Origin of the sequence: Anaerococcus vaginimassiliensis (assembly GCF_900626155.1) — a bacterium.
Lineage (GTDB): Bacteria > Bacillota > Clostridia > Tissierellales > Peptoniphilaceae > Anaerococcus > Anaerococcus vaginimassiliensis.
Map to the genome: position 1 here is coordinate 283,878 of NZ_LR130844.1, position 57,671 is coordinate 341,548.

50 protein-coding genes and 1 other annotated feature (1 of these 51 only partly in view) are annotated in these 57,671 nt (G+C 35.6%); of the genes, 12 read left to right on the top strand and 38 right to left on the bottom strand.

Annotated elements, in window-relative coordinates; genetic code table 11:
* From pstB to E0D87_RS01620, 5 genes are all read right to left on the bottom strand, one after another.
* A protein-coding gene (gene pstB, locus E0D87_RS01600) for a phosphate ABC transporter ATP-binding protein PstB (RefSeq protein WP_130819096.1) crosses the window boundary here: on the bottom strand, positions 1-297 show its start. The gene continues 480 nt to the left of window position 1, outside the view; the window shows 297 of its 777 coding nt (coding positions 1-297); the start codon lies at positions 295-297; its stop codon lies beyond the left edge, outside the window.
* 13 nt (positions 298-310) lie between these two features.
* Positions 311-1,126 (bottom strand): phosphate ABC transporter permease PstA, encoded by an 816-nt coding sequence (gene pstA, locus E0D87_RS01605; protein WP_130819097.1) that lies wholly within the window; start codon positions 1,124-1,126, stop codon positions 311-313.
* Between the two features lie 8 nt (positions 1,127-1,134).
* Entirely contained in the window at positions 1,135-1,998 is an 864-nt protein-coding gene (pstC, locus tag E0D87_RS01610) for a phosphate ABC transporter permease subunit PstC (protein WP_004834067.1), read from the bottom strand.
* 1 nt (position 1,999) lies between these two features.
* Positions 2,000-2,968 carry a substrate-binding domain-containing protein gene (locus E0D87_RS01615; protein WP_130819098.1) on the bottom strand — a complete coding sequence of 323 codons (969 nt, stop codon included), beginning with the start codon at positions 2,966-2,968 and terminating at the stop codon, positions 2,000-2,002.
* A 153-nt stretch (positions 2,969-3,121) separates the two neighbouring features.
* Positions 3,122-4,510 carry a uracil-xanthine permease family protein gene (locus tag E0D87_RS01620; protein ID WP_130819099.1) on the bottom strand — a complete coding sequence of 463 codons (1,389 nt, stop codon included), beginning with the start codon at positions 4,508-4,510 and terminating at the stop codon, positions 3,122-3,124.
* Positions 4,511-4,794: 284 nt separating this feature from the next.
* Here E0D87_RS01620 and asnA point away from each other — a divergent pair, with 284 nt between their 5' ends.
* Positions 4,795-5,805, top strand: coding sequence for an aspartate--ammonia ligase (gene asnA / locus E0D87_RS01625; protein WP_130819100.1), 1,011 nt, complete (start codon positions 4,795-4,797; stop codon positions 5,803-5,805).
* A 53-nt stretch (positions 5,806-5,858) separates the two neighbouring features.
* Here asnA and E0D87_RS01630 read toward each other — a convergent pair whose 3' ends face one another.
* The 15 genes from E0D87_RS01630 to E0D87_RS01700 all read right to left on the bottom strand — a co-directional run bounded on the left by E0D87_RS01630 (position 5,859) and on the right by E0D87_RS01700 (position 22,241).
* On the bottom strand, positions 5,859-8,294 hold the full coding sequence (locus tag E0D87_RS01630; protein ID WP_130819101.1) for an ABC transporter permease: 2,436 nt from the start codon (positions 8,292-8,294) through the stop codon (positions 5,859-5,861).
* Positions 8,287-8,967: an ABC transporter ATP-binding protein gene (locus E0D87_RS01635; protein WP_130819102.1), complete on the bottom strand. Its 681-nt coding sequence runs from the start codon at positions 8,965-8,967 to the stop codon at positions 8,287-8,289. Before E0D87_RS01635 ends, E0D87_RS01630 begins: the two co-directional genes overlap by 8 nt.
* A 46-nt stretch (positions 8,968-9,013) precedes the next feature.
* Positions 9,014-9,874 (bottom strand): sensor histidine kinase, encoded by an 861-nt coding sequence (locus E0D87_RS01640; RefSeq protein ID WP_130819103.1) that lies wholly within the window; start codon positions 9,872-9,874, stop codon positions 9,014-9,016.
* The gene (locus E0D87_RS01645; RefSeq protein WP_130819104.1) at positions 9,875-10,525 is read right to left on the bottom strand and encodes a response regulator transcription factor; all 651 of its coding nucleotides are present in this window, start codon (positions 10,523-10,525) and stop codon (positions 9,875-9,877) included.
* 2 nt (positions 10,526-10,527) lie between these two features.
* Positions 10,528-12,303, bottom strand: a complete 1,776-nt coding sequence (gene recQ / locus E0D87_RS01650) for a DNA helicase RecQ (protein WP_130819105.1) — start codon at positions 12,301-12,303, stop codon at positions 10,528-10,530.
* 76 nt (positions 12,304-12,379) lie between these two features.
* Complete coding sequence (locus E0D87_RS01655; RefSeq protein ID WP_130819106.1) at positions 12,380-13,552, bottom strand: DUF4097 family beta strand repeat-containing protein; 1,173 nt, start codon at positions 13,550-13,552, stop codon at positions 12,380-12,382.
* Entirely contained in the window at positions 13,536-13,928 is a 393-nt protein-coding gene (locus E0D87_RS01660; RefSeq protein ID WP_130819107.1) for a hypothetical protein, read from the bottom strand. Before E0D87_RS01660 ends, E0D87_RS01655 begins: the two co-directional genes overlap by 17 nt.
* On the bottom strand, positions 13,925-14,665 hold the full coding sequence (gene truA / locus E0D87_RS01665; RefSeq protein ID WP_130819108.1) for a tRNA pseudouridine(38-40) synthase TruA: 741 nt from the start codon (positions 14,663-14,665) through the stop codon (positions 13,925-13,927). Before truA ends, E0D87_RS01660 begins: the two co-directional genes overlap by 4 nt.
* Entirely contained in the window at positions 14,662-15,456 is a 795-nt protein-coding gene (locus E0D87_RS01670; protein ID WP_130819109.1) for an energy-coupling factor transporter transmembrane component T family protein, read from the bottom strand. Before E0D87_RS01670 ends, truA begins: the two co-directional genes overlap by 4 nt.
* Positions 15,443-16,306 carry an energy-coupling factor transporter ATPase gene (locus E0D87_RS01675; RefSeq protein ID WP_130819110.1) on the bottom strand — a complete coding sequence of 288 codons (864 nt, stop codon included), beginning with the start codon at positions 16,304-16,306 and terminating at the stop codon, positions 15,443-15,445. Before E0D87_RS01675 ends, E0D87_RS01670 begins: the two co-directional genes overlap by 14 nt.
* Positions 16,303-17,127, bottom strand: a complete 825-nt coding sequence (locus E0D87_RS01680) for an energy-coupling factor transporter ATPase (protein WP_130819111.1) — start codon at positions 17,125-17,127, stop codon at positions 16,303-16,305. The genes E0D87_RS01675 and E0D87_RS01680 overlap by 4 nt, the downstream gene beginning before the upstream one ends.
* Positions 17,128-17,135: 8 nt before the next feature.
* Positions 17,136-18,386 (bottom strand): L,D-transpeptidase family protein, encoded by a 1,251-nt coding sequence (locus E0D87_RS01685; RefSeq protein WP_242618427.1) that lies wholly within the window; start codon positions 18,384-18,386, stop codon positions 17,136-17,138.
* 165 nt (positions 18,387-18,551) lie between these two features.
* A complete protein-coding gene (locus E0D87_RS01690; protein WP_130819113.1) occupies positions 18,552-19,682 on the bottom strand; it encodes a THUMP domain-containing class I SAM-dependent RNA methyltransferase in 1,131 nt (376 codons plus the stop codon).
* 359 nt (positions 19,683-20,041) lie between these two features.
* Positions 20,042-20,866 (bottom strand): alpha/beta hydrolase family protein, encoded by an 825-nt coding sequence (locus E0D87_RS01695; protein WP_130819114.1) that lies wholly within the window; start codon positions 20,864-20,866, stop codon positions 20,042-20,044.
* A gap of 1 nt (position 20,867) precedes the next feature.
* Complete coding sequence (locus tag E0D87_RS01700) at positions 20,868-22,241, bottom strand: NAD(P)/FAD-dependent oxidoreductase (protein ID WP_130819115.1); 1,374 nt, start codon at positions 22,239-22,241, stop codon at positions 20,868-20,870.
* 138 nt (positions 22,242-22,379) lie between these two features.
* Here E0D87_RS01700 and E0D87_RS01705 point away from each other — a divergent pair, with 138 nt between their 5' ends.
* Genes E0D87_RS01705 through E0D87_RS01715 form a run of 3 tightly spaced genes read left to right on the top strand, consistent with a single transcriptional unit; the run spans position 22,380 to position 25,160 of the window.
* A complete protein-coding gene (locus tag E0D87_RS01705) occupies positions 22,380-23,063 on the top strand; it encodes an AzlC family ABC transporter permease (RefSeq protein ID WP_130819116.1) in 684 nt (227 codons plus the stop codon).
* Positions 23,056-23,376, top strand: coding sequence for a branched-chain amino acid transporter permease (locus E0D87_RS01710; RefSeq protein ID WP_130819117.1), 321 nt, complete (start codon positions 23,056-23,058; stop codon positions 23,374-23,376). The genes E0D87_RS01705 and E0D87_RS01710 overlap by 8 nt, the downstream gene beginning before the upstream one ends.
* Positions 23,377-23,420: 44 nt before the next feature.
* Positions 23,421-25,160, top strand: a complete 1,740-nt coding sequence (locus tag E0D87_RS01715) for a phosphoenolpyruvate carboxykinase (protein WP_130819118.1) — start codon at positions 23,421-23,423, stop codon at positions 25,158-25,160.
* 824 nt (positions 25,161-25,984) lie between these two features.
* Here E0D87_RS01715 and E0D87_RS01720 read toward each other — a convergent pair.
* The 9 genes from E0D87_RS01720 to metG form a co-directional block, all read right to left on the bottom strand.
* Positions 25,985-27,121: an albumin-binding GA domain-containing protein gene (locus E0D87_RS01720; RefSeq protein ID WP_130819119.1), complete on the bottom strand. Its 1,137-nt coding sequence runs from the start codon at positions 27,119-27,121 to the stop codon at positions 25,985-25,987.
* 1,099 nt (positions 27,122-28,220) lie between these two features.
* The gene (locus E0D87_RS01725; RefSeq protein WP_130819120.1) at positions 28,221-29,513 is read right to left on the bottom strand and encodes an NAD(P)H-dependent oxidoreductase; all 1,293 of its coding nucleotides are present in this window, start codon (positions 29,511-29,513) and stop codon (positions 28,221-28,223) included.
* On the bottom strand, positions 29,506-30,714 hold the full coding sequence (locus tag E0D87_RS01730; RefSeq protein ID WP_130819121.1) for an aminoacetone oxidase family FAD-binding enzyme: 1,209 nt from the start codon (positions 30,712-30,714) through the stop codon (positions 29,506-29,508). The genes E0D87_RS01725 and E0D87_RS01730 overlap by 8 nt, the downstream gene beginning before the upstream one ends.
* Positions 30,711-32,144, bottom strand: a complete 1,434-nt coding sequence (locus E0D87_RS01735; protein ID WP_130819122.1) for a UDP-N-acetylmuramoyl-L-alanyl-D-glutamate--2,6-diaminopimelate ligase — start codon at positions 32,142-32,144, stop codon at positions 30,711-30,713. Before E0D87_RS01735 ends, E0D87_RS01730 begins: the two co-directional genes overlap by 4 nt.
* A 139-nt stretch (positions 32,145-32,283) precedes the next feature.
* Positions 32,284-32,514 (bottom strand): glutaredoxin family protein, encoded by a 231-nt coding sequence (locus tag E0D87_RS01740; protein ID WP_004835723.1) that lies wholly within the window; start codon positions 32,512-32,514, stop codon positions 32,284-32,286.
* A 35-nt stretch (positions 32,515-32,549) separates the two neighbouring features.
* Positions 32,550-33,392, bottom strand: a complete 843-nt coding sequence (rsmA, locus tag E0D87_RS01745; RefSeq protein WP_130819123.1) for a 16S rRNA (adenine(1518)-N(6)/adenine(1519)-N(6))-dimethyltransferase RsmA — start codon at positions 33,390-33,392, stop codon at positions 32,550-32,552.
* The gene (gene rnmV / locus E0D87_RS01750; RefSeq protein ID WP_130819124.1) at positions 33,389-33,919 is read right to left on the bottom strand and encodes a ribonuclease M5; all 531 of its coding nucleotides are present in this window, start codon (positions 33,917-33,919) and stop codon (positions 33,389-33,391) included. The genes rsmA and rnmV overlap by 4 nt, the downstream gene beginning before the upstream one ends.
* A complete protein-coding gene (locus tag E0D87_RS01755) occupies positions 33,916-34,677 on the bottom strand; it encodes a TatD family hydrolase (RefSeq protein ID WP_130819125.1) in 762 nt (253 codons plus the stop codon). Before E0D87_RS01755 ends, rnmV begins: the two co-directional genes overlap by 4 nt.
* Entirely contained in the window at positions 34,677-36,620 is a 1,944-nt protein-coding gene (metG, locus tag E0D87_RS01760) for a methionine--tRNA ligase (RefSeq protein ID WP_130819126.1), read from the bottom strand. The genes E0D87_RS01755 and metG overlap by 1 nt, the downstream gene beginning before the upstream one ends.
* Before the next feature lie 239 nt (positions 36,621-36,859).
* Between metG and E0D87_RS01765 the strand changes: the two genes are divergently transcribed.
* From E0D87_RS01765 to E0D87_RS01790, 6 genes are all read left to right on the top strand, one after another.
* Entirely contained in the window at positions 36,860-38,239 is a 1,380-nt protein-coding gene (locus tag E0D87_RS01765; RefSeq protein ID WP_207278251.1) for an alanine/glycine:cation symporter family protein, read from the top strand.
* A gap of 259 nt (positions 38,240-38,498) precedes the next feature.
* The gene (gene tyrS, locus E0D87_RS01770) at positions 38,499-39,749 is read left to right on the top strand and encodes a tyrosine--tRNA ligase (RefSeq protein WP_130819127.1); all 1,251 of its coding nucleotides are present in this window, start codon (positions 38,499-38,501) and stop codon (positions 39,747-39,749) included.
* Positions 39,750-39,843: 94 nt separating this feature from the next.
* Complete coding sequence (locus tag E0D87_RS01775; RefSeq protein ID WP_130819128.1) at positions 39,844-40,683, top strand: hypothetical protein; 840 nt, start codon at positions 39,844-39,846, stop codon at positions 40,681-40,683.
* A 189-nt stretch (positions 40,684-40,872) separates the two neighbouring features.
* Positions 40,873-42,069: an ArsR/SmtB family transcription factor gene (locus E0D87_RS01780; RefSeq protein WP_165442719.1), complete on the top strand. Its 1,197-nt coding sequence runs from the start codon at positions 40,873-40,875 to the stop codon at positions 42,067-42,069.
* On the top strand, positions 42,053-43,921 hold the full coding sequence (locus E0D87_RS01785; protein WP_130819130.1) for an ABC transporter ATP-binding protein: 1,869 nt from the start codon (positions 42,053-42,055) through the stop codon (positions 43,919-43,921). The genes E0D87_RS01780 and E0D87_RS01785 overlap by 17 nt, the downstream gene beginning before the upstream one ends.
* The gene (locus E0D87_RS01790) at positions 43,911-45,677 is read left to right on the top strand and encodes an ABC transporter ATP-binding protein (RefSeq protein ID WP_130819131.1); all 1,767 of its coding nucleotides are present in this window, start codon (positions 43,911-43,913) and stop codon (positions 45,675-45,677) included. Before E0D87_RS01785 ends, E0D87_RS01790 begins: the two co-directional genes overlap by 11 nt.
* A gap of 62 nt (positions 45,678-45,739) precedes the next feature.
* On the opposite strand, the gene E0D87_RS01795 is transcribed toward E0D87_RS01790, so the two are convergent.
* The 4 genes from E0D87_RS01795 to E0D87_RS01810 form a co-directional block, all read right to left on the bottom strand.
* Complete coding sequence (locus E0D87_RS01795; RefSeq protein WP_130819132.1) at positions 45,740-46,723, bottom strand: DUF1002 domain-containing protein; 984 nt, start codon at positions 46,721-46,723, stop codon at positions 45,740-45,742.
* Positions 46,724-46,731: 8 nt separating this feature from the next.
* Complete coding sequence (locus E0D87_RS01800; RefSeq protein WP_130819133.1) at positions 46,732-47,520, bottom strand: Mrp/NBP35 family ATP-binding protein; 789 nt, start codon at positions 47,518-47,520, stop codon at positions 46,732-46,734.
* 110 nt (positions 47,521-47,630) lie between these two features.
* The gene (locus tag E0D87_RS01805; protein WP_130819134.1) at positions 47,631-48,632 is read right to left on the bottom strand and encodes a PTS sugar transporter subunit IIC; all 1,002 of its coding nucleotides are present in this window, start codon (positions 48,630-48,632) and stop codon (positions 47,631-47,633) included.
* A gap of 450 nt (positions 48,633-49,082) precedes the next feature.
* Positions 49,083-49,583: a transcription repressor NadR gene (locus E0D87_RS01810; protein ID WP_130819135.1), complete on the bottom strand. Its 501-nt coding sequence runs from the start codon at positions 49,581-49,583 to the stop codon at positions 49,083-49,085.
* 67 nt (positions 49,584-49,650) lie between these two features.
* Positions 49,651-49,880: a binding site (T-box leader), on the top strand.
* A 65-nt stretch (positions 49,881-49,945) separates the two neighbouring features.
* On the opposite strand from E0D87_RS01810, the gene E0D87_RS01815 reads away from it, so the two are divergent.
* Both E0D87_RS01815 and E0D87_RS01820 read left to right on the top strand, forming a co-directional pair.
* Positions 49,946-51,511 carry an ABC transporter substrate-binding protein/permease gene (locus tag E0D87_RS01815; protein WP_130819136.1) on the top strand — a complete coding sequence of 522 codons (1,566 nt, stop codon included), beginning with the start codon at positions 49,946-49,948 and terminating at the stop codon, positions 51,509-51,511.
* Positions 51,504-52,241, top strand: coding sequence for an amino acid ABC transporter ATP-binding protein (locus tag E0D87_RS01820; RefSeq protein ID WP_130819137.1), 738 nt, complete (start codon positions 51,504-51,506; stop codon positions 52,239-52,241). The genes E0D87_RS01815 and E0D87_RS01820 overlap by 8 nt, the downstream gene beginning before the upstream one ends.
* An 83-nt stretch (positions 52,242-52,324) precedes the next feature.
* On the opposite strand, the gene E0D87_RS01825 is transcribed toward E0D87_RS01820, so the two are convergent.
* The 5 genes from E0D87_RS01825 to E0D87_RS01845 all read right to left on the bottom strand — a co-directional run bounded on the left by E0D87_RS01825 (position 52,325) and on the right by E0D87_RS01845 (position 57,577).
* Positions 52,325-52,681, bottom strand: a complete 357-nt coding sequence (locus E0D87_RS01825; protein ID WP_004835716.1) for a DUF1667 domain-containing protein — start codon at positions 52,679-52,681, stop codon at positions 52,325-52,327.
* Complete coding sequence (locus E0D87_RS01830) at positions 52,678-53,937, bottom strand: NAD(P)/FAD-dependent oxidoreductase (protein ID WP_130819138.1); 1,260 nt, start codon at positions 53,935-53,937, stop codon at positions 52,678-52,680. Before E0D87_RS01830 ends, E0D87_RS01825 begins: the two co-directional genes overlap by 4 nt.
* A gap of 11 nt (positions 53,938-53,948) precedes the next feature.
* The gene (locus E0D87_RS01835; protein WP_130819139.1) at positions 53,949-55,370 is read right to left on the bottom strand and encodes an NAD(P)/FAD-dependent oxidoreductase; all 1,422 of its coding nucleotides are present in this window, start codon (positions 55,368-55,370) and stop codon (positions 53,949-53,951) included.
* Between the two features lie 121 nt (positions 55,371-55,491).
* The gene (glpK, locus tag E0D87_RS01840) at positions 55,492-56,997 is read right to left on the bottom strand and encodes a glycerol kinase GlpK (RefSeq protein WP_130819140.1); all 1,506 of its coding nucleotides are present in this window, start codon (positions 56,995-56,997) and stop codon (positions 55,492-55,494) included.
* Between the two features lie 10 nt (positions 56,998-57,007).
* Positions 57,008-57,577 carry a glycerol-3-phosphate responsive antiterminator gene (locus E0D87_RS01845; protein ID WP_004835740.1) on the bottom strand — a complete coding sequence of 190 codons (570 nt, stop codon included), beginning with the start codon at positions 57,575-57,577 and terminating at the stop codon, positions 57,008-57,010.
* Positions 57,578-57,671 lie beyond the last annotated feature (94 nt).

Here is a 57,671-nt window from a genome sequence, read left to right on the forward strand (position 1 = left end):
TTGGAAAACCATTCCTACATTTCTTCTTAATTGTACTATATCTACGTCTTTTTTGTAAATATCTTCTCCATTTATCGTAACAAGTCCGTCGATCTTGCAATCATCTATTAGATCATTCATTCTATTAAAACATCTAAGCATAGTTGACTTACCACAACCAGAAGGACCTATAAAGGCGGTTATCTTTCCTCTTTCTATGTCCATATTTATATTTTTTAAAGCTTTGAAATCTCCATAATATAGGTCTAAGTCTCTAACAGAAATTGCAAAGTCTTTTTTCTTGATATTATTTTCCATACTTTCTCTTTTCTTAATTTCCTGCAAGTTTTTTACTAATCTTTGTTGATACGTAGTTGATTACCAATACAAATACTAAAAGCAATACTGCCGTAGCATAGGCTTCGTTTACATGGAGTCCTTCTGATGATAGGACATACATATGAACAGCAAGACTTCTTGCTGATTCTCCTAGGGCTTTTGGTATTTGAGGTTCTGTTCCCATAGTGTAGATTAGGGCTGCAGATTCTCCTACAATCCTTCCTGTCGATAAAAATATTCCTCCAAGGATTCCATCCATGGCTTCTGGAAGTACTACTTTAAATATCGTTTGAATCTTAGTTGCTCCTAGAGCTAGGGATGCGTGAGCTTGGAGGGGATTTACTGTTAGTATCGCCTCTTCTGTAGTTCTAATTATTGTCGGTAGAACCATGATAGCGAGGGTTAAGCTTCCTGCAATCATAGAATAGCCCATCCCAAGACCTAGTCCTTGTTTAGTTACAAAGAATAAGTAACCAAACAAACCATACACTATTGAAGGAATGGAAGATAAGATTTCTGTAGAAAATCTTACAAGTTTTATAAATACTTTATTCTTAGCGTATTGTGACAAGTAGATTGCTGTAAATATTCCTACAGGTAGGGATATTATTAGGGTTATTATTATTGTAAAAAGTGTTGCTATTACACTAGGCATGATTGAAACATTTTCAGAGTTATACTTTAGGCTAAATAGCCCTGGACTAATGTTTGGTACACCTTTTATTATGATATAAGCAATGATTATCCCACTTATAGCAAAGCCTAGGTAGGTTAAAAACATTATTAAATATTTATATGGTTTTGTCATAGTCCCTCCTACAATCTCTTCTCAGATCTACTTCTTATTATATTAAAGATAATATTTATAAGAAGGATAAAGAAAAACAGTACCATACCAGTAGCTATTAGAGCTTGTCTATGCATGCCTTGGGCATAACCCATTTCAAGAACTATGTTTGTTGTTAATGTTCTTGCTCCTCTAAAGATTGATTTTGGAAGAGCTGGTTGGTTACCTATTACAAGATACACTGCCATTGTCTCACCTATAGCTCTACCTACGGCAAGGATTATAGATGAAAATATTCCACTTTTGGCATAAGGCACCATGACCTTGTGGATTGTTTCTTCCTTGCTTGCACCTAGAGCAAGAGATCCTTGATAGAAGGACTTTGGCACCTGTCTAAGGGAGTTTTCAGATATATTTACCATAGTTGGTAAAATCATAACAGCAAGAAGGATTGAGGCAGTAAACATATTCATACCACTTCTTACATCAAATACTTCCTTAACCAAGGGTACTAGTACCATCATAGCAAAAAATCCATATACTACTGAAGGAATGGCTGCCATTAGATTTATTAAAGCTTTTAGAGGGGAATATGATTTCTTGGCGTAATATGCCATGTAAATCGAGGTGCCAAGTCCAAAAGGTAAGGCTATCAGAGTTGAAAGTAAAGTTACTATAATTGATCCAATTATCATTGGAAAGATTCCAAATTTCGCCCTTGATGCAGTTGGCTTCCATACCTTTCCTTTAATGAAAGAAAGAAGTCCGTATTCATTTACAAACTTCATTCCCTCACTAAAGATAAAATATATTATTAAAAGGATGAGAATAACTGATAGGGCTGCAGCTATTAGAAAGATAATCTCTCCAATTTTTTCCCTATTTTTGTTCATTTTATTTCTCTAGTTCGCTTGTGTTTAAGATATTTCCAGCAAAGATTTCTTTTAGATCGTCTAGGCTAATGTCAGAAACTTTGCTTTCCTTATTAACTACAACTGCGATTCCGTCTGTTGCTATTACACTTGGAGTAAGTTGTTCTTTTTCTTCATCTTTTAGCTCACGGCTTGCCATAGCGATATTAGCTGCTCCATCTATTACAGCCTCGATACCTGCAGATGAACCTGTAGATTGGATTTCAATTTTAACATCTGGATTTAGCTTTTCATATTCTTCTGCCATTTTTTCCATAAGCGGGGTAACTGAAGTAGAACCAGCTACTGTTAGGTTTCCTTTGACATCTTTCTTTTCATATGCCTTGCTATCTTTTAGTGGAACGTATCCTAAATCAGCTACGATCTTTTGAGCATCGCTTGAAGAAACATATGCTAAGAAGTCCTTAGCTAAATCATCTAGTTCGCTTTCTTTGTAAGCTAGGTTAAATGGTCTTTGCAATTTGTAAGAGCCATTAGCTATATTTTCTTCAGTTGCTTCTACTCCATCGATCATTAAAGCTTTTACGCTATCATTTAGAGAACCTAGAGAAATGTAACCTATAGCATTTGTATCCTTGGCTACAGTTTGCATTACACCGTTAGTTGAGTTTTGTACGATAGCATCTAGAGTTGTCATATCTTCCTCTTCGCCATCTACTTTTTCCATTAGACCAACTAATTCTACGAAAGCACCACGAGTACCTGAACCATCTTCTCTAGAAACTACTGTAAAGTCATAATCTTTTTTACTTGCTTCTGTGTCATCTTTCTTTTCTTCTTTGTTGTCCATGTTTTCTTCTGCACTACTTGTGCTTTCTTCGCTAGTAACTTCCTTAGTTTCTTCGTTTTTTGTATTATCATTTGAACAAGCTGTAAATACCAATCCGAATGAAAGTGCTAGGGCTAATAATTTAAAGTTTTTATTTTTCATATTTTTTCTCCTTGTTTTATAAATCTTTCTTATGGTCTAATCATAAGGTATCTATGTTTAGTTCATTTAAGGGAAATGTAAAGTTTATGTAAAATTTCTTTACAAATGAAAAAAGCAGACAAATTAATGTCTGCTGTAAATTTTTAACCTTATTTATTTTTCAAGAATCTCTTCTTCTATTCTTTTTTCTACTGGTTTATCTTCATCCTTTTCAGGTATTAGGATGTTCATCAAAACTGCAGATATTGCAGCAAGTACAACTGGTGATGAGCCAATAGCAATCTTTAAACTCTCTGGCATAAATACTACTCCAGCAGCCTCTGCAACTGATACAACTGTAGTAAAACCAAAACCTAGGGCAACACTTGTACCTACTATTGAAGTATTACGCATAGTTAGAGGTTGGCTAGTTATCATTTTGATACCATTCATAGTAATTATAGCAAATACTGATAGAGTAGCCCCTCCAATTACAGCTGGAGGAATAGTTGTAAGTAGACTTGATAGTTTAGGTATAAGACCTGAAATAAAAATCATTATAGCTGCTGTTGAGAATACCTTCTTGTTTATAACCTTATTTATTGAAATGATTCCAACGTTTTGTGAAAATGTAGCTGTTGGAAGTGTTGCTAAAAAAGAACCTACAATATTTGTAAGTGAGAAGGCGGAAAGTCCTCCCTGAAGTTCCTTAGCAGTTGGTTCTCTATCATAACCACCGATTGTAGTTGAAGAAATATCTCCAATACCTTCAATAGACGTTACAATAAATATTATTATAAAAGAAAATATTGCAGATGGTTCAAACTTAATTCCAAAATGCATTGGTCTAACTAAAGAAAACCAGCTTGCATCTCCTACCTGAGATAAATCAACCATATCAAAGAAAAATGAAACAATATAGCCTACAATCATCGCAAATAATAAAGATGAAAGGCTAACTATGCCTCTGCCAAAATGAGTAAAGGCAAAGTTTGCAATTAGGGTTATAACAGCAACTAGCCAATATTGCCAAGCTCCCCAACCAGGTGCTGTAACATCTCCTGCTCCTCCCATATTAGTTAGGGCAACTGGATATAGGGAAATACCTATACAAAGTACAACCGTACCGCTAACCAAAGGTGGGAAATATGGTAGTATGTATTTTAGGGTAAAAGCAAATATCAAAGATGCGATAGCTCCAATAAGTTGAGCACCGAGAATAATAGCAACAATTCCTGCTCCACCCACATCTTGAAACTGATTAGCAAGGGCTAACATAGTTGGTAGATAGGCAAAACTCACACCGTAAATCATAGGAAGTTTTGCACCAAATTTTCCTATTGGATAAAGCATAAGTAGGGTTGTAAGAGCTGATCCTACAAGGGACATTTGAACAAGGACGATACTATCTTCAGGAGATAGACCTGCAGTTTGAGCAAATATAAGTGGCGGAGCGATACAAGCTGCAATCATAGCGATTACGTGTTGCAAAGCTAGTGGAAACGCCTTAGAAAATGGAACATCTGCCTCAAACTTAAATAAATTCGAAAGTTCTTCTTTCATGACACCTCTTTTCATTTACATTTATAGAAATTTCCGACAAAAAGCTCTACAAAGAGCAGTGATTAAAAAAACATCACTTGTCATAGTTATACAGCAATATGCTCTAAATTCAAGGCTTTAAAAAGGGAAGAATTTTTCTAAAAAATCGTTTTTTCTCTTGCAAATGTTGGTAAGTCCCCGTAATTAATTTTAAAACAAATAGATATTATTTACTTTTTCAAAAAGGCAAACTATTTATTTTTTGTAAAAAACTAGTATATTAAACTTATTGTAAAGGAGATTATATGAGTAAGTTAGTAATACCAGAAAATTATAAAAGCAACGAAGATTTGTATAGAACCCAACTATTAATCAAAGAAATCAAGGATTATTTTCAAATAAACCTTGCTAATAACCTAAACCTAAAGAGAGTTTCTGCTCCCCTATTCGTATCAGAAACATCAGGATTAAATGACAATCTATCAGGATCCGAAAAACCTGTAACTTTCGACCTACCAGAAGCAAGTAATGCTGAGATGGAAATAGTCCACTCTCTTGCCAAATGGAAGAGATTTGCTCTAGAAGAATACAAGTTTAAAATGCACGAAGGTCTATACACAGACATGAATGCCATCAGACGTTGTGAAGTACCTGACAATACCCACTCCTTTTATGTAGACCAATGGGACTGGGAGCTAATCATGGAAGAAGATGAACGAAACGTCGAATACCTCAAAAGAGTAGTAGAGACAATCTATAGAACAATGAAGTCTCTAGATGAGTACCTTTGTGGACTAGTACCAACTAGAAAGAAACTCCTAAAAGACCAAATTACCTTTATGACTAGTGAAGAGATGCTAAATAGATACAAAGGAATGGACGATAAGGGCAGAGAAAGAGCTGCAGTCAAAGAATTTGGATCAGTATTTCTAATGCAAATAGGAAAAGTCCTATCAAACGGTGAAAAACACGATATGCGTGCACCAGACTATGACGATTGGGAGCTAAACGGAGACATCCTAGTCTATAACCCAGTCTTAGATGATGTTCTAGAACTATCATCTATGGGTATAAGAGTTAACCCAGAAAGATTAAACGAACAACTAAAACAAACTGACAACCTAGACAGGCTAAAGTTTGACTACCACAAGATGCTAATCGACGGTAGACTTCCACAAACTGTAGGAGGCGGTATCGGTCAATCAAGACTATGTATGTTCTTCTTACAAAAGGCTCATATAGGAGAAGTTCAAGTATCCTACTGGCCAGATGAACAAAGAAAAGCCCTTGCTAACAAGGGAATTAACTTATTATAGAAAATAAACTCGACTTACAAATCAAAGTAAGCCGAGTTTTATTTTGCCTAAATTTATTCAATTGTTTTAATCAAATCTATAGTTGGCTTGTCTAGGATTCTCTTTAAAGAAAAATGGTAGATTAATATATTTATGGCATAAACTAGAATAGAAAATCCTAAAAATATTTTGTAATCATAATACCTAAGGATTATAGATAAGCTAATCTTTGATGATAGTATAGATATTATTATAATCACACCAAGACTGATAAAGCTTACCAAAAGAAAAGATTTTACTTGTTCCAAGAAAAATTCCTTTTCATATTTCTCTTTTAACTCACCTACGTCCATACCTGATGAATATAGACTACCAATTTCTTTTTTCCTAGAAATTAGGGATAGATTTATAGAAGCATAGCCATTTGTCACATTTAGTATAAATATAATTAAGCCAACTGCTAATGAAATATATAGCAAATACTTCAAAGAAGATGCTTCTCGCTCTTTTATTTCTTTGCCTACAAATATATCATATTTTTCATTAATACCTAAGGATTCTCTGAGTTTATTTTCTATAAATTCTTTGGCACTTGTTAGGTCTTTGTCATCTATTTTCATCTTCAATGTATATGGATAATTTAGATACTTTTCATCATTAGCTTGGTCAATCAAGTCAAAATAAGTTTCATAGTCAGTAAAAATATTTACTACAAAGGGATATGGCTTAAATTCAAACTCACCTGTATCGTATATTTCTTTTGATATCTTTATTTTCTTTTCGAATTCACCCATAGAAATATCTATATTTTTAGGGTCTTTGAAATATTTAACCATCTTGGCATCTGCAATTGGTTCTAATGGATCAGCTTGCACCTTGTTATATAAGATAAATTCTCCTTTTTTCCCACCAAGCTTTTCCAAATCATCTATATCCATTGCAGTAATATTTCCTTGCAAATAATCTTGCGATTTCTTTTTAAGTATTTTCATGATTTTTTCATCTAATTTATACTTTTTCGCTTGATCAGATAAGTCAAGATTGTTATTAACACCTATATACTTATCCTTATATATAAATGACTTTTGACTTCCTAACTCTTTTTCTATAGATCTTAGAACTTCTGGTACCTTTTTATCTGAGCTATAGTAAGTAGTGAAAATATTATAAGAGCTATCTCCATCATAATAGTCCCTAAAATACCTACCTATAGAAATCGATAATATAAACATAGATATTATTAAAATACCAATGGCTGAAATATATCTCTGACTTTTGATAGAAGAGAGATTATTATTTCTTAATTCTTTCCATAGATCATCATTTTTCTTTTTCTTTGACCTGGATAAGTCTACATTTCCTCTTATGCCGTCTATTATATTAATTTGTGAAATCTTTCTAGCTGGTCTTATTATTGATAAGCTAATTACCAAAAATGAAACTAATAATATGAGTCCTGTTAGTAAGGGATTGAAAGTAACATATTCAAATTTTGATATTATTAGATTTTTTTGCGAATAACTATATAAACCATAAATCAAGAAAAATCCGGACAAGTGACCCAAAAGCACAGGGATGATTGAAATTAGGCTAGCTTCTTTAAATAGCAACTTATATATTTGAAAATTGGTTGATCCTATTGATTTATATACAGATAATTCTTTGATTTTCCTAAGTCCCCAAACCCAGAAAATATTCCTTGTAAAAAATATAAATATTACAATCATAGAAAGAAGACAAAATATCATCATAACCTTAGGCATAATTTTATCTATCCAAGTATCATTGACCCTATAATCTTTTTCTATATTCTCATCAAATCTTATCTCTATTTTTCTGCCAAGTCGTTTTGTAATTTCATCTTCAAATATTTTTTTATTTGAATGCACATCCACAAAATCATCAAATCTCAATACCGCTGGTTGAGGATCCTTTATAGTATCATAGATTAGTCCATAGGATAAACCAGAATATTTATTGTAGACATCTTCATAAATTCCAACCAATTTATACGATTTAAGATCAGTTTTATCAAAAGTTTCTTTTTCTATTATTGAATTTGAAGGGTCTAATTCTTTATTATCAAGGAATCTTTTACCAAAACTTATAGGGATTTCATCTCCTATTTTTAATTTGTGCTTTTCAACAAGAGATTTTGATAGGATTATCTCATTAGAATTTTCAGGAAAACGACCCTCCTCAATGAATGAAAATTCTCTCATCTTATTGATGTGATCATCCTGTTTATACATTACTATTAAATCATCATCAAGCTTTGCACTTGAAAAATCCATGTTTAATCGACCAGCTTCTTTGACACCATCTAATTCTCTTATTTTTTCAAGATCTTCTTCACTCATATGCTGATCTATGTAGGCATCAGCAAAATTAGTAGCTCTTTTTTCCATGTAGTCTGCATCTATATTTACCTTAGCAAAATAAAAAACTATTGTGAAAAATAGGGAAACAATAAATACTGAGATAAAAATAGGAAAATTCTTCTTATTCATTTATCTCATCTCCTACGATTTTCCCATCAACAACTGTTATGATGCGATTTGCTCTTAGGGCGATGTCTTCGTCATGAGTTATTAGGATAATAGTTTGATTTAGGGTTTTGTTAAAGTATTTGAAGATGTCGATTATCTCCTTGGAGTTTTGCCTGTCAAGGTTTCCTGTTGGCTCATCTGCAAGGATAATGGAAGGATTGTAAATCAAACTTCTAGCTATGGCGACTCTTTGTTGTTGGCCACCAGAAAGCTCGCTAGGAAATGAGTCCATCTTACTTTCGATGCCGAGCTTTTTAACTATATCAGCTAGGTCTTTTTCACTTACCTTTCTCTTGTCAAGCTTTAGCGGAAGTTCTATATTGTGTCTTACACTTAGATTTGGTATCAGATTATAAAACTGATAGATTAATCCTACCTTTCTTCTTCTAAATAAGGCTAGTTCTTTAGAAGAATATTTTGAAATGTCATTGCCATCTATATAGACCTTGCCGTCATCTGGACTATCAACACCTCCAATTATATGTAACAAAGTCGACTTGCCAGATCCACTTGGACCAACTATTGCAACAAACTCTCCCCTGTTTATAGTAAGGTTAACTCCGTCAAGGGCGACAACCCTACTATTTCCCTCGCCGTATTCTTTTCTCAAATTTTCTACTTTTAATATTTCCATACTTTCCTGCCTTTCTTAAGGTAAGTATATAAAAGTAAAGTGATTTTTAGGTGATATTATAAAATTTTATTTCAAAACTTGCCCCGTCGTGGGTATTTGTTACAGAGATTTCTCCATTGTTCTTCTCAACTATAGTCTTTGCCATGGCAAGACCTATGCCAAAACCCTTTGAGTCGGGCGATTTGTAAAAGCGCTTGAATATCTTTTTGATTATTTGTTTATCAATCCCACCGCCGTTATCTCTTATAACTAGGCCTGTGTATAGGGGATTTTTACTTGATGAGATATAAATTTTATCACAAGTAGGCCTATTTACTGCATTTTTTAATATATTTATAAGAGCTTCTGCTAGCCAATTAAAATCTCCACATATGATGTTTTCACTTAGAGATTCATCCGTTTTAATAGCTATATTTTTATCTATGTCCAAAATATCCAAAGCGTAATCCACCAGTTCATCTAGGCTAAATTTCTCTTCTTTCATCATATCCTTATTGGCATCTAGGCTTGAAAGTTTAAGTAAAATATCGGAAAGGGAATTTAACCTTGTTACTTGCTTTTTAAGTATAATCACATCTTCATTATTGGGAAAATCACCCTCCAAACTTTCTACAGCAAACACCATGGAGGTTATGGGAGTTTTGATTTGGTGGGCGATATCTTCTAGGTATTCTATTTGCCTTTTACTATCTTTCCTTGTAGTCTCTTTTGCCTCTACTATTTCTATGAAAAGCTTGTAGATTTTATCTTCAAGAATTGAAAAGTCATCTTGTTTCATAGGAAATTGATAGTTACTATCCTTCATTCTATCGATTAGACCTATTAGCTCATCAATCCTTGCCTTTTTCCTTTTTTCTAAGAAAAAATATAAAAATATTAGACTTATAATCCAAAGTACATATATCATCTAGTCCATCCTATATCCTATTCCCCTAACGGTGGTAATTATACTTTTATCAAGTTTTTCTCTGATTCTTTTGATGGTTGATGTGAGGGTATTATCTCTTACAAACTTGTCTCTATCTTCCCAAAACATCTCTAAAAGCTGACCTCTAGTGTAAACCCTGTGGGGATTTTTGATAAATAGAAGAATGATTTCATATTCAAGGGCACTTACTTCTACCTCTTTTTCTTTGTAGTACAGAAGTTTTTTATCCAAATCTATTTTTATATCTTTATAGCTTATAGTTTTATCTTCATTTAAAGGAAGAGTCCTAAGGACTGCATCTATCCTTGCCCTAAGAATTGCTAGGGAAAATGGTTTGGTTATATAATCATCAGCTCCATGATCTAAGGCTTTTATGATAAAATCCTCATCACTTTTGACAGTTGTAACAATCACTCTTATATCCTTATCTTTAAGCTTTTCTATAAGATCTCCCCCGTCCTTGTCAGGAAGATTAATATCCAAAAGTGCTGCGTCTATATCTACATTCATCTTATAAAGAGCCTCGTAGTAGTTTTTTGCAAGGTCGACTTGGTAATTATTTTTCTCTAGATAAATTTTAATTTGCCTCGCTATATCTAAATTATCCTCTACCAGTAGAATTTGTTTCATGATTATTCATACTCCCTTATCTCTGCTAAAAATATGTCTCCGTATTGGATTAGTTTTTTATCTCCTACTCCCTTTACTTCTAGCATTTCTTCTTCGGTTTTTGGTTTTTTCTGAGCCATTTCTTTAAGGCTTGCATCTGAAAATATTATAAAGGGTGGGATATTTCTCTTCCTTGCCATATCAAGTCTTACAGCCTTTAGGTGGTTGAAGAGATCTGTATCAAAGTTCTTTTCTATTTCCCTTGGCTTTTTCTCTTCTTCCTTGATATTTACTAGAACAGTCTTTCCATCAAGGAGAACTTCTTTTGATTTTTCTGTTAGTTTTAAGACTGGATAAGGAGCACCTGTTACCTTGATGTAGCCATCTGCTACCAACACTCCAATCAAATCTTTGATGTAGGCTGGAGAGTTTTCTTTCATTATGCCAAAGGTAGATATGTCCTTTAAGTTTTTCTCTCGTGCATTTTTATTATTAGATCCCTTTAGGCAGTCAAGAACTGTTGTCATCCCGTATCTTTGCTCTAGTCTATAGATACAGGATAAAATTTTTTGACTATCTATGGTTTTATCTACTTTCTTAATTTCAGATAAGCAATTTGAACAATTGTCGCAATGACTATCAGCATCTTGCCCAAAATAAGCTAGGATATATTCTCTAAGACACCTTGTTGTATTTACATAATTTATTATTGTTTGAAGTTTTCCCATTTGAAACTGTTTGAATGAATAGTTTGTGCCTAGGTTTATTAAATGCTTGTTAATGATTATATCTTGACCTGAATATAAAAGGATACATGTAGCATCTTCCCCATCTCGTCCAGCTCTACCTGCTTCTTGGTAGTAGGATTCCATATCTTTTGGCATGTTGTAGTGGATTACAAATCTTACGTTTGACTTATCTATTCCCATACCAAAGGCATTGGTTGCTACAATTATCTTTGCCCTGTCGTAGATAAAATTATCTTGAGCTTTCTTCCTCTCATCTTCACTTAGACCTGCGTGGTATTTTTCTATGGCATAGCCTCTGCTTTTGAGGTTCTTATAAATATCATCGACCTTTTTTCTAGTAGATGCATATATTATGCCAGAATCATCTCTATGATCTTTTAGATAAGAATTAAGGTAAGTGAGTTTATTTTTGGGTTTAGCTACCTTAAAATACAAATTTTTCCTATCAAAACCTGTAACCTTGATAAAGGGATTGGATAATTGAAGGTTATTTATAATATCCTCTCTCACTTCCTTGGTGGCAGTTGCAGTAAAAGCAAGTATCTGAACATCGCCTTTTATCTGATAGAGGTCAGGGATTAGCTTATAAGACGGTCTAAAATCATGCCCCCACTGAGATATACAATGGGCCTCATCAACTGCAACAAAGGAAATATCAATATCTTTTATAAAATTTCTAAAAAACTCATTTTCTAGTCTTTCTGGAGATATGTAGAGGATTTTAATATGTCCTTTTTTTACATCAGATAATATTTTTCTATATTTTTCGCTATCAAGACTAGAATTGATAAAGCCAGCATTTATTCCATTTTCCCTAAGACTATCTACCTGATCTTTCATTAGAGATATTAAAGGTGATATCACAAGACTTAATCCATCTGTCATTAGGGCAGGTAATTGGTAGCAGATAGACTTGCCACCGCCAGTTGGGAGTACTCCCAGAACATTTCTTCCTTCTAGAATATTTTCTATTAGCTCTCTTTGCCCCTGCCTAAAGGAGTCGTAGCCGAAATATTTTTTTAGTTTTTCTAGTAAAATATCTTCTGTCATCTAAATTCCTATTCTAAAAAAGCCTAGGAAAAGTTAGTAGGCGAGTTTTCCTCGTCTATCTAACTTTAACCTAAGCCTAATAATCGCTTGATTCTTCTTCGCTATCACTTACATCTTCATCGTAAGTTTCATCTTGGTTTTCTTCGCTTTCACTATCAGTATCATAGTCATTTTCATCAGATGATTCATCTGTTGTATCTTCTTTGATATCAGATTCTAACTCATTATCATCTGTGGTTTTATCTTGATCTTCTTTAGTGTTCTCATCTTCCGATTCAGAATCTTTTTCTTCATCTTCTTTGCCAGTTTGATTTGTAATATACTCATCATTGTCGAGGACTGCTCCTTCGCCTTTGTTAAAGATTATATCACCAATCTTAGTTCTCATAGATATATCGAACTTGCCATTATTTTCGCTCTTGTAGCCGTCCTTGATATTCTTATAGGAAATATTTCCTAGAATAAATTTACCAAGGTTTATTTTGGCAGTCACATTGTAATCTTCTACCTTGTTTTCACTAGCTACGATTATATCGCCTGTTTGAGTTGAAAAGTCTAGCTTGTCAGCAAGCTTTGACTCAGCTATGTTGATATTTCCGCTAATTGTTGCAAGTTTTGTCTCGCTAATTTCTGATTTGTTAAGGTTAATAGATCCAGAATCAGTTGAAATAGACCCTCTTAGCAAGGCGTTTTCTATGGAAATATTTCCGCTTTTAACTGCAAGGTCAATATTTTTGGCATTTAGGTCAGATATTTTGATATCTCCTGCTGTTACCTTTCCCTTGATTTGTTCAACAGTTGCATCTTTTGGCAAAAATATCCTTACTATTGGCATCTTGTCTTTCATGTAGAGGTCTTTACCAATAACCTTGCTTTTAAGCTTAACTGCTCCTTCGCTAAAGCTAACGTCCATATCGTAAACATGGTCTTCTCCCTTGTATAAAACTGTGTATTCTATATAAGGATTAGTTGATGATCTTTGTATCCTAACATCGCAAGTACCAAGGTCAAAGTCTATACTTGAGATATCATTTAAATCGACTCTCATAATCTTTGATTGGTTGTATGAGTTATCATCTATTTGACTAGTTGTGGCGAGGTTTCCTGACATGGCTCCGCCCTTGCCAATTGCAAAATACACTATTAGGGCAACTACAATGACCAATGCTCCAATTATAACATTTTTATTTCTTAAAATCTTGTTTAGACTTTTCTTATTAACTTTCTTATCTTTATTCTTCTTTTCCATAATTTCTTCCACCTGCTATATAAATAAATATCATGATTGTCGTAAATACTAGGATACTAGCTATATAATAAATACTTTTCCCACTTTCCACAAAGGGATTAAAAAGATAGGAAGTTAAGGTAAAAGCTTTGCTCTTTCTTATATATTCTATCACATAAATGATAGAACCTACATTGTACATGGCAATTATTATAGCCAAAATATTGCTGCTTAGCTTTAGTTTGTTACGTTTTATGTATAAAAAACATAAAGCTAGCAAAATAAAGCAAAGAATCAAATAGGGGACAAGCCTATTTTCTTTTACAAAAACTCCAAGACTAAGCATAAAGGCTAAAATCGTTAGACATTTTATTTCATTCGTTGATTTTTCTGTCAAAATTCTACCCTCCATAGGTAAAGTCCCTCTGCTCCCAAGGCTGGGTTTGCTCTTTTGGTATTTTCTTTATCAAAAAACTTCTCGTAATCATCTAGGCTAATTCTACCACGGGCAAGCTCTATGAGAGATCCAACCATAATCCTTACTTGGTTGTGGAGGAAGGATTCTCCCTTAAAATATATTTCAAGATCTGTACCGTTTTCTATAAAATAGGCTTCTTCTATAGTTCTTACTGTATTTATCGAAAGATTCTTATCTTCCATCATAAACAACTTAAAATCATGCGTGCCAACTAAAAGCTTTAGTCCTTCTTCTAACTTTTTTAAGTCAAGCTTATAGGTTACATGTTCCTTGTAATTTCTATATATTGGATGCATATCCTTACTCCTACATATAACATACTTGTATAGCTTGGATTTGGCAGAAAATCTCGCATGAAAGTTTAAATCAACTTCCCTAGATGAGATCGCTAATATATCATCTGGCAAATGGGGTTGGATTTGAAACTTAAATCCAATAGGATTTATATCACTTGCCGTTAGAAAATTTACAAAGTGACTTTTGGCGTGGACTCCACTGTCAGTTCTCCCACAAGAAACTATCCTATTTTCTTCTCCTGTTACCTTTCTGATGGCCTTAGTTAATTCTTCTTCTACACTTCTTTGATCTTTCTGGTACTGAAAGCCTGAAAAAAGAGCCCCATCATATGAGGTCTCTAGCAAAATATTTTTAATCATACAAAGTGCATTACTATAACTACTAGACAAAAGATAGTAAAGAGGATTATAGTTGTCCAATCTTTCCTATCCATGCTTATTTCATTGAGCTTTGTCCTATCGTGGCCTATCCTATACATCCTAGCTTCCATTGCTGTTGCTAGATCGTCACTTCTTTTAAAGGAGTTGATAAATAGGGGAACTAAGAGAGGAATCATGCTCACTGCCCTATTTATAATGTTACCTGATTCAAAGTCAGCTCCCCTCGCCATTTGCGCCATCCTTATTTTTTGTGCTTCGTCAAATAAGGTTGGGATAAAACGAAGAGATATAGAAATCATCATAGCAAGCTCACCTGCAGGAAAACCAAATCTCTTTAGAGGTGAGAAAAGTTTCTCCAAACCATAGGTTAATTCCATGGGACTAGTCGTATAAGTTAGAACTGATGTTGCAAGAATTATAAGGATCAATCTAAGTATTGTAAATCCTGTCCTATATAATCCTTCTTTTGTTATAGTTACAGGACCAATCGTCCAAAGGGCTGTTCCTCCTGTTGTAACTAAGTTAATTATACCCGTTATCACTATGATAAATATCAATGGCTTTAGGGATTTAAAGATTGCCTTTAGGGGAATCTTTGAAACTATTAGCATGGCTAAGAGTAGGATAACAAAAGGAAGGTATCCTAAAAATGAATCCACAAAAAATATGGTGATTATATACAAAAATACTCCCACTATTTTTACCCTAGGATCTAGCCTATGGATAAAGGTATCAAAGGGAAGGTATTGTCCGATACTAATGTTTCCCATCTTCGCCCCCTAAAACTCTACTTAATTCTTCAATGGCAGCATCTACTGTGTAGATATCATCACGAACTTCTGGATTTTTCTTCTTGTAGGCTCTCATAAACTTGGTAATTTGTGGTATGTCTAGTCCTATCGAATCTAGGTCTACTTGGGTGAAGGTATCATAGGTAGATTTATCCGAATAAACTTCTCCCTTATTCATTACAATAACTCTATCCACATATTCTGCCACATCTTCCATGGAGTGACTTACAAGTACTATAGATAGCTCAGGGTCGTTTTCATATAAATTCATTATCTCAGAAAATATTTCATCTCGACCTATTGGATCAAGGCCTGCTGTTAGCTCATCTAAAACTAAAACCCTAGGGTTCATAGAAAGGATACCTGCGACAGCTACCCTTCTTTGTTGACCACCCGATAGTTCGAATGGAGATTTATCCTTGTAGGTTTCATAGTCGAGACCAACTTTCTCCATGGACATTTTTACTCTTTTGGAAACTTCCTCATCTGATAAGCCCATGTTTTTTGGTCCAAAGGCTATATCTTTTTCTATGCTTTCTTCAAAAAGTTGGTTTTCTGGATATTGAAAGACGAGCCCTACCTTAAATCTCGCCTCTTTTCTTCTTTTTTTATCTTTTGAGTTGATTCCATCTATAGTACAATCACCCTTACTTGGGATAAGTAGGCCGTTTAGAAGTTGGACTAGGGTTGACTTCCCAGATCCAGTTTGACCGATTAGACCTACTACCTCGTGGGAATTTATATTTAAATTTATATCCTTTAGGGCGTACACCTCAGAAGGAAGTCCCTCATTGTAGATGTAATCAACATTGTTTAGTTCTATTTTCATATAGTTTCTAAAAACTCCTCGATATTTAGTGGAAGCTTATCAAGCGTAATCCCCTTGTTTTTAAGCTCATAGGCAACTTCTGTTACCTGAGGAACAGCAAGACCTAATTCTTTCATCTTACTTACCTGAGAAAATACTTCCCTAGAAGATCCTTCTAAGGCCTTTCTTCCCTTATCTAAGACAATTATCTTATCTGCAAGGACTGCCTCTTCCATGTAGTGGGTAATGTATATTATAGTCTTGCCGTACTTTTTATTTAAGTCTTTTACAAGGTTAATTACATCTTTTCTACCCTTTGGGTCAAGCATGGCAGTTGGTTCATCAAAGATTATATAATCAGATAGCATAGCTATAACGCCTGCTATGGATACTCTTTGCTTTTGTCCACCTGAAAGGTTTGATGGATTTCTCTTTTTAAAATCTGTCATTCCGACAAGGTCAATGGCATTATCTACTCTTTCTCTTAGTTCAGGATTTGGCACAGCTAAGTTTTCTGGCCCAAAGGCTACCTCTTCTTCGACAGTTGTTGCAACCATTTGATTATCTGGATTTTGAAATACCATGGAACATTTTTCCCTAATATCCCAAATACTATCTTCATTTTTGCTATTTATATCATCTACCCAAATATCTCCCGAAGTTGGCATTATCTGAGCATTTAAGAGCTTGCCTAGGGTTGATTTGCCAGAACCATTGTGACCTAAGATTGCTACAAATTCTCCCTTTTTAATCTCAATTGATAAATTGTCTAGGGCCTTTTTTTCTTCCGTCTCATCCTCTGACTGAGGGTAGATGTAGGTTAAATTTTCTATTTTAATCATTATTTTTCCTAATAAATCATCGCTGGTGAGTTGTTAGTTGATGATTCGTAAACTACTACTGGTGTGTGAACTTCAACATTGTTAAAGACAATTTCTGCTACACTTGGTGGGAGATTCAAGCAACCGTGGCTACCGTCGTATTGGTAAATGTCACCACCAAATGAATATCTCCAATCTGCATCATGGAAGCCTTCGCCATCCCAACCGATTGGCATCCAAAATCTAACTGGGGTCTTGTACCTGTCTCCAACAAATCCAACTCCTTCTAGAGTTGTGTTGGTGTTTTTAGAAAGGATTGAACCAACACCTACATTTGTTTGCCATCCACCTTGATTGATACCAGTCACTAGAGGAGATTCTACAATTAGCTCTCCATTCTTGTAAAACCACATGTATTGGCGAGAAATATCTACTTCTATATAAGTATTTCCTAAGTCTGAGCCGTCTTCTTCTCTATTGTAAGCGTATCTTTCATAAACAGGTTCGACATCTCCGCTTTTTCTTTGGTTAAATAGCTTTAAGACTTCATCTCCTGTCGCTGATTGGTCTAGGACAAAGCCATATACACCAGGATTTACAACGATCTCACCTATACCTGTAGCATTAAACTTCCTATCTTTACCATAAGTATCTGTTTTATCTGCTATACCTGCCATAAATTCCATTAGCTTGTCATAGTCTATTTGAAACTTCTCGCCCTCTTGGTAAATCATATTTACAAGATCTTCACCCTTTAGTTTTAGATCAAAACCATTGAAGTTAAACTTGATATTCATAGCTTCGATCTTCTTGGCATCTTCTTCAAGAGCCTTTAATTCTGGTGAATCTGATAGGACTGTTGGACTTTCATAGAAATCATCTTCAAGTTTGATGTCCTTATGATCTGTAGATATAGCTCTAATAATATCGTCCTTAACCTTAGTGTAGTCTAGCTTGTTACCCATTACTGCATCTTTTAGCTCAAAGCTATCTCCCTTAAAGACGACTCCCGCATCTTCTGGTTCTGTAATATTTGTAAAAAGCGGACTTCCCTTTAGGATTTCGTCTAGTTTTTCTTCATCATAAGAAATTTTGTAATCAAATTTAAGTTGGTCTTTCTTTAACCCAACCATATTAAGTGGCCAAGCAAATGGATTTTGGTCAATACTCGCATTAGCTGGAATTGTAGCATTATAATCAATTTGATCAGAATCTAGATTTAATTTTCTATCATCTCTACCACTAACTTCTAGGTCAAATCTCTCGCCAACTTCCTCCAAGGCTGATTCCCTGGAAGCAAAAGAAACATTCTTACCATTGATATAGGTATTTGGTAGGGTTATAAACGTAAATACAAGACTTCCTACTAGATAAATACCTGCTATTATTAATAAAACCCAAAGCCAAGCTCTGGATTGTTTCTTATTATCTGTAATAATATCCTCCTAATCTCTCTTTGGTCTATCGCCAAAATATTGGTAATAGTCTACCTTCTCGCCACCATTGTAGAGCTTTCTCTTCTTTGATAGCTTTCTTTTAAAGAATCTATCAAACTTCTCATCTGCTGTTACAAAATACAAGGACCAAGTCCTAAGTTTCATAAACTTATCGTCTATCTTTTTGTAGATTTCATCCAAATTAGTATCAGATAATCTCATACCATAAGGTGGATTTGATATCAAAATCCCATAATCATCACGACTTATGGCTAGGGATGATACATCTCTTTTGACAAAGGCTATATCTTCCTCTACACCTGCATTTAGGGCGTTGTTTTTGGCAAGGCTAATTGCTCTACCCGAAATATCAGATCCTAGGATATGAAGTTTCTTATCATAGTCAATTCTTTCAAGTGCTTCTTTTTTAGACCTGTCATAATAGCTCTTATCCATAAAAATAAAATGTCTAAAATCAAAGTCCCTGTCAATACCAGGTGCAATATTTCTAGCCTTTCTTGCTGCCTCGATTAGGATTGTACCTGACCCGCAGAAGCTATCTATTAAAAACCTATCTGGATTGTAAAAAGATAAATCAACTAGGGCTGCTGCCAAGTTTTCCCTAAGAGGTGCCTTTACAGAATCTTCCCTATAGCCTCTCTTATGTAGACCATCACCAGAAGTATCTATATTGACACTTGCCATATTTCTATCAAGCATTATTTCAATATTTACTCTCTCATTTGATTTTGGGAAAATCTTCCTCTTATAAGTTTTCCTTAGGGAATCTATGATTGCCTTCTCTGAGATAGATTGGATAGATCTTAGGGAGAAAAGCTTAGACTTATATGTTCTAGCATTTACTATAAAATTTGACTCTTCTGATAGAAAATCAGACCAAGTTATAGCCTTGATATTTTCAAAAAGCTCTTCAAAACTAAGAGCTTTAAACTCCTTTATCCTAAGATAAACCCTATCGGCACACCTTAAATTTATATTTAATTTTGCAACATCTTCTAAGTTTGCCAAAAGCTCTATCATTCCATCACTTACGGTGAGATTCTCATAGCCCATATCCATAAGCTGTCTTTTAACTAAAGCTTCCATGCCGAAACTTGTTGTAATCAATATTTTTTCCATGCTTATATTATAACGTATTTAATCTATTTTTCACCTATATTTTTTTAAATATATTTATTTATAATTTGTATAAAAAAACAGGAGATTTTTTCTCCTGTAAGGCTGCCTGCAAAGTAACAAAATCCAAAAGTAAGCGTTCCATTCGGAAGAAATTTTAAGAAATTCAAATCGAAATAATGCGTCCGTAAATCGCACTGTTTGAGCAATGGCGAGTTTGCGATTTACAGTATTATGAGATTTAGAATTTCTAAATTTCTATAGTTGGTTAAGCGTTTTTGGATTTTGTCTACGCTCAAAACAGGAGATTTTTTCTCCTGTCTTTTGATTTATATAGTGTTATTATCAGCGATATATATTTTCTAATTTTCTTCAAAAAACTTATACATTTTTTCAAAGATTAACATTCTATGGTCTTCGTTTTTGAAGGAATGGTCTGCTCCTTCTATTTCCTCATATAGGGCATGTGGGAAGGTGTCTCTTAGTTTCTCGTTGCTATCTTTAAAGACCAAATCGTCACTGTCTCCTCTTAGAATTAGGACATTTCCTTGGTATTTCTTGGCTGACCCATAGATATCTTTTTTAATAAAATCTAGTAAGAATCTCTTGTTTAGCTTAGCTCCACCGATATCTACATCTTCTACACTTGCTATTATTTCTGCAAATGATTTGATGCCATCTATTTCTGTCTTTTTCTTTCTGATTTCTCCTTCAAACATTGTCCTTGCCATGACCTTGATATAGTCAGGGTTGTTCATATCACTTGCAGGGGCAAGTAGACACATTGCTTTAGGTTTTAATTTGTAACCCATAAGTGAGGATAGGACTCCTCCTAGGGAATGACCTACCCAGTAGAGTCTATCTCTGTCTACAAATGGCTTTAGTCTAACGGCATTATGAATTATTTCTACTTCTTTCTCTTCCCTAGATACAGTCATATCATAAAAGTCGCCGTCAGATTCACATGTTCCAGAAAAGTCAAACCTCGCTACTACGAATCCTCTATCTGTTAGGTATCTTGCATTTTGCACCCTAAAGAAGGTTGAACCGTTTCTGTCTCCACCGAATCCGTGATAGATTATTACTGTTGGATATTTATTTTTCTCGTCAAAATCATCAGGTGTATTTATAACTCCCCTAAGGACTATGCCGTCTTGTTTTTTAATCTCTGTGTAAATGTATTTCATCTTATAGCTCGTTTAATATCCTTGCCATTTCAACTCCAGATGCAGATGCTTGGGATAGGGAATGAGTTACTCCAGATCCATCTCCTAGGCAGTAGAGTCTCTTGTGGCTTGTTTCAAATCTTTCGTCTACATCAACTACTGAGTTGTAGAATTTGACCTCGATCCCGTATAGGAGGGTATCATCATTTGCCATACCTGGGGCGATTTTGTCTAGCTGATAGATCATTTCAATTATGTCATCTAATTGTCTTTTAGGCATAACTAATGATAGGTCGCCTGCAGTTGCATTTAAGGTTGGGTTAGTGAAAGATTTTGCCATTCTTCTTTCTGATGAACGACGGCCCTTGACTAAGTCTCCAAATCTTTGCATCAAGACTCCTCCGCCTAGCATGTTTGATAGTCTTGCTATAGACTCGCCATATTCGTTAGAATCTTCAAATGGTTCTGTAAATCTATTTGTTACTAGAAGGGCAAAGTTGGTATTTTCTGATTGAAGCTTAGGATCTGTGAATGAGTGGCCATTTACAGTTAAGACCCCGTTGGTGTTTTCTGTTACTACATGACCGTATGGGTTCATGCAAAATGTCCTTACAACATCATTATATTGTTTGGTTTGATACATTATCTTTGCTTCATAAACATCATCTGTGATATGCTTAAATACTTCTGCTGGGACTTCTACCCTTACTCCTATATCAACCCTGTTTCTCTTTGATCCTACATCGAACTTATCACATACATCTGCTATCCACTTAGATCCTGACCTGCCTGCTGCAAGGACTAGATCATCTGCAGAGTATGTTTCATCTTTTGTTTTTATTATGTATTTATCATTTTCAAAGTCCACTTCTTCTACCATTGTGTTAAACTCAAAATCTATGGTATCTTTGACATAATTGTAGATTCTTTGAAGGATTACCTTGTTTCTATCTGTTCCAAAGTGACGAACCTTAGCTGATAATAGATGAAGGTCATAGCGTAAACACTTTGTCTTTAGATCGTTTTTGTCAGTTGAGTAAAGCTCTAGGTCATCTCCTCCGTCAAAATCCATCAAGACATCATCTACATATTCCATAAGATCCATTGCCTTTTTCTCACCTAGGTATTGATGAAGGTCTCCACCAAAGCTTGTTGTGATATTGTATTTTCCATCTGATAGGGTCCCTGCACCGCCAAATCCATACATGATATTGCAAGGCTTACAACCTATACAGTGGTCGACTTTTCCCTCAGTGATAGGACAAGTTCTATTTGCTACCTTTCTACCACCATCTATTATTAAAACTTTCTTGTTTGTATTTAGTTTAGTTAGCTCATAGGCAAGAAATACTCCTGCCGCTCCAGCGCCTACAACGACGATATCATACTTTTTCATAAACACTCCTTTACATGATTAACCTGTTATATTATACAAGTTTAATGCCAGTTATGAAACTATTATTTATTTTTTAACAAACTTGTGATAGAATTAAGGTAATTTATGTTAAATATATATAATATATGAGGAGATATTATGAAAAACGCATTTAAGAAAGCCTTTCCTTATACGATACCAGTTATCGTGGGCTATGTCCTATTGGGCGTCACCTTTGGTATTTTGGTAAGTCAAGAAGGCTACAACCCAATTCTCGCCCCAATTATTTCACTAACTGTCTATGCTGGCAGTATGCAATTTGTACTATTGCCCTTACTAAAATCAGATATAACCATCCTTGCAATTATTATCCTGACCCTTTCTGTTAATATCAGGATGATGTTTTATGGTTTGTCTTTGTTAAAGGAATTTAAACATTCTAGGAGCAAATTATTATTCATCCTAACCCTATCAGATGAGACCTTTGCCCTAGATACATCAATCAAACCACCAGAAGACGTTAAGACTAGCGATTTTTACCTAGCAATTGGTATCATTAATTACCTTGTCTGGGCAGCAGCATCATACGTCGGTGCTCTTTTGGGAGGACTAATTACCTTTAACACTTTGGGTATGGATTTTGTCCTAACAGCTTTGTTCCTAGTGCTTTTAGTTGAGCAATACAAGGCTACTAGAAACCACAGACCAATGGCAATAGGATTTGTCGCATCTATTATTTCCCTTGTTTTCTTTGGTAGGGATAAGTTTATGATCCCAGCCCTATTTTTAATTGTAGCAAGCTTAGTTGGACTTCGTGGAAAGGTGGAAGATTACAATGAGTAGGATTATTTTTATAATGTTAGCATCTGCCCTAACTACATTTTTAATAAGGTCAGTTCCCTTTATATTCTTTACTAGAAGAACCTTGCCTGATTTAATCAAATATTTTGGTAGATACTTACCCTTTGCCCTCATGCCACTTTTGGTAGTATTTGGTCTAAGAAACATAGATATAACAACCTATCCTTTTGGTCTTGCAGAGCTTATTGCAAGCCTTGTTGTAATTATCCTACACGCAAAGTTTAACAAGCTATTTTTGTCAATATCTGTAGGAACTATTCTTTATATGTTTTTAATCCAAATAGTATTTATATGAGTAAAAGGTAAAATATATAGACAAAAGAATAGTTAGGAGTTAATATGAACAAAGAAATTTCAATATCAAACAACAAGGCCATCCTAAACTTTTCCAAGGCCTTTTTTAACAATACTGACGACCTTCTTAGAAGTGACGGCTTCTATGAAGTTCTCAAGTCTTTTGTAAACTTTCACAAGGAAAATAACACAAGGATTTATTCCTACCTAGAAAAGTTCTTTAGATCAAGCAACATCGACAGTCTCGCAGGAGAGATTAGAGATATAACCAAGATCCTTACAGTAATGAGCCTCGATGAAATAAGCGAGAAAATCAACAAATACCACGACCTAGACAAGGAGCGTGACGCTCTTCTTAGAATAGTCGAGGATATGTATGACTATTGGAGAAAGCTAGAAAGATACTCTGTCATAGAAAAAGTCGCTGGCAAGGAAGGTCTCGAGGTCGAAAACTTTTTAGGATCTAACATAAAACTTAAGGATATGATTCTAGAAATATACAGAAAAGTTGAAATATCAATCACAGGTAAGGTACAAAAGGTCTTTAGACAAGTACCAGCTGGAGCCAACTCCTCAATTATAGTTAGAAAGTCAAACATTGATTATCCTGACTACTGCAGGTGGCTAAACGATATTCCTTATATAACCAAGGTAATGATAGAAACTCCTTACATTACCTACACCAAATCCAACAAGAGAGATGGATTCTTCAAGGAAGTAGAAGAAAATCCAATAGCAAACATCGACATAAACACAGACGAATATCTTTGCTATCCTGCAAAGATTGCAGACAATTTGATTTATGTCTACTTCCACCAAGACTACATCACTCATGGTATATCAGCATCAAACCTATTTGAGCTAGCAGACGAAGATGAAGTTGTAAATACCAAACCTGATGGGCTATACATCTTTGGTGTAAAAGATGATAGGGACCTAGATATATTCTATGAAGATAAGGAAAATGACCTATTTATCGGTTATTGTAACTTTGCCGACAAGAAAGACTACTTCGGCTACCTAAAGAAAATGTGTCTAACCCTAAATAACATCATATCTATGAAAAAAGGCTACCTACCAATCCACGGAGCTGGTGTAAATGTAGTCCTACAAAATGGAAAAACAGCAAACATAGTAATCCTTGGTGATTCCGGAGCAGGCAAAAGCGAATCAATAGAAGCCTTCAGATCTCTTGCCAAAGAATACATCAGAGATATGACAGTAATATTTGACGATATGGGATCATTTAGAATAAAAAACGGTGAAGTCGCAGCCTACGGAACTGAAATCGGCGCCTTTGTTAGACTAGATGACCTTGACAGTGGCTATGCCTTCAAGCAAATAGATAGATCAATCTTCATGAATCCAGACAAGGTTAACGCAAGACTAATAATGCCAGTAGCAGATCACAAGCAAATCATGGAAGGATACAAGGTTGACTTCTTCCTATATGCCAACAACTACGACAGATTAAATCCAGACGATAAATCTATAAGCCTATTTGATAATAAGAAAGAAGCCATAGAAACGTTCAAAGCTGGAGCTAGGATGGCAAAAGGAACAACCACAGAAGAAGGCCTAGTAAAATCCTACTTCGCAAACCCATTCGGTCCCTTCCAAAAACAAGAAATGTGCGATGATTTAATAGAAAATTACTTCGACAAATTATTTGATAGTAATATCAAAGTAGGCACAATCAGAACCCAACTTGCCATAGACAATATGGAAAGTGAAGGCCCAAAGAAATCAGCCAGAGAACTATTTGAAATAATAAAATCATTATAAAATAACCCCCACTAACTTGTAATACCAGCTAGTGGGGATTTCTTTTGCTTAAAAGGATGAAGGGTTTGAGGAAATGTCATTTCGACAGAGAAACCACAAGGTTTCGATGAGAAATCTACAGTCTATACTCCGCATTTCAGCAAAACCCAAAGTTCCTACTGGAGATCCTCACGTCGCTTCGCTCCTCAGGATGACGGGTTTGGAGGATTGTAATTTTAAAATTTATATTACCGTTCCATTAAGGATGACTCTTTGAATAATATCATTCCCTTAAGTTTGTCATTCCGACAGAGCGAACGTAGTGAGTGACGAGGAATCTACAGTCTGTACTACGCAGTCTAGGAAAATCCAGAGTACCCTACTAGAGATCCTCACGTCGGTCATTTCATTCCCTCCTCAGGATGACGGATTTGGGCAATGTCATTCCGACAGAGCGAGGAACGAGTGACGAGGAATCTACAGTTTGTACCTTTCAGGCATGTGGAACCCGAAGTATAAACCAGAGATCCTCACGTCGGGTCCTCCACGAGCCGGACGGGCTAGTTAGCTCCTCAGTATGACAATATTAACGAATCGTCTTCCCCAATCCCGTCATTCCGACAGAGCGACTGTAAGGAGCGACGAGGAATCTACAGTTCGTACTTCGCAGTCAAAGCTGAACCTGTACTACCTACTGGAGATCCTCACGTCGGGTCCTCCACGAGCCGAACGGGCTAGTTTCACTCCCTCATCAGGATGACGGGTTTTGGGTGATTTTTTCTCACAGAAAAACTGACCCTAGTTTGGGTCAGTTTCCAAGTAATATTTACTACAATATTAATCTATTAGTCTTCTTTTTTTCTTGTAGCGATGATTCCTGCAACTGATACTGCTGCAAGTCCAGCTACTGCAGACATTCCTGCTACACCTGTTTTAGGAGCTGCGTTTGGATTAGCTTTAGGTGCGTTAGCTTCTTTAGCCATTTCTTTTTCTTTTTTCTCAGTTTCTTTAGCTAATTTAGCTGCTTTTTCAGCTTCTTCTTCGTCAGCTTTGCTCCATAGGTAGTATCCGTATCTTCCGTCAGCATCTATGAATATTGTATATGAGTCTTTTGTTTTGTTGTTTTTAAGAGCTTCTTTAGCTGCTTTTTCGGCTTCTTCTCTTGTAGCATATCCTGGTTTTTCGTCATCTTTACCAGGTTTTTTGTCATCTTTACCAGGTTTTTTGTCATCTTCACCAGGTTTTTTGTCATCTTCACCTGGTTTTTCTTCAGAACCTTTGTGAGCTTTTAAGATTTCAGCTTTAAGAGCTTCTACACCTTCAACTGTTTTAGCTTTGTTGATTTGGTCAAAGTAAATTTGTCCTGTGATTCCAGCTTTTTTAAGTTCTTCGATAGCTTCTTTTTTAGCTTCTTTTAGTAACCATTCGTCAATTGTTACTTTTGGACCTTGTTCTTCTGGTTTTTCTTCAGGTTTTTCTTCAGGTTTTTCTTCAGAACCTTTGTTAGCTTTTAAGATTTCAGCTTTAAGTGCATTTACACCTTCAACTGTTTTAGCATTGTTGATTTGTTTGAAGAAGATTTCACCTGTGATTCCAGCTTTTTTAAGTTCTTCGATAGCTTCTTTTTTAGCTGTTTCTAATTTTTCTTTATCAAGTTCATCAGCTACTTTTTCCCAATCTGATTTATTAGGATCTTCCCATTCACTGCCTAAATCTTTATCTTCTTCTTTATTTTCTTTTTCTTTTTCTAGTTCTTCAGCTACTCTTTCCCAATCTGACTTATTAGGATCTTTCCAGTCATTTGCAAGTTCTTCTTCAAGTTTTGCTTTTTTCTCTGCTTCTATTTTTTTATCTTGTTCAGCTGATGCTTCTGCCCATTGATCTTCGTATGAGTCAGTCCAGCCTTCAGCGTGTGCTGTATTTACTCCACCTAGAACAAGTCCAGCTGCTAATGCTAGCGCTAATGCATTTCTCTTTTTCATAATTAATATCCTTTCGTTTACGTAAATTTAGTAGAAATATTACTTCTACAGGTATTATAAACTAATTAGCAGGCAAAAGCAAATTTTTTGTGGCAATTGTGTAGAATATATATGAGTAATTTGTGTGTAGTATTGAAATACTATTCTTTTATTTTATGTTAATTTAATATTAATTTTTTCCATATTTTAAAGGAAGTTTATTTTTGATTTTTATAGCAAATACTTCCTATGATTTCAATGGATTGGGAGGCTATTTAATAATCTTGATATTTTTGCTAATATTTGTTTTATATGAAGATTATATTTAGTGGATAATAATTTATTTTATAAAATATTAATTTATTTTACTTTTTGTAAGAATTTTGTAATTTTTTCTTATATTGTTTAAGTAAATACGAAACCCAATTTTGGTCTTTAGATGGAGCGAACCTAGTAGTCGACGGGAAGTCTAGAATAAATACCTCGCAGTCTAGGTGAACCACAAAGTACCTATTGGAGATTCTCACGTCGCTTCGCTCCTCAGGATGACAATATTAACAAATTATAATTCCTCAAATCCCGTCATTCCGACAGAGCGAACTAAGTGAGCGACGAGGAATCTAGAGTTTGTATGTCGCAGTCAAGTTTAACCCAAAGTATCTACTGGAGATCCTCACGTCAGGCTAAAGCCTTCCTCAGGATGACGGGTTCGACGGATTGAAAACTCCATTAAGGATGACTGGATTGGAATTGCCATTCCCCCAAATATGTCATTCCGACAGAGTGACTGTAAGGAGCGACGAGGAATCTACAGTCTATACTTCGCATGTCAGTGGAACCCGAAGTACCTACTGGAGATCCTCACGTCGCTTCACTCCTCAGGATGACGAGTTTGACGGATTGCTATTCCTCCAATACTGTCATTCCTAATGGGTCTGGTCACAGTGAACGTCAGTGAACTGATGACAGCCCTTAATCAAGGCTTTTCGAGGTGAAGCGAAGCTGAACCCTAAAACTACTGTCGACAGAGCGACTTAAAGGAGCGACGAGGAATCTACAGTCTATATTATCTCCACAAAAAAACTGACCTATTTTAGGTCAGTTTTAGTTAGCTTTATTTTTACAATTTCATGGAGTTTTGTCTTCTTCTTAGTCTTGTTATTGTGGCTGTTTCGTCTAGTTCTACCATGGACATATTAATGATTGTGCCTTTTTCGATATCTTTTGTTGCTCTTGTTTTGTCTGTGATTAGGGCGATTGGTAGGAGGTCTTCTGTTAGACATCTATCATGGCTTGTAAGTTTGCCTAATACTGTGCCTGAGCCTACTCCTTCTAGTCTTTCGCCTGCTTTTATGTCTCTTTTGGCAATTGTCACTGTGTCTGCTACTTGCCCGTGAAGGGGTACTATGGTTGATTCGTTTTCTACTACTGCCTTGTAGATTGTTATTGGTGTTTCAAGGCTTGTTAAATGGTATGGGCGATACATCAAGTAGTTTGGTCCATCTCCAAAGCCTAGGAATTTCATTAGATCTCTTACATCTTCTTGATCACTTGTAACTATGATAAATACTCCCGGCGCCATGCCTCTTGAAAATTCTACTACACCATATCTTGATAGGACTCCGCTGTCAGCTTTTAGTCTAAAGTCTTCTACTGCTGTGTCAGGACTTGTATCAATTCCGTGGCAACCTAGAGTGTCAGGTAGAAATCCTAGGGCGTTTGCTACTGAGTTTAGCTCAAGCATGGTGTTTGTTCCATCTATAAAGCTTGTTAGCATTTTGGCTGATAGGCCTTTTTCTTTGGCAATGTCTGCTAATGTTTCTGGAGTTGCATCGTTATCTAGTGGGTTATTTTTGCCTTTGGCAGCTACTAGGACTTCTAGTCCCATACCGTAAGCATATTCTACAAGGTCGATTATTGCTCCTGGTTCATCTCCTAGGATTCCTGTATATACTACGCCTGCTTTTTTTGCCATATCGTGAAGTACTGGTCCTACTACCGCATCACATTCTACGTTGAATGTTATCATGTGTTTGTGGTATTGGATTGTTTTTCTTGCTATAACTGCTCCAAATGGTGGATCTCCTGTACAGTCTACTACGGCATTTATTTGCATGAGTTTGTAGGCAAGTCTGTAGTTGGTTGATACACAAATATAGCCTTTTTCTAATACTTCGTAGCCCTCGTTATAGTCATCTGTAAATATTATTTTATCTTCTGATATACCAGCCTTTACTAGTGCCTTGATGGCTTTTCTTGGAGTTCTATTTACGACAAGTTTGACTTCCATAGCGTCCATCTTTGATAGTTGGCTGATTAGAGATGAGCCCATCTTGCCGCAACCGATTATGGCAAGCTTGATGCTTTCTCCGTTATCTTTCATTTCTTTTAGTTTTCTATTTATCTTAAACATTCATACTCCTTATTGTGTCTGAAGAGGCTTTCGCTGAGGAAAATGCCCATTGTATATTGTACCCTCCACACGAGCCAGATACATCAATTATTTCTCCAATAAAATAGAGATTGTCATAGATTGTTGATTGCATAGTCCTAGGATTGATATAATCTGTCCTAAATCCGCCCAGACTTACTTGGGCGTTTGTCTTATCATTAATATCTTTTACATGAAAAATCATAGATTTTAAGATTTTTATTAGCATATCCATGTCTTTTTCGCTTAGGTCTTTGGATATTTTTTCTTCTTTTATCTTGGCTTTGGAGAGGATATCTCCTATGAGCCTATCATTTACAAGACCTAAGAGAATTTCTCTCATAGTTCTTGTTGGATATTTTCTAATCAAATCTTCTAGTCTATTTCTTAGGGATTCATTAGTATAGGTTGGGAAGAAATCCACCCTTAGTTCTGGATTTTTCCTATCCATAAGGGCAAGACTAATCTCGTTGGATAAGTCTAGGATTGCTGTCCCTGTTAGTCCATAAGATTGAAAGATTAGATCATCTGTGGATTCTTTGATGAATTTGTTATCTATATATAAGGAAACTTTGGCACTTATCCTAGATCCTTTGGCATTCTTGGATAGTTTTTCCTTGGTTTTGTAGTTTGTTATGCCGTAAGAGATTTTACTTACTGGATGATAATTTTCAAGTATTTTAAAGATAGTTCCGTCAGATCCTGAGTTTTTGAGGGTTATACCTCCTCCTGCAAGAATAAGGATATCGTATTTGTACTTGTTATTTTGACCTATCAAGAGCTTTTTATCAAGGTCTATGTCTATTATTTTTTCATTAAAGATAAACTTGGCATTTTCCTTAGCTTTTAGATATAAAATATCCCTAACAGACCTAGCTGACATGGTAGATGGATAGCACCTACCACTTGGTAGAGATGTCGTATCTATACCTAGGTCGTTAAAGTATTTTATCAAATCTTCATTGGTGAAGTTATTTAGGGCATATTTGTAAAATTCTGGGTTAGAAGATTGGAAAAAGTCATAGGAGAAGTTCTTGTTGGTGAAGTTACACCTGCCATTTCCTGTGGCTAAAAGCTTTCTTCCGGCAAAGTCATTTGAGTCTATGACTGTTATGTCGACTCCCTCAGTCATTGATGCGAAGGCAAGACCTGCTACTCCTGCCCCTAGGACAAACACTTTCATAGGCTTTCCAAAACTTCCTTTAGAGTCTCTCTTTCACTGTAAGGTGTTTTCTCGTTACCCTTTAGTTTTAGGAAGTTCTCCTCTCCTTTTCCTAATAGAAAGATAAAATCACCTTTCTTAGCGTGAGTTACAGCATATCTTATGGCTTCTTTTCTAACATTTATTTCTATATATCTGCCACCATTAGCTGTGATTCCTTCTATTATATCTCTATTTACATTCTCTAAGGTATCAAACTTAGGGTCATCTGTTGTGACAACTGCAAAGACATCATTATCTGCGCATGCCTTGCCAGTAGATACTCTAAATTCCTTGTTTCTATCTCCATTTACTCCAAATACAGCAAAGGTCCCATGGCCCTTTGGTACAGATTTAAAGAGACTATCATAGGCAAAAGGTGTGTGGGCAAAGTCTATTACTATATTTAGACCTAAATCATTTTTTATATATTCAAACCTAGATGCTACTCCAGTGAACTTTTTCATAGCTTCTTTTACTTCTTCTAGGCTTGCTCCCATATCGCAAACTACAGCAGTGGCAGCTAAAGTGTTATATACTTCATAGTCAGCTATGGTATTTAAGGTAAATTCTACACCCTTAACTTCATAACTTATCTTGCCGTCTTTTTTAACTACATTTTCTGCCCTATAGTCAGCATTTTCGTTATCTATTCCGTAGGTGATGGTATTTGGATAAAGCTCTTTGGCCTTTTTTCCATAAGGATCATCTATATTTGCAACTGTGTGTTTAGCTTGGTCAAATAAGATCATCTTTGCTTTAAAATAATTATCCATGGTCTTGTGGTAGTCAAGGTGCTCCCTAGAAAGGTTGGTAAATACCCCATAATCTATATCAACTCCATAGACTCTCTTTTGGTCTAGTCCGTGGCTTGATGTTTCTAGGCTTAGATACTTCATTCCCTCATCTACGCATATGTTCATTAGCTTGTTTACTTCAGTTATAGTTGGGGTTGTGTTAGAAGTCCTGTATTCTTTGCCACCGATTAGGGCAAGATCTGTACCGATATTTGCAGCTTTTCCAAAAATTTCATCTAGCAAAAAGTAGACAAGTCTCGATGTTGTTGTCTTGCCGTTAGATCCTGTAACACTTACTATAGTCATCTTTTTGGATGGGTAATCTGAAAGCTTATTGGAAATCTCCGCTAGGGCACATCTTGCATCTTCCACATTGATGTATGATATTCCTTCCTTGTAGGCTATATCTTCAGTGTGAATTATTAGGCTTGCTCCGTTTCCTATGGCAGAGTCTATATACTTGTGACCGTCTTCTATGTTTCCCTTTATAGCAACGAAGGCATATCCTTCCTTTACTTCTTTGGAATTATTTGCTACTGCTACTATATTTTTATCGTTGTTCTTTTTGTATGATGTGTAGGCTATTGTTTCCAATACTTCTTCAAATTTTAACAAAATAATTATCCTTTCTTAAAACTAGGGTAACTCCCTTTTATCTAGTAATATATTCTACCTTAAAAGAGCAAGCTTTCATTATCACAAAGCCCGCTATTAAAATTATGTAACTAAAAAAAGCCCCCTAAGGGACTTGATATTAGATATTAAGTTTCTTCTCGATTGCTTCTTTGTCAAAACCTACTATATCTTCACCGTCGATATTGATTACTGGAACTCCTCTGTAGCCTTTGCTTACAAGGTAGTCTACTGCATCTTTGTCCTTGTCTACGTTCATTTCTGTAAATTCAATACCCTTGTCATTGAAATATTGTTTTGCTGCCTTGCAGAAAACACATGTATTTGATGTATAAATTTTAATATCTGCCATATTATCTCCTCCATCTGTTCTATATATACCCATACCTATAGGGTTTCAATTATTTTTGCTAGATTTATAAAATCATCTAGGGACAGGTTTTCTGCCCTCAGGTTATCCTTTATACCCAATTTTTCAAAAGCTAATCTAAGTTTATCTTTTTCTACAGCATCTGATAAAGAGTTTAGGATTGTCTTTCTCCTTTTGTTAAACCCTGCATGGATTAGAGAAAAAAGGTTCTTCTCGTCCACATAATCTGTGTATTTTCTTAGCTCTAGTTTTAGGACTGTCGAGTCAATCTTTGGTTGAGGCATAAAGACAGACTTAGGAACGTTGGTTACTTTTTTAGCGTCGGCATAGTATTTGACAAAGACTGATAGAGAAGAATATTCCTTGTCTTTTTCTGTGGCAAGCATCCTATCTGCAACTTCCTTTTGCACCATGATAGTCATATCCGTGCAAGGGAGGTTGCTTGTTACAAGCTTTTCTATGATTGGAGTTGTTATATAATAAGGAAGGTTTGATACTACCTTAAAGCTTTCGCCATCAAATTCTTCTGCTACGATTTTTTCAAGATCTGCCTTTAGGATATCCTCATGGATCAGGTCGAAATTGTCAAACTCTGCCATATTTTCTTCTATGATTGGTATGAGGCTATCATCAATTTCAATTGCAACTACTTTTTTACAGGCTTTTGCCATCTCATAGGTTATAGTTCCAATCCCTGGGCCAATTTCTATGACGTTTTTCCCACTGACATCTGCGGCATCCACGATTTTGTCTACGAAGTTTTTATCTACTAGGAAGTTTTGACCTAAGGATTTCGAAAATCTAAAGCTATATAAGTCTGTGATTTCCTTTACAATCTTTGGTGAATATAATTTTTTCATATTTTACTGACCGCCTTTTCAAATTCTTCACGACTTATACCAAAAGAGTTTAGCTTAGATAAAAGCTGCTTGGAGTTGTAGTAGCCAATCCCTAACATATCTCCGAGCCTTGCTCTTTTTTCTCTGGCATCACTTCCTAGAGAAAGACCATTGTTGACCAAGTCTGCCATGGTAAATTCTTCTTTTTTAGTTATATTTATGGCCTTAGCTTTCTTTAACGCATCTATAATCACTTCTGGATCTGCATTTTCCACACCAAGGTCGTTTTTCTTGATAGCTTTTTTCCTGTCAATATAGGCGTGTTTTGCTGTTGGAATGTGTTTGGCAATCCTTGCTCTTATTTTCTTGCCTGCATAGTCTGGATCAGTTAGGATGATTATCCCGCACCTGTCGTTTATGACCTTTAGTCTTTCTATAAGATCCATCCCAAAACTAAGGCCGTTTGTCGCAATCATTTCGCAATCCACTGCCCTTTTTACGTTAGCTATATCATCTTTTCCTTCTACTACTATTGTTTCTTTTATCATAAGCCGAAAAATTCCTCTGCATTTTTTGTAGTTCTTTTTTCTAGTTTCTTTAGCTTCATTCCTCTGATATTGGCGATTTCTCTTGCTACTTCTATTATTTTACGAGGATCATTTCTAAGCCCCCTGTATGGCTCTGGACTTAGGTAGGGGCTATCTGTTTCTAGCATTAGCCTTTCGATTGGCACTAGGCTTGCAGCACGCTTTTCATTTTCCCCATTAGAAAATGTTACCACTCCCCCGATTGAAATATAAAAACCTAGGTCCATGTATTTTTTAAGCATATCGGTATCCTCTTGGAAACAATGAATTTGGATTTTTAAATCAGAGTAATCTTTTAATATCTCGTAGGCGTCTTCTCCTACTTCTCTTGTGTGAATTACAGCTGGGAGCTTATATTTTCTCGCAAGGTCAAGTTGCTTGATGAAGATTTCCTTTTGTTTTTCTTTGTTATCATCTTTCCAATAATAGTCAAGGCCGATCTCTCCTATGGCTACGACCTTGGGATTTTGGATAAGCTCTTCTATTATTTCTAGGTCACTTTCACCTAAATCATCTACCTCTTCTGGATGGATTCCGACTTGGGCGTAAAAGTTTTCGTATTTTTCGGCAAGCTCTACTGCCATTTTGGAATCTTTTATATTACATCCTGGGTTTATTATTGCTTTTACATTAAAATTCGACAGGTCCTTTATAATAAAGAGCCTGTCGGAATCAAATGCACTATCTGTTAGATGAGCATGAGTATCTATTAATGCCATTAGCTTACCTTAGATCCTGGTTTCATATCAGATAAGGTTGATAATAGGCTTAAATCATCATCAAAGTCAGCTGCAAGGAGCATTCCTTCGCTTTCTATGCCACGCATCTTTCTTGGAGCAAGGTTTCTTACAACTATTACATTTTTACCTAGTAGATCTTCTGGAGCGTACCATTTTTTAATGCCTGAAACTATAGTTCTTGGGCGATCTTCTCCAATATCTACTGTAAAGACTAAAAGTTTGTCAGCGTCTGGGTGGACCTTAGCTTCTGTGATTTTTCCTACTACTAGGTCAACTTTAGTAAAGTCTTCAAAGGCTATATAATCTTCTTCCTTCTTTTCTTCTTTCTTTGTTTTATTTAATCTTTCTTCTATCAAAGCTCCATTAGCTTCATGAAGTTTAACTAGTTCTTTGTCTATATCTAGTCTGCCGAAGAGATTTTTACCCTTGCTTACCCTAGCTCCTTCTTCTAAAAGACCAAAGTCAGCTGCAGATTCAAAGCCTTTGTTAGCTGTGCCGATTTTTTCTAATATTATCTTAGTTGTATTTTTCATAAATGGCTCTATTAGTTGAGCTACAATCCTGATTGTTTCTGCAAGGTTATATAAAACTCTATCAAGTCTATCAGAGTTTTTCTCATCACGACCTAGAATCCATGGCTCTGTTTCGTCTACATATTTGTTGGCACGACGGATTAGAGTCCAAATAGCTTCAATAGCTGCGTTAAAGTTAAACTCATCCATAAGCTTGTTAAAGTTAGTATAAGTTTCTTCTGCAAGAGCTATTAGTTCATCATCGTATGTGTCTGCTACAGATCCCTTTCTAACCTCTCCACCATTGTATTTATCAATCATAGATGTAGTTCTTGAAACTAGGTTACCTAAATCATTTACAAGGTCTGAGTTATATCTTTCCATAAACTTTCTAGCTGAGAAGTTGCCGTCAGATCCAAAGTTAAACTCGCGAAGCATAAAGAATTTTAGGGCATCTACTCCATATAGGTCAACTAGTGGTTCTGGATACATGATATTTCCCTTAGACTTACTCATCTTGTCATTGTCAAAAAGAATCCATCCATGGGCAAATACCTTCTCTGGTAATGGAAGATCAAGCGCCATTAGTAAAGCTGGCCAGATTATAGTATGAAATCTCACTATATCTTTTCCTATAAGGTGAACTCCTGCTGGCCAATATTTCTCAAATTTTTCCCTATCATCTCCATAGCCTATGGCAGATAGGTAACAAGAAAGGGCGTCTATCCACACATATACAACATGTTCATTGTCAAATGGAACATCAACTCCCCAATCGAAGGTATTTCTAGTAACTGATAGGTCAGAAAGTCCCTTGTCAATGAAGTTGTTTAACATTTCCTTTTGTCTAAAGGCAGGCTCTAGGAAGTCTGGGTGGTCTTTGAATAATTCTTTTAGTCTATCTGTATATTTTGAAAGTCTAAAGAAATATGTTTCTTCTTCTTGGTATTCTACATCCCTACCACAATCTGGGCACTTGCCATCTTCTAGTTGAGATTTACTCCAAAAAGTCTCACAAGGTGTACAATAATATCCCTTGTATTCTCCCTTGTAGATATCTCCCTGTTCGTAAAGTTTAGTAAATATTTCTTCAACATCTTTTTCGTGTTGGCTTTCTGTAGATCTAATAAAAGTATCATAGTCAATCTCAAGCTTTTCCCAAAGGTCAATTGTTTCAGATGCAATCTTATCTACAAAAGATTGAGGGTCGACGCCAGAAGCTTCTGCTGATTTCATGATCTTTTGTCCGTGTTCATCTGTTCCTGTTGTTAGGTAGGTATCATATCCTAATAAATTTTTATATCTTTTAAGTACATCAGCTATAACTGAAGTGTAAGTATTACCGATATGAAGGTTAGAGTTTGGATAGTATATCGGTGTTGTAATATAATAATGTTTTTTCTCTGTCATAATTATCCTTTCATAATTCTAAATGAATATACTAGTTTTATCATACTTCAAAACGTCTTACAATTCATTAGCCTTTAATGGGTTTTCCACTTATATATAATCCATACTATATTTATTTTTTATTCTTCACAATCAGCACATATATTAAAAATATATAAAAAAACTTGAAATATTGTTTGTTATTTTATATACTAATAGGGTATTTCAAAATTTACATAAGAATTTACATAGGAGGAAGTATGGATTTTATACTAAAAGCTGCTGACTTTATGTGGGCAAACGTTATAGGATATGTCTTGCTTGCAGTAGGACTTTATTATTCTATAAGACTTGGCTTTCCACAATTTAGACATGCAGGTTTGATAAATAAAGTTATAAAGAAGAATCTTAAAAATGATGACGGAGTAAGTGGTTTTGCTGCCCTTGCTACAGCAGTTGGTGGACAAGTAGGAACGGGATCTTTGGTTGGAGTTGCAACTGCCCTTACCTTTGGTGGACCTGGAGCGATATTTTGGATGTGGATTACAGCCTTGCTTGGAATGGTAATCACATTTGCAGAAACAGTTTTAGGTCAGATCTATAGGGTAAAGCTTGACGATGGCTCCTACAGGGGTGGTCCTGCCTATTACGTACAGTTTGGACTTAAATCTCGTGGATTTGGAATATTTACAGCATTTTTCTATATTCTAGGAGTTGGACTTTGTATTGCTTTTATGCAATCAAACTCTATCAGCCAAGCCTTTACAGGTGTAATTGACCTAAATCCAATCATTCCAGGGATAGCTGTTACTTTGGCGGCGTTTTTCATAACTGTAGGTGGAGTTAAGAGACTAACAGATTTCTCATCAAAGGTTGTTCCAATTATGGCTCTTGCCTATATAGTAGTTGTTCTAATCATTGTAGTTACAAATATTACGAAGTTTCCAGCTGTACTAGCTATGATCTTTAAAAGCGCCTTCTCACCACAAGCTGCGGCAGGTGGTTTAGTTGGTCACACTGTGATGGATGCCTTTAGACAAGGTGTCGCTCGTGGTCTATTTTCAAATGACGCTGGTAATGGTATAGCAGGTATAATGCATGCGGCAGCAGATGTAAAACACCCAGCAGAGCAAGGTTTTCTTGGAATGTTCGGTACTTTTGTTACAACTATTATAATCTGCTCTCTATCTGCCTTTGCTCTTCTACTAACTGGAGTTGTCGGAGCACCTAATAGCGGTGCTGGTATCACCCTTGTGCAAGATGCCTTCCAAACTTTGATGGGAGTTCCTGGCAGATGGCTAGTATTTTTCGCTATGCTTATGTTTGGTTTTACAACCCTAATAGCAGATTTATTCTATGGTGAGAGTAATATTCTTCTAATCTTTAAGGATAAACACAAGATTCCTCTTTGGATCTATAGGATAATAGCTTTTATCATGTTTTTAGTTGCAACTCAGATGGATCTTGAGCTTGTATGGGGCTTTATAGATGTATTTGTCGGTATAGTTGTATTCATAAACGTAATTAGCTTGGTGCTTTTGTTTAAGGATGTAAAATTTGTTCTAAATGACTACCAAGATCAACTAAAAAACGGTATTAGCGATCCAGTATGGAAAAGAGATAAAGAATATAAACTTTAATATTAAGTTAAACTAAGGCTTGGAAGATTATCCAAGCCTTGCTTTATCTTTATCTTCGTGTATATTAATTTTAGAATAAAACTTACAATGAAACAAAGTAAGCCTTGTTTGAAATAACAAGAGCCCAAGTACACTTCATTTTGTTTAAGACCTGCCTAGAGTCTATCCTAGGCGCTGAGTATAAAAAAAGCTGGTACCGCAAAATTTGCGCTTTTATGCTCTTTTTTTGTACTTATTTTTAATAACGAAAGGATATACTATGAAATTTACTTACGAGAAAGAATATGACAACATATTTGACGAGCTTGTAGATCGTGGCTACTACGAACAAGCAACCAACGAAGAAGAACTAAAGGAACTTCTAAAAAATGAATCAGTCAAATTCTATTGTGGCTTCGATGCTACAGCAGATTCCCTAACAGTAGGTCACCTCATCCAAATCATGGTAATGATGAGAATGCAAAACTACGGCCACAAACCAGTTGCCCTTCTTGGTGGAGGAACAACCCTAATAGGTGATCCATCAGGTAGAAGCGACATGAGACAAGTCATGACAGAAGAGCGAATCGACCACAATGCAGAATGTTTCTATAAACAATTCCAAAGATTCTTAGACTTTTCAGATGGCAAAGCGACTATGCTAAACAACAAAGATTGGCTACTAAACCTTGAGTTTGTAAGCTTTCTAAGAGATGTAGGAAGTGAATTTTCAGTTAATGAAATGATCAAAAAAGACGCCTACAAGAACAGAATGGCAGCAGGCGGACTAACCTTTTTCGAATTCTCCTACATGCTCCTTCAATCATATGACTTCCTAAAAATGTACAGGGACGATGGAGTAACCCTTGAAATGGGTGGATCTGACCAATGGTCAAACATCATCGGCGGAGTTGATTTAATAAGGAAAAAAGAAAACGGCAAGGCATACGGCATGACCTTCTCCCTACTTACAACTGCAGACGGGGTAAAAATGGGTAAATCTCAAAAGGGAGCTGTATGGCTTGACGAAGAAAAAACAAGTCCTTACGAAATGTTCCAATACATGAGAAATGTAGATGACAGAGACGTGGAGAAATTCCTCCTTCAACTAACCTTCCTACCAACAGCAGAATGTAAGAGACTAGGGTCAGCTACAGATGCCAAGGATATAAACAAAGCAAAAGAAACTCTAGCCTACGAAGTAGTAAAACTAGTTCACGGCAAGGAAAAAGCAGACGAAGCCCTAGCAGCTGCCAAGGCACTTTTCTCAGGCAAAGGTGACGAATCTGCTATGCCAACAACATCTATAGAAAAAGAAAATCTCCCACAGGGTCTTCTTGCACTAATGACAGAAGTTGGCCTAACAAAATCAAACGGCGAAGCTAGAAGAATAATAAAACAAGGTGGTGTATCCATAAACGATGAAAAAATCACCGACCCATCCTTCGAAGTAACAGAAGATATCTTTGAAGATGGAAGAATAATAATCAAAAAAGGTAAGAAAAACTTCCACAAGGTAGAACTTGCCTAAAAATATCACATAGAGTAGCCTAAGGGCTGCTCTTTTTTTATTCTTTATATGTATGATATAATATGTAATATATAAAATACTATCGGAGGAAAATATGAATAACATGAATCAACCTAATAAAAAACCATTTTATAAAAAGACATGGTTTAAGATTATCGCTGTTTTATTTGTGTTAGGAGCAATTGGCAATATAATAAATCCACCTGAAAAAGAAAGTAATAATACAGCTTCCCAGACCAATAAAAACATTTCGAATTCAAATAATCAAAAGTCTGAAGGAGCAGAATCCCAATTGAGTAAAAATGAAATTAATCAAGAATCTAATATAAAAAATAATAAAACTATATCAGATGAAGATTATAAATTTTACAATGAAATTATGGACCATCTAAATGCTGATGTTGATCGTCCAGAAGAGGACATTTTAGAAGAAATAGCCCCAAATTATAATATGACAGTTGAAGAAATTCAAAATAAAATGCGTGCTTTAAGTGATGCTGCTGTAGAAAGATATAGTTTTGAAAATCAAGAAAAAAGAAAAGAAAAGAAAAATTTCTTAGATGAAAATAAAGTATATGTACAGACTGCTAGTCAAAACTTTGTTGAAGAAGCAGAAATGAAAAAACTAAAAGGATTTGCACCATCTTCATCATGGCAAGTGTCGATGTATAGTGGTGAGGAAATTAAAGACCTAGATGGCAATTCATATCCTTATAGTTTTCGCATAGCTGGTAGATATGAAGAAAAAGGTACAGGAAACTTATATGATTTCCTTATGGTATTAGCATATAAAACTGAATCAGATATTAAAGATGTAAAAGCTAATTGTCTTCAATATTTGAATACAACTAATGGTAACTACTATGACAATATAGTAGACGAGGACAATGATCTATTAAAAATGGAAGAATTTATGCAAGATTTTGATAATTAATATTTCTAGTATATTAAAAAATATATGAGAGTAGCCTAAGAGCTGCTCTTTTTTTTATTTGCTATATTAGATTAATATCAAATATAAATCTATTGATATTAGATATGTATTGTCTTATAATTAAGTTAATCAAATACCAATCTAATGTTATATATTTTATTTAGATACATATCTAATATAGGAGAAGCTATGACACACACTTATAATTTTGATATCAATAAAAATATCCTACTTGTAAATGAGGCAGGATTACTAATTTTTACCTACACCCAATGGCTTAGTGCTAGTAACAAGGAAAAAGTTCCCTTTCACAAATCTATCGCCGGACGAAACTTCAGTGAAAACAAAATGTTAAGTCTAATAAGTGACAGGCATTCATATGATGAGAGCTACCGAGACTTTGTCATGACTGTTAAGAAAGAATCTTTCCCTCATCTTGAGAGTTTCTTTAAAAATAACAACCAAGATATCTTAACCTTGGCAAGAATTTACGAGGAAAACGACCCTGATTATTTCCCATTTTTGACAGGAATTTTTCAAAATATCACAGTCTCATCCATTGAAGATTTCGCTTACGAGTATTTTAAGAAGCTATATAATATTTTCTTTTACAAGCTTATAGGAGTAGATTTTTCTGACAAGGAATTTTCTGATGTAGACAGCTACGAGGACTTTATAGCTAGGGCAGAAAATATAGATCTCCTCCCCCTCCTTGCAAAAACTTCCTTTACAGACAGAGAAACTATGGAACTAGTTAGGTTCTTTACAAATACCAAGGATTTATTTAATAGGCTTTATCCACTAATTAGAACTCTTTGTGAGATTATGGATGATAATTTAGACCTAATCAACGATTTATTTAGAGAAAAAACCGAGGCTTTGGAAGATAATTCTAATAAGGTTATTGGAGAGCTTTTTGATCAGGTTGGAGTTAGTGATTTCTTCCAAAAAAGGAAGAGACCTACCGAAGTGTATACGCTAATATTTGCACCTCATAGCTCCATGATACAATTCTATTCTTATGATATAATTGAAAGTTTTGTAAAAATCGGCATGTATTTTAGCCTAAGTAAAGAAGAAGGAGACAGCCTAAAATATCACAGTCAAATCCTAAAGGTCCTAGGCGATGATACTAGGATAGATATTTTGGACTTGTTAAAAGAGGATAATTACTACGCCAAGGAGCTTTCTGACAAGCTTTTTATAACACCCGCGACCCTTTCTTATCACTTGAATCAACTGCAAATTTGTGGTTTTGTTGGCTCTTACATGGTTGGTAGAAAGACTTATTATTACCTAAGAAAGGCTGGTTTTGACAATGTCATAGACTCACTTACAGACTTTTCCAAGGACTTGAAGGAGGAAAATTATGAAAGAAAATCTTAAGAAACTAAAGAAAAATCTCGCCCAGAGCCTAAGCAATGAGAAGGATATAAAATCCTACCTTAGAGATGAAAAGCTATCTAATATGAAGCTTTTAAAAATGGCATATCTTCCCTTTAAGGATAATCCAAAGATAAAACTTAGCCTAGTAATATATCCAATAGCTGCTGGTATAATTCCAGTAATCCAAGCTTTTATTATGTACTATCTGGTGGATTTGATAAGTAAAAACACAGACTTTAGGACGATGATTCTTACGATTATCAGCTACTGTCTACTTGTTTTTATTTCAACTATGATTTCCAAACAAATAGAGCTTAGAACCTATGCGACATACATGGATACAAGGCTAAATCTTTTTACAGATGCAAGTGATTCTATAATGGAAATGGATTACGGCCTAGGGGAAAATGCCATGTTTATGGGAGAATTTACCAGAGGCTTTCAATGTTTTCAAAGTAACAACGAAGGTCTTGAGGGAGTCTATCACGCAATGTACCCATTACTTGCTAACCTTGTTTCCTTTATAATAATTTCTGTCATTATGGCAAGATTATCTCCCCTTATTTTTATCCTTGCCCTAATATCAATCCTTATTCAACTAAAAATAAGAACTTATACTGACAAGTACAGACACTCTCACATGGGTGAGCTAAATAAGGTCAGGAGAAAAACTGATTCATATTATAGCGAGGCGAGTGACTTTCGCTTTGCCAAGGACATTAGACTATTTTCCTTCAAGGATAAGTTTATAGAAGGATTCAAACCCCTAGTAGAAGATGTGATTTCTATATCAAGGAAGTTTATCAAACCTGAGATCCTTTTATCACCTGTCCTTGCAGTGGTTTTAGTTAGTATCGAGGCTTTAGCTTTCTATTTTCTTACAGGAAAAATAATTGCAAATGAGATTAGTCTAAAAAGTCTAACTCTAATGATTACCTCTGTTGCAATCTATAGCCAAGTTATCTCAAACCTTGTGATAAACATTAGCGAAACTAGATCAAATCTCCTATATGTAAGCGATGGCTTCGATATGTTAAGGGCTGATTTAAAGTCAGATAATGGTGATAGAGAAATAAATGCTCCTATGTCTATAGAGTTTAGTCATGTAAGTTTTTCTTATCCCTTATCCGATGTAAATGTTTTGGAAGATCTTTCCTTTACAATAAGAGAAAAGGAAAAAGTCGCAATTGTTGGAGTAAATGGAGCTGGCAAATCTACCATAGTTTCCCTAATTCTCGGTCTATATAAACCAACTCGTGGCAAAATTTATATAAATGACATAGATAGCGAAGATCTTGATCTTAAAAAAAGATACGCTGCCTTTGCTACAGTCCTTCAAAATGTTGAACCTCTCGCAGTATCCATAGCAGAAAATGTAGCTGGAACTGATATAAATATCGACAGAAATAGGGTAATAGAATCCCTAGATAAGGCGGGACTTTCCTACAAATTAGATCAACTTCCATATGGAATTGATACGCAAATGACTAAAAATATCAAGGAAGATGGAACTTTATTTTCAGGTGGAGAAAACCAGAAACTTGCCATTGCCCGTGCCCTATATAAGAAAAATTCCTATGCCCTAATTATGGATGAGCCAACTGCAGCTCTTGACGCCTTGGCAGAAGAAAAAATCTACAGCCGCCTAGATAAGATAAGTGAAGGCAAAACTCTTATATTTATCTCTCACAGGCTTGCATCTACTAGATTTTGTGACAAGATTATGCTTCTTGACGGTGGGAAAATTTCCGAATACGGGACTCACGATGAGCTTTTAAAAAGAGATGGTCTCTACAAACAAATGTACGAATCTCAAAGAAAATACTACAAGGAGAGCGAAAATGAAAAATAAAATCAAGGCTTTCTGGCTCTTTACAAAAATTACCGCTAAAAATGACCTTTTCTATATCCCAATAATCATCCTAAACGCCCTAGTTCCAGCTGCATCTACCATGATAAATGTCTTCGTACCAATGATTTTCATAGACCAAATCACAAAGCCAAGACCAGCTCGTGATTTCATAAATATTATAATCTTACTAGTCTTAGGAAAGATTATTCTTCAAAGTATGGAAAAGTTATTAAACAGGCTAGAATTTATTAGACGCCAAGGGATAAACAATTATCTTTCCTTTGAGCTTGCCAAAAAAGCCATGGATTTAACCTACCAAGATATAGAAAACCCCCACACCCTTGACCTAAAGGAGAAGGCAAATGCCGCCATAAATATGGGAGCAATCCACGAAATGCTCTTTTGCCTAAAGAAAATTATTACCTGTATTTCTACAATCCTTGCTACAGCCATAGTTATAATTAACTTCTCGCCCCTTTTGGTTGGTATTTCAATCCTAATCTCCCTACTTATCATAGGGATAAATATTAAAGAGTCAGCCTACACCCAAAAGTTTGACCTAGAGATAGTTGGAGTCAATAGAAGGTTTTCTTATTATTTCTCCCTTATGGCTGGCCCTCGCTACCAAAAGGAAATTAGGGCCTATGATTTGGGAGGTCTAATAAAGGCAAAAACTAGGACTTATCTAAGTATGATGACAGAAAGATTTCAAAGGAGATTTTCTTACGAGGCAAACATCGAGGCTATTAAGATTTTTCTAGAATCAATCCTTAGGCTTACCTCCTATACTTATGTCTCTATGAGAACTCTAACAGATAGCTGGGGAGCACAGATAGGTTTTGGAGAATTTTCTGCGATAATTTCTGCTAATGAAAAATTTATGAAATCATTTCAAGATATCTTCTCTGAGACAGCAGGTTTTGCCATAAGCCTTGCAAATCTTATTCCCTTGTACGAATTTATTATGTTAGATAGCGATGAGGAAAAAAGTTTAAGAGAGGCTGGTGATTTCGAAAACTTGGAATTTAAACATGTATCATTTGCCTATCCAGGAAGTGACCGACTCGTCCTTGATGATATTTCCTTTAAGATAAACAAAGGCGAGAAAATATCCATAGTTGGTATCAATAACGCAGGCAAAACTACTATAGTCAAACTTATAGCGAGGTTTTTTGATATAGACGAAGGCGAAATACTCTACAATGGTGAAAATATCAAAAATATAGACAAAAAATCTCTCTATAAGAAAATATCTGCCGTCCTCCAAGACTTCTCCATTATGCCTTTTACCATAAGGGATAATATTATTGGAGCTAATAATTTAGATTATGAAAAGATTGATAATATTCTAAGAGAAATAAAGTTAGATGAGAAAATCTCAGCCCTAGAAAATGGCCTAGATACTTATATGAACAAGGATATCTACGAAAATGCAACAGACCTTTCTCTAGGTCAAAAGCAAAAGCTTGCCATAGCGAGATGTCTCTACCAAAATCCAGACCTAATTATCCTAGATGAGCCAACAGCATCTCTAGATCCTCTGGCAGAAAGTGCCATATACGAACAGTTTAATCAAATGACAAAGGGCAAAACTGCCATATTTATCTCTCACAGGATGAGCTCTTCAAGATTTACTGACAAGATCTTAGTCCTAGATGATGGGAAAATAAAGGCTTTCGATTCACACCAAAACTTGATGAAAACAGATAATATTTACTCAAGACTTTACAAGTCCCAAGCCAAATATTACCAATAAAAAACCACAAGCCATATACCCTTACAAATCATGTGAGGGTATTAGCTTTGTGGTTTTATTTATTATTGACCTTCTGTAGCGTTTGTATCTTCTGAGCTATTTGAGAAGGCTTCTGTTATTGAATCAAAGATTGATCTAAAGAATTCTACGATTTTTTCCCATAGACCACTATCCTTGGCTTCTTGTGCTACTTGATCTATGCTATCCTTGTTGTCATTATAAAACTTACTAGCCTTATCTGTGATATCGCCTGCAAGCTTTGTGAGATTTTCTTTTACCTCAGCACTATCTATGGCAGAAGTGTTTTGGTAGGATTCAAAGTAGTTTACCAAAACTTGGATGTTGTTGTTTGAAAGGATATCGCCCATGTTTACATTGTTTAGGGCATCTTTAATGTAGATTGCTATTTGATCAGATGAGGCAGTTTCTCCAGTTTCTTCCTTGTAATCAGCAAGTTTCTTCTTTACTTCAATTACAACTGTATCTAGCTTTTCTGTATCAAAGTTATCCTTGCCTTCGTTTTCATTAGAAATATCGCTTACTGTTTCAAGCTCCTCTTGGGCAAGCCTGGTCCTGTCGCTGTCTAGGTTATTGCCACGAAGCTCTTCTGACTTATATACTCCAACCAAGGCAGATTCTCCCGTAACAGGTCTAGGACTTGCAACCAAAATATCTGCAGAGGTGATACCTGCAGTAATAGCTGCATTGGCGTATTGACCCTCTGTTATCTCTGTAATATTATCCTTAGTTACAATTTCAACTGCGACGCCCTTTTTATTGTTTCTCTTTACAAAAACTGAAGAAATCATATTGGAATCTGGCGCCCCGTATCCTAGATATTTTTCAAGATCTGAGCCGTCTACATAAGAAACATTTGACTCTTTTCTATCAGCTCCCACCTTCTTATCAACTATATCCATCTCATCTTCTGTTAGGGCAACTCCGTAGATAATATCATCTTTAGAATTTTCAAATCCTTCGGCAAAAGATAGGGAAGGAATAAGAATTGCTAGAGCCATCAAGGCCGGTAATAGTCTCTTTTTCATTTTATCTCCTAAAGTGATTCGATTTTTTCAATGATTGGACTTAGCTCTGGCATTGAGATATCTTCTGCAAGACCTGAGTCAATTTTCTCTGCAACTTCCGGGTTGATTGGAAGTTTGGCTAAAGTATCTATATCGTATTTTTTAGCTACTTCATCTAGTTTGCTCTTACCAAAAATTTCGTGCTTGCTACCACAATCTGGACATTCGAAGTAGGACATATTTTCTACTAGACCGATAATGTTTTTACCCATCATCTTAGCCATCTTGATTGATTTTTCAACAACCATCTCTACTAATCCTTGTGGAGTTGCAACTGCCACTACCCCATCAATTGGAAGTGATTGGAATACTGTTAGTGGAACATCTGCAGTTCCTGGAGGCATATCAACTATCATATAGTCAATCTCTCCCCAATCCACATCTGTATAAAATTGTTTCAATACATTTGTTACAATAGAGCTTCTCCAAACAACAGGATCAGTCTTGTCACGAAGGATCATATTTACAGAAATTAGCTTGATACCATCACGAGTTACGGCTGGATTCATGATTCCTTCTTTAGTACCTCTAACTGGCTCATCTATGCCGAAAGCTTCTGGTATAGATGGACCTGTGATATCTGCATCAAAGATTGCAACCTTGTGACCCTTTTTGTTTAGCTCACTTGCAAGTAGTGAAGAAACAGAAGATTTGCCTACTCCACCCTTACCACTCATAACTGCAATAACTTTTCCTACAGAAGATCCATCATGGAGATTGATCTTGAATTTATCTAAATTTATATTTTTCTTTTGCATATTTGCTCCTTTTAAATTTTTATAGACGATTATAATCCTAGTCTACATATACTCTAGTATTATACTTTGAATTGTCCATATGTTAAGTAGGAGCATTTTTATAAAATCACCTAAAAATCAATTTTCAAATCCCCATCTTTTATAAGACCCTTTTTCTTTAAAATAACATATATTAGAAAAGAAAGTAGGGCAGGTAGAAGGATTTGGATTAGAATAATTGTAGGTAAAGATTCGATTCCCATAGCATTTATTGTTCCAATCTGGCCCACAAGACCACTTGTTCCCATGCCCGCACCCAAGGGAGTATTTTCCATCTTAAAAACAATGGTAGAAATAGGCGCAATAATTGCACTTGCTAGAGTTGGTGGTAGCCAAATCCGTGGATTTTTGATAATATTTGTAACTTGAAACATACTTGTCCCAAGACCTTGGGCGAAAAGTCCCTCGATACCATTATCCTTATAGGAAATTACCGCAAAGCCAACCATTTGAGCACAGCACCCCACGGTTGCCGCTCCAGCAGCAAGACCACTTAGGGAAAGCATCATGCAGATTGCTGCTGATGATATAGGAAGAGTAAGACCCATACCAATGGTAACAGATACAACAATTCCCATAAAAAACGGTCTAAGCTCTGTCGCTCTAATTATAAATAAACCGATAGCGGTCATAAAGGAGCTTACATATGGGCCAATCAAATCGCCAACCAATAAGCCGACAATTATAGTTACAGTAGGTGTGACTATGATATCAAGCTTGGTTGATTTAGAGACTAGCTTTCCAAACTCTACTCCAAAAATGGTAGCTAGGAAAACTCCCACAGGACCACCTAGCTCGTAGGCGCCAATACCAACAATAGTTGATGCAAAAAGCACAAGATTTGGAGCACTAAGAGATGTAGCAATAGATACAGCGATAGCTGCTCCTGTTGCCTTTTGGGCGATAGGCCAAAGTCTATCTGTAAAATAAGCTATATGTAAGCTTTGACCTAGACTATTTAGGATAGTGCCTACCAAAAGAGAGGCAAAAAGACCAAATGCCATCGCCCCCAAACAATCAATAAAATAAGTTCTCCAAGATAAATTAATTCCTTTTTTTCGTAAATAATCCATATTCTTTCCTCCAATAACCTTATTCTAACACAAAAATTCCCCGTTGTATATACAACGGATGAAGTTTTGTTTTATTGTTCATAAATTTTGGAGGTTTATTACAATCAATAGTTTAAGATTTGAAAATTAGTACTTATTTCTTAAAACCTGACTACGGTCTACATACTTAAAAATAAGCCTTCATAACTAAAATTTATATTTCTAAGTAAGTTGATATTTTATATTTTACATTAGTACTTATTATTAGAACTTAACTATGCCTACATATTAATGCTCTTAACTAAAATCTTAATTTCTAGGCAAGTTGATGGTTGATTTTTATATAATCAAAATGTATTAATTGCAGGTTTTTATAAACAAATCAACTTACATATTTCACATAAGTAATTACTTGTATTTAACCAATCCAGAAAAATACCCTACTTGCTTTATTTTCTTTTATGTTTCTTCTTAATCTATTAGAAAACCCTTATTTCTTAGCCTTTCTTCTATGATCTTTTTATCCTCATAGGTATTTACTTCGACTGTGTGGTAGTGAATATTTTCTGTTAGGTTTTTTAGGGGAGTTGCTTGATCTATGGATTTTAAAAAAGAGTCTACTCCATTTCTTGATTTGATATCGAGATCTTTTCTAATAGTGCCGTAGGTCTTGTGGTTTACGAAAACATCAACTATCCTTCCTCCTCCGTCAACTATGGTATTTAGCTCTTCTTTTATCCTACTATCATCGTGGGTTGATTTTATAATAAAAGTGATTTTTTCCTTATCATTTAGCTTGTAACCCTTGTTGGTGGATATTATTTCATAGCCTTCTGCCTTTAATATTGAAATATCTTTAACTATAACTTGCCTAGTTACATGAAACATGAGGGCAAGTTTTCCTCCTGATATTGGCATTTTCTCATTTTGTAATATTTTTATTATTTCTAGTTGTCTATTTTTAATTTCCATATTAACCTCTATATCACTGTACCTCAAAAATATATTTGACATTTTATTTATTTGTTGTAATATATATTTAACAACTTTGATGAGATAAGTAACCAAAGCATTTGCTATAAAGAGAGCCCTGGTTGGTGTGAATGGGTATTGCAAACTTTGGCGAATAAAGACTTGGAGTTTTGTCGGGGATATTTGATCTGGCGACGGGGCTTGCCCGTTATAGCAAGAGAGTATGATTGTACTTATTGAGATGTATATCGTGAGGTATACTAAAATTAAGGTGGTAACGCGAATTTCGCCCTTATTGCATCTATTGATGCAGTAAGGGCTTTTTTTTTTTACAATCAAATTTATTTAGAAAGGATTTTATTATGAAAAAATTATTGAATGTACTTTTGGCGATTGTCTTGTTATTCACACCATTACATATGGCAAGTGCCAGTGAAGATGATACCTTTAGGGTCGGTATGGAAGTAAACTACGCTCCTTTTAACTTCTCTGAGGTAAATGATACAAACGGTGGCTATCCAGTAGCAAACTCCCCTGGAGAATATGCTAATGGTTATGACGTGCAATTTGCAAAGAAAATTGCAGACGGTCTTGGCAAGAAACTTGAGATCTACAAGATTGAATGGGACGGACTTATTCCTGCCCTAACTAGTGGCAAGATTGATGCGATAGTTGCTGGTATGAGTCCAACTGATGAGAGACTTGAGCAAATCGACTTTTCTAAGCCATATTATCACGCAAAAATGGTAGTTGTTACTCAAAAGGATTCTCCTTATGTGAATGCTAAATCTATTAATGATTTTAAGGATGCAAAGATCACTGCCCAACTTGGTACCTTCCACGTCGATATGATCGACCAAATGGAGGGTGTAGCTAAACAAGAGCCTATGGATTCATTCCCTACAATGATTGCAGCAGCCAACGCTGGAACAATAGATGGTTATATTTCTGAAGAGGCTGGTGCAGAGTCTGCTGTAGCTTCTAACCCAAAGCTAACTTATGTCACATTCGACGAGGCTAATGGCTTTGAAACAAATGATGTAGATACAACTGTTGGAGTTGGTATTGCCAAAAATAGTCCCCTCACCGAAGATATTAATAAAATCCTCGATGGAATGGATATTGATAAAGAGCAAGCAGAAATCATGGGTCAGATGACAGAAATAACTGCGAGTGTAGAAGAAAACCAAGGATTTGTAGAAGAAGTTAAGTCTATCTGGTCAACCTACTTCTCACTTTTCCTTAGAGGTGTTGTAAATACATTGTTTATTGCTATTTTATCAACTCTTCTAGGATTTTTGTTAGGTCTTGTGGTTGCAGTCATTAGAAGGATGGATGTAAAGAAAACTGACAACAAGGTTTCTTATTATTTCCACAAAGTTATAAATTGGATCTTGGGAGCCTATGTAGAAATATTTAGAGGAACTCCAATGATGGTTCAATCCGTAATTATCTTCTACGGACTAAAACAATATTTCGACATCGACCTTTCAACTATGTTTGCCGCAATCCTCATAGTTTCAATCAATACAGGTGCCTACCTATCTGAGGTTGTCCGTGGTGGAATCAATTCGATCGACAAGGGCCAATTTGAAGCCTGCAAGGCGATCGGTCTAAGCGAGGCGCAAACTATGACAAGTGTAATCCTCCCACAAACAATTAGGACCATCCTACCATCTCTAGGTAACGAGTTTGTAATAAACATCAAGGATACATCAGTCCTTAACGTAATATCTGTAACAGAGTTATTCTTTATGTCAAAGTCAGTAGCAGGATCTACCTACAAGTACTTCCCAACATATTTAATAACAGCGGTAATTTACTTTGTCCTAACCTTTACTATAACAAGAATCCTACTTCTTCTTGAAAGAAAATTTAACGACAAGGACTTTATAATGGAATCATCAACAGGAGCAAGAAATGTCTGAGATAATTAAAGTAAACAATTTAGAGAAAAAATTTGGAGACAATCTAGTACTAAAGGATATCAATATGGGAGTAGATGAAGGTGAAGTAGTTTCAATAATAGGATCTTCTGGATCTGGTAAGTCTACCCTCCTTCGTTGCCTAAACCTTCTTGAAAGTCCAACAAGTGGAGAAATCCTCTACAGGGGAGAAAATATCCTAGAGAACAAATACGACCAAAAGAAATTTAGGTCAAGAGTTGGTATGGTTTTTCAAAACTTTAACCTCTTTGCTAACAAGACCGTCCTAGAAAACTGTATGCTTGGTCAAATCAAAGTCCTAGGTAGAAGCCACGATAAGGCAGAAGAGATTTCTAGAAAATATCTTACATCTGTTAATATGCAAAACTACGTAAATGCTAAGCCTAGTCAAATATCAGGTGGCCAACAACAAAGAGTAGCAATAGCTCGTGCCCTTTGCATGGATCCAGATGTATTACTCTTTGATGAGCCAACTAGTGCCCTAGATCCTGAGACAGTTGGTGAGGTCTTAGATGTAATGACAAAGCTTGCCAAAAGCGGGATGACAATGATAGTTGTAACCCACGAAATGGATTTTGCGAGAGATGTTTCTACTAGGGTATTGTTTATGAATAAGGGCATCATCCTAGAAGATGGCACTCCAGAAAAGATCTTCACCAATCCAGAAAATGATAGAACGAGAGAATTCCTCAAGAGATTTCTCGACCAATAGAATGAAAAAACTTCCAAGCTTGTGCCTGGAAGTTTTTTCTTGACTATATTTGAGGGTAATCTATAAGGAAAGTTAGTTTTACTTTATCTATTTGCTGTTGCTACTACTGCTATTCCTGTATCTGCAACAGATTCTATTACTATATCTCCTACTTTTACAGGAGCAGAAATACTTGCTCCATTTATTTCTTTCATAGCTTCTGCCATTTTTTCTTTTGGTATAGCATCAGCTGTTTTGACTGGAACTGAGTAGGAAGATCCACCTTCTACTTTTACAGTAGATGTGATTGTTCTTACTGGATTTTTAACTTCGTTCCTAGCGTATACTTCTCCTCTTTTACAAGTATTGCCAGTAACATCAGTGATTTCACCATCCTCATCCATTGTTACTGTTACAGTACATCCTAGAGGACAATTTATACATGTTAAATCTCTTTTCATATTTCCTCCAATTTTATTTCTATTTCTTTAGCGTCTTCTGGTAAGTCTTCCTTTTTAAGGATTAAGTTTTCCATCTCACCTGGAGCGTATACTAGTTTTCTCTTCTTTGCCACTTCCTTGCCATCTACAAACATCTTTAGGATTCTGTTTTGATAAACGTTGTTTACCCTAAATCTTACTATTGCAGTATCTGCCATTGTATCTGGGTTTATATATTGAGGAAGTGTGTAGCTAATTCCATCTCCTGCTTTTAGATAGATTGGTTCTGTTTGTGACTCTTTGAACTTTTCTTCTATATATGCTGCGGCACTTGTAGCTGCAAGTTCACTTTCTTCTGTTACATAGTCTACAAGGTCGTGAACGTGAAGAACATTACCACATGCAAATACTCCTGGTATATTTGTCATTAGCCTATCAGATACGATAGCTCCCTTTGTTTTAGGGTCGATTTCTATTTCTGCTTCTTTGGTTAGTTCGTTTTCTGGAAGTAGACCTACAGATAATAGGATTGTATCGCAATCATAGTGTTTTTCTGTGCCAGGGATTACTTTCATATTCTCATCTACTTGAGATAAGGTACAACCTTCTACTCTTTCTTTTCCTTCTATACCTGAAATTGTTGTGTTAAAGTAAAGTGGAATGTCAAAGTCATCTAGACATTGAACTATATTTCTCTTAAGTCCTCCAGAGTATGGCATGATTTCAGCAACACATTGAACATCTGCCCCTTCTAGAGTCATTCTTCTAGCCATAATTAGACCGATATCTCCAGATCCTAGGATAACTACCTTTTTACCTGGCATATAGCCTTCTAGGTTTATCATCCTTTGAGCAGTTCCTGCTGAGTAAACCCCTGCTGGACGGCTTCCTGGAATATTTAGGGCTCCTCTAGGTCTTTCTCTACAACCCATGGCAAGGATTACTGCCTTTGGTTTTATAGTAAACATTCCATTTTCTTCATTCATAAGGGTTAGGGTCTTGTCATTTGCAAAGTCCATTACTATTGTGTTTAAAAGAACGTCTATGTCTCTTTTTTCTACTTCGTCTGCAAATCTTTGAGCATATTCTGGACCTGTTAGCTCTTCTTTAAATCTGTGTAGACCGAAACCATTGTGGATACATTGGTTTAAGATACCTCCAAGCATATCATCTCTTTCTACAAGTAATATATTTTTTACACCTAGGTCATAGGACTTGGCAGCTGCAGCAAGACCTGCAGGACCTCCACCTACTACTACTAAATCATAATTTTTCATCCAAATGCTCCTTACTTTACATGTCCCTTTATATAATATGAATCTTTGTTATTTTTAACTACTTCGTCATAGTCTTTGCCAAGCTCTCTTGCTAGAATTTCCATAACTCTTGGTAGGCAGAAACCACCTTGGCATCTTCCTGCTGTTGCTCTTACTCTTCTTTTGACTCCGTCAACAGTTGTAGCTCCAACAGGTCTGTTGATTGCATCTACTATTTCACCTTCAGTTACCTTTTCGCATCTGCAGATAATCTTACCGTATCTACTATCTTTTTTGATTAACTCATCGTGCTCTTCTATGCTTAACTCACTTGTCTTTGGTGTTGGTTTTCTATCGTAGTTAAAGTCTGTATTTTCGGCAAGGTCAAGTTTCTTACTAACAAGATCTGCCATATACTCACCTATAGCTGGAGCTGATGTTAGTCCTGGTGATTCGATTCCTATACAATCGAAGAATCCATCAAGGCTTTCTTGTAGGATAAAGTCTCCACCCTTTTCGTGAGCTCTGTTTCCTGAAAATGATGTGATTACCATTCTTACAGGTACGTTTTTAACTGTATCGTTAGATTTTTCAATAACTTCTTCTAGGTGTTCTCTAGTTGATCTTAAATCTCCCTTGTCATCTACAAAGTCTGATGTTGGTCCTACTAGAGTATTTTCATCTATAGTTGGTGAAACTAGGATTCCCTTACCTTTTTCTGTAGGTAGGTTAAACATAACGTGGTTTACAAAGCCTTTAGTATCCTTATCTAATAATAGGTATTCACCACGTCTAGCTCTTATTTCAAACTTCTCATCGCTAACCTTGTTGTGGATTTCGTCTGAGTAAAGTCCTGCGGCATTTACAACTGCCTTTGTTTCATATGTAGCATTTTCTGTAACAACTTCCCAATATCCGTCTTTTGGATTTGTTTCTATTACTTTTTCGTTAAACTTGTAGTCAACACCATTGATATTTGATACTTCTGCAAAAGCTATATTCATTAAAAATGGATCAACTATACCAGCTTCTTTACAATATAGGGCGTAGCAAACATCATCTGAGACATTTGGTTCTATTTCTCTAACTTGATCTCCTTTTAGGATTTCCATACCACCTACGCCATTTGCTATACCTTGATCGTAAAGCTCTTTTAGTTTTGGATAGTCTTTTTCATCGTGGCATAGTACCAAGGTTCCGATTTGTTTATAAGGAAAAGATAATTTCTTAGCCTCATCAGCCATCATGTGATTTCCTTTGACATTCATCTTAGCCTTCATTGTTCCAGGAATTGCGTCATAACCACCGTGGCAGATACCTGAATTTGCCTTAGATGTTTCAGTACATACATCTTCGTTTTTTTCTAATAATAGGAATTTTCCTTTTTTCTTTGATAATTGGTAGGCAATTGATGTTCCTGTTACTCCACCGCCTATAATTATAGCATCGTACATATATCCCTCCATGATTTTACGGATAGAAAAAAGCGAGCTAAAGTAGGGTAATACTTTAGCTCGCCTTCTCTAATCAATATTCTGTTATTATTATCTTATCACAATTTTTGTCTTTTGTAAATTATTCTTCGTAAGTTTTTGCCCAGCTAAATGATCTATCAACTGCTCTTTGCCAGTTTCTGTCTTTTTTATCTCTTTCTTCTTTGGAGATTTCTGGGTTAAATTCTCTGTCAACTTGTCTGTATTCTTTGATTTCATCTAAGTCTTTGTAGTATCCTACTGCAAGACCTGCAAGATAAGCTGCACCTAGAGCTGTAGTTTCAAGTGTTTGTGGTCTTTCTACCTTTGTTTGAATCATATCAGCTTGGAATTGCATCAAGAAGTTATTTGCACTAGCTCCACCGTCTACCTTTAGTTCTTGTAGGGTCTTGCCACTATCTTTACTCATCGCTTGTAACACGTCATTTGTTAGATAAGCTAGTGATTCTAGAGTTGCTCTTACTATGTGGTATTTGTTAGTTCCTCTAGTAATTCCTACTATAGATCCTCTAGCATAAGCGTCCCAATATGGAGCTCCTAGACCTGTAAAGGCTGGAACTACATAACAACCATTAGTATCGTCTACTTTTGTTGCCATATATTCTGTATCATCAGCAGCATCTACTATTCTTAGTTGGTCTCTTAGCCATTGGATAGCAGAACCTGCAACGAATATTGAACCTTCTAGGGCATAATTTACCTTGCCATCACCAAGTCCCCAAGCTATTGTTGTTACTAGACCGTTTTCTGATTTTACAGCTTCTTCTCCAGTATTCATTAGTAGGAAGGCACCTGTTCCGTAAGTATTTTTTGCATCTCCTTCGTTAAAGCATGTTTGACCAAACAAGGCTGCTTGTTGGTCACCAGCAATACCTGCTATTGGAATTTCACCATCGAAGTAACCTGCAAATGTATTTCCATAAACGTTAGAAGAAGGTTTTACTTCTGGAAGCATACATTTAGGAATATTTAAGATTTCACATAGTTCATCATCCCACTCAAGAGTATGAATATTGAAAATCATAGTTCTTGAAGCGTTTGAATAATCAGTAACGTGTACCTTACCACGAGTTAAATTGTAGATTAACCATGTATCAACTGTACCGAAAAGTAATTCGCCGTTTTCTGCTCTTTCTTGGCCGTTTTCGATATGATCTAGGATCCATCTAATCTTTGTACCTGAGAAGTATGGGTCAACTACAAGACCTGTCTTGTCTTGGATAGTTTTTCTGTAGCCATCTTCTACAAGTTTGTCTGCCATATCAGCTGTACGTCTACATTGCCAAACGATTGCATTATAGACAGGTTTACCAGTTTCTTTTTCCCAAACTATAGTTGTCTCTCTTTGGTTTGTTATACCTATAGCTTCGATTTCTTCAGCACTTATGCCAAGCTTAGCAATAGCTTCTGTACATACTCCTAGTTGAGTTGACCAAATCTCTGTTGCATCGTGTTCTACCCAACCTGGATGTGGGAAGAATTGGGTGAATTCTTTTTGTGCCACAGACATGATCTCGCCTTTTTTGTTAAAAATAATCGCTCTATTACTTGTTGTTCCAGCATCTAGTGCCATGATATATTTTCCCATGATATCTCCTTTACATTTTCCAAACATCAGTGTTTGAGGTTGATATAGCGATGGCATTTGCATTAAGAGCATCTACCACATCGCTTTTTTCATTGATTAGGCCTCCAGCAACTAGAGGAATCCTAGTTCTCTTTGAAATATCAGCCAACACCTTAGGCATAATTCCTGGTAATATTTCGATAAGGTCACAATTGGCCTTTTTTACAGTTTCCTTGACATTTTCATAGGATAATGAATCCAATACAAAAAACCTAAGAATAGTAAAAAGTCCTAATTTTCTCGCATATGATGCGTTTTGTGGTCTCGTCGTAATAATTCCATCAGCATTAGTGTAATTTTTAATGAAGGCTGCAGACAACTGCGAGCTTGATAGTCCTTCAATCAAATCCTCATGTACCATGACTATTTTCCCATTGTTTTTAAGTTTATTTACTATGTGTGGTATGCTTTCTACAGTACCAAAAAGCACAAACACAATTTTGTTTTCACTATCCAAAGAGTCTCTTAAATCTTTGTTGTTTTTAATAGCCATGATTATCGGATTTTCATAAATTGTATCGAAAATCTCTTCGTGCGTCATACAACCTCCAAAAACGCAGAAAACGAGCATGTAAAAATTAATTATGCTCGCCTTCTCCTATATATTCTCTTACAAGTAGTTTACCATAGATTTT

Bases quoted from the DNA above. Each gene is read 5' to 3' on its own strand.
- E0D87_RS01765 (WP_207278251.1), top strand. From the start codon at position 36,860: ATGGATTTTATACTAAAAGCTGCTGACTTTATGTGGGCAAACGTTATA.
- pstC (WP_004834067.1), bottom strand. From the start codon at position 1,998: ATGAACAAAAATAGGGAAAAAATTGGAGAGATTATCTTTCTAATAGCT.
- E0D87_RS01725 (WP_130819120.1), bottom strand. From the start codon at position 29,513: ATGTTTAAGATAAATAGAAAACTAAAAGAAATGAAAGATAACGGAGAA.
- E0D87_RS01810 (WP_130819135.1), bottom strand. From the start codon at position 49,583: ATGGAAATTAAAAATAGACAACTAGAAATAATAAAAATATTACAAAAT.
- E0D87_RS01690 (WP_130819113.1), bottom strand. From the start codon at position 19,682: ATGGAAAAAATATTGATTACAACAAGTTTCGGCATGGAAGCTTTAGTT.
- E0D87_RS01640 (WP_130819103.1), bottom strand. From the start codon at position 9,874: ATGATATATGTACTTTGGATTATAAGTCTAATATTTTTATATTTTTTC.
- recQ (WP_130819105.1), bottom strand. From the start codon at position 12,303: ATGACAGAAGATATTTTACTAGAAAAACTAAAAAAATATTTCGGCTAC.
- E0D87_RS01620 (WP_130819099.1), bottom strand. From the start codon at position 4,510: ATGAAAGAAGAACTTTCGAATTTATTTAAGTTTGAGGCAGATGTTCCA.
- E0D87_RS01780 (WP_165442719.1), top strand. From the start codon at position 40,873: ATGACACACACTTATAATTTTGATATCAATAAAAATATCCTACTTGTA.
- E0D87_RS01825 (WP_004835716.1), bottom strand. From the start codon at position 52,681: ATGAAAAGAGATTTAACATGTATAAATTGTCCTCTAGGATGTACTGTA.
- E0D87_RS01740 (WP_004835723.1), bottom strand. From the start codon at position 32,514: ATGGCAGATATTAAAATTTATACATCAAATACATGTGTTTTCTGCAAG.
- E0D87_RS01700 (WP_130819115.1), bottom strand. From the start codon at position 22,241: ATGAAAAAGTATGATATCGTCGTTGTAGGCGCTGGAGCGGCAGGAGTA.
- pstA (WP_130819097.1), bottom strand. From the start codon at position 1,126: ATGACAAAACCATATAAATATTTAATAATGTTTTTAACCTACCTAGGC.
- E0D87_RS01790 (WP_130819131.1), top strand. From the start codon at position 43,911: ATGAAAAATAAAATCAAGGCTTTCTGGCTCTTTACAAAAATTACCGCT.
- E0D87_RS01655 (WP_130819106.1), bottom strand. From the start codon at position 13,552: ATGGAAAAGAAGAATAAAGATAAGAAAGTTAATAAGAAAAGTCTAAAC.
- E0D87_RS01630 (WP_130819101.1), bottom strand. From the start codon at position 8,294: ATGAATAAGAAGAATTTTCCTATTTTTATCTCAGTATTTATTGTTTCC.
- E0D87_RS01675 (WP_130819110.1), bottom strand. From the start codon at position 16,306: ATGAAAATAGAACTAAACAATGTTGATTACATCTACAATGAGGGACTT.
- metG (WP_130819126.1), bottom strand. From the start codon at position 36,620: ATGACAGAGAAAAAACATTATTATATTACAACACCGATATACTATCCA.
- E0D87_RS01670 (WP_130819109.1), bottom strand. From the start codon at position 15,456: ATGGGAAACATTAGTATCGGACAATACCTTCCCTTTGATACCTTTATC.
- E0D87_RS01720 (WP_130819119.1), bottom strand. From the start codon at position 27,121: ATGAAAAAGAGAAATGCATTAGCGCTAGCATTAGCAGCTGGACTTGTT.
- rsmA (WP_130819123.1), bottom strand. From the start codon at position 33,392: ATGAAAAAATTATATTCACCAAAGATTGTAAAGGAAATCACAGACTTA.
- E0D87_RS01710 (WP_130819117.1), top strand. From the start codon at position 23,056: ATGAGTAGGATTATTTTTATAATGTTAGCATCTGCCCTAACTACATTT.
- E0D87_RS01695 (WP_130819114.1), bottom strand. From the start codon at position 20,866: ATGAAATACATTTACACAGAGATTAAAAAACAAGACGGCATAGTCCTT.
- E0D87_RS01680 (WP_130819111.1), bottom strand. From the start codon at position 17,127: ATGATTAAAATAGAAAATTTAACCTACATCTACCCTCAGTCAGAGGAT.
- tyrS (WP_130819127.1), top strand. From the start codon at position 38,499: ATGAAATTTACTTACGAGAAAGAATATGACAACATATTTGACGAGCTT.
- E0D87_RS01715 (WP_130819118.1), top strand. From the start codon at position 23,421: ATGAACAAAGAAATTTCAATATCAAACAACAAGGCCATCCTAAACTTT.
- E0D87_RS01805 (WP_130819134.1), bottom strand. From the start codon at position 48,632: ATGGATTATTTACGAAAAAAAGGAATTAATTTATCTTGGAGAACTTAT.
- E0D87_RS01705 (WP_130819116.1), top strand. From the start codon at position 22,380: ATGAAAAACGCATTTAAGAAAGCCTTTCCTTATACGATACCAGTTATC.
- glpK (WP_130819140.1), bottom strand. From the start codon at position 56,997: ATGGGAAAATATATCATGGCACTAGATGCTGGAACAACAAGTAATAGA.
- E0D87_RS01845 (WP_004835740.1), bottom strand. From the start codon at position 57,577: ATGACGCACGAAGAGATTTTCGATACAATTTATGAAAATCCGATAATC.
- E0D87_RS01835 (WP_130819139.1), bottom strand. From the start codon at position 55,370: ATGTACGATGCTATAATTATAGGCGGTGGAGTAACAGGAACATCAATT.
- E0D87_RS01635 (WP_130819102.1), bottom strand. From the start codon at position 8,967: ATGGAAATATTAAAAGTAGAAAATTTGAGAAAAGAATACGGCGAGGGA.
- E0D87_RS01785 (WP_130819130.1), top strand. From the start codon at position 42,053: ATGAAAGAAAATCTTAAGAAACTAAAGAAAAATCTCGCCCAGAGCCTA.
- E0D87_RS01755 (WP_130819125.1), bottom strand. From the start codon at position 34,677: ATGGCATTAATAGATACTCATGCTCATCTAACAGATAGTGCATTTGAT.
- E0D87_RS01775 (WP_130819128.1), top strand. From the start codon at position 39,844: ATGAATAACATGAATCAACCTAATAAAAAACCATTTTATAAAAAGACA.
- E0D87_RS01645 (WP_130819104.1), bottom strand. From the start codon at position 10,525: ATGAAACAAATTCTACTGGTAGAGGATAATTTAGATATAGCGAGGCAA.
- truA (WP_130819108.1), bottom strand. From the start codon at position 14,665: ATGATTAAAAATATTTTGCTAGAGACCTCATATGATGGGGCTCTTTTT.
- E0D87_RS01800 (WP_130819133.1), bottom strand. From the start codon at position 47,520: ATGCAAAAGAAAAATATAAATTTAGATAAATTCAAGATCAATCTCCAT.
- E0D87_RS01820 (WP_130819137.1), top strand. From the start codon at position 51,504: ATGTCTGAGATAATTAAAGTAAACAATTTAGAGAAAAAATTTGGAGAC.
- E0D87_RS01815 (WP_130819136.1), top strand. From the start codon at position 49,946: ATGAAAAAATTATTGAATGTACTTTTGGCGATTGTCTTGTTATTCACA.
- E0D87_RS01730 (WP_130819121.1), bottom strand. From the start codon at position 30,714: ATGAAAGTGTTTGTCCTAGGGGCAGGAGTAGCAGGTCTTGCCTTCGCA.
- asnA (WP_130819100.1), top strand. From the start codon at position 4,795: ATGAGTAAGTTAGTAATACCAGAAAATTATAAAAGCAACGAAGATTTG.
- E0D87_RS01795 (WP_130819132.1), bottom strand. From the start codon at position 46,723: ATGAAAAAGAGACTATTACCGGCCTTGATGGCTCTAGCAATTCTTATT.
- E0D87_RS01615 (WP_130819098.1), bottom strand. From the start codon at position 2,968: ATGAAAAATAAAAACTTTAAATTATTAGCCCTAGCACTTTCATTCGGA.
- rnmV (WP_130819124.1), bottom strand. From the start codon at position 33,919: ATGATAAAAGAAACAATAGTAGTAGAAGGAAAAGATGATATAGCTAAC.
- E0D87_RS01830 (WP_130819138.1), bottom strand. From the start codon at position 53,937: ATGAAAAATTATGATTTAGTAGTAGTAGGTGGAGGTCCTGCAGGTCTT.